Consider the following 53,971-nt stretch of genomic DNA (forward strand, 5'->3'; position numbering starts at 1 on the left):
ATGAAAGGGCAGGGTGGAGGTGAGCATGACCACATTGCCGTACAGCGTGTCGGGGCCGGCCTGTTGCAGCTGCACCTTGGCCAGCCCAATGTCCAATTCTTCGGCCGCCAGCATGGCCAGACCAGTGTGCACACCCTGGCCCATCTCGCTGCGCGGCATGGCCAGCACCACGTGCCCGTCGCGTGTGATCTTGATCCAGCCGTTGAGTCCCACTTCCCCCTCGGTGGGCAGCATCAAGGTGCCATCGCCCATGCGGGAGCGCGCGGGCATGACACCCCAGCCCACCACCAGGGCACCGGTAGCGCCCAGGGCGCTGAGCAGCCAGGTGCGGCGCTTCATGCGGCACCCCCGGCAGCGCGGTGAATGGCCGCGCGCACACGCTGGTAGGTGCCGCAGCGGCAGATATTGGTCATGGCCTCGTCAATGTCGGCATCGGTGGGTTTGGGCTTGCGGGCCAGCAGGGCTGCGGCGGCCATCAGCATGCCGCTCTGGCAGTAGCCGCACTGGGGCACCTGTTCTGCGATCCACGCCGCTTGCAGTGCGTGCAGCTTGTCGGGTGTGCCCAACGCCTCGATGGTTGTGATCTTCTTGCCCTCCAGCGCACCGACCGGCATGACGCAAGAGCGGACGGCCTCACCATCGATGTGGACGGTGCAGGCCCCGCAGGCCGCGATGCCGCAGCCAAACTTGGTGCCGGTCATGTTGAGCCTGTCGCGCAGCACCCAGAGCAGGGGCATGTCGGGTGGCGCATCGGCGCTGACCGTCTTGCCGTTGATGTGCAGGTCCATGGGGATTCCTTGGCAGAGATGCAGTGCGGGCATCATAGGCGCGCATGCTGGCCCCGGGGTGTCCCATTGGGGAAGGCATGGGGAAAGTCCCAAGGGGTTTTAGAGTGCTGCCCGCAGGAGAACGGACAAGAAAAAAGCCAGAACGCTGAAAGCGTCTGGCTTGAATCTGGTGCCCGGGGCCGGAATCGAACCGGCACGCCTTGCGGCGGCGGATTTTGAGTCCGCTGCGTCTACCAATTCCACCACCCGGGCAGGTCTGAGGAAAGATTGAAATTATGGCACATTTAAGGGCATGAATTACCCGACCATTGAAGACGCCATCGGCAAGACGCCCCTGGTGGCCCTGCAGCGCATCCAGTTTGACGACAACCAGGCCCGCAACAACGTGGTGCTGGGCAAGCTCGAAGGCAACAATCCCGCCGGTTCGGTGAAAGACCGGCCCGCGCTGTCCATGATCCGCCGCGCGCAGGAGCGTGGTGACATCAAGCCCGGCGATACGCTGATTGAAGCCACTTCCGGCAACACCGGCATCGCGCTGGCCATGGCTGCCGCCGTCAAGGGCTACCGCATGGTGCTCATAATGCCGGAGGACTTGTCCATCGAACGCGCCCAGACCATGAAGGCTTTTGGCGCCGAGCTCATCCTCACGCCCAAGAGTGGCGGCATGGAGTACGCCCGCGACTTGGCCGAGCAGATGCAGCGCGACGGCAAGGGCCGGGTGCTGGACCAGTTTGCCAATGGCGACAACCCGCGCATCCACTACGAGACCACCGGCCCCGAGCTGTGGGAGCAGACTGGTGGACGCATCACCCACTTTGTGAGCGCCATGGGCACCACCGGCACCATCACCGGCGTGTCGCGCTTCCTCAAGGAAAAGAATCCAGCCATCCGCATCATTGGTGCCCAGCCGTCCGAAGGGTCGCGCATTCCCGGTATCCGCAAGTGGCCCGAGGAATACCTGCCCAAGATTTACGACCCCAAGAATGTGGATGAACTGGTCTACGTGAGTCAGGCTGACGCCGAAGATATGTGCCGGCGCTTGGCGCGCGAGGAAGGTATTTTTGGCGGCATCTCGGCGGCCGGCGCCTGCTGGGTGGCGCAGGAGATTGCCAAGCGGGAGAAGGACGCGACCATCGTGTTCGTGGTTTGCGACCGCGGCGACCGCTACCTCTCCACCGGGGTGTTTCCGGCGTAATTTGTAAGAAATATGGCGCTAGCCCGCGTGGAATGTGCGCGAGCAGCTATTGGTTTAATAGCAAAGGAAGCTTGTGTCAGCGCAATTCAAGTTCTGCCCGCAGTGCGCCACGCCCCTGCAGCACATCACCCTGGCCGAAGACGGCGGCGACAAGACCCGCCTGCGCTGCCCGGCTTGCGAGTTCACGCACTGGAACAATCCCACGCCGGTGCTGGCGGCGGTGATCGAATACCACGGCCAGGTGCTGCTGGCGCGCAATGCGGCCTGGCCTGGCAAGATGTATGCGCTGATCACCGGTTTCATGGAGGCCGGCGAGACGCCCGAGGAAGGCATCACCCGCGAGATTGCCGAGGAAACCAGCCTGGCAACGCATTCGCTCAAGCTACTGGGCGTCTATGACTTCCAGCGCATGAACCAGGTCATCATTGCCTACCACGCGGTCTGCGATGGCGAGGTGAAACTCAGCCCCGAGCTGGTGGACTACCGGCTCTACGACCTGCAAGACGTGAAGTGCTGGCCCGCGGGTACCGGCTACGCGTTGGCCGAGTTCCTGCGTTCGCGTGGGCATGAGCCGGAGTTCATCGACCCGGTGTGGCGCCAGGACGCCGAGAAGCTGGCCGAATAAAATGGCAGCCAACGCCTGAAAGCACGATTGCATGACCACCGACAAAGAAATCGACACCAGCGGCCTGAACTGCCCGCTGCCCATCCTCAAGGCCAAGAAGGCGCTGGCTGAACTGCTGAGCGGCCAGACGCTCAAGGTGGTGGCGACCGACCCCGGTTCGCTGCGCGACTTCCAGGCCTTTGCCAAGCAGACGGGCAACGAATTGCTGGAGCAGGAGACAGTGGGCGCGCAATACATCCACGTGCTGCGCCGCCGTTAATCCTTGACAACCCTCAACAAAAACGCCGCAGGGTTTCCCGTGCGGCGTTTTGTTTTTGGCAGGCCCGCTTGGGGCCGCTATCAGCCCAATCGGGCCAGTTGTGCTTGTACTTTTTCCAGGGTCGCCGCAAAGTCGGCCACGCGCTTGCGCTCCTGTTCCAGCACGGCGGCAGGGGCCTTGGCGACAAACGCTTCGTTGTTGAGCTTGCTGCTGGCCTTGGCGATCTGCTCTTCCAGGCGCGTCACTTCCTTGCCCAGACGCAGTTTCTCGGCGGCCACGTCCACTTCCACAAACAGGCAAACGCGCGCCTCGCCAACCACGGCCACGGGGGCGGACTGGGCGGCGGCTTGCCAGCTGGCTTCGTCGGCAAAGACCTTGACTTCGCTGAGCTTGGCCAAGGCTTGCAGCACGGCGGCAGAGGATTGCAGGAAGGCACTTTCGGCCTCCGTCTGCGCCACCACGAACAGCGGCAGGCGGGTGGCGGGCGACACGTTCATCTCGCCGCGCAGGTTGCGGCAAGCATCCACCAGGGCCTTGAGTTTGGCGACGTGGGCGATGGAGGCCTCGTCGATGCGCTCGGGCTGGCTCACCGGGTAGGCGGCGATAGACACTGACGCACCATCACGGCCGGCCACTGGCGCGACCTTTTGCCACAGCTCTTCGGTGATGAAGGGCGTGATGGGGTGCAGCAGGCGCAGGATGACTTCGAGCGTGCGGATCAGTGTGCGGCGGGTGGCGCGCTTCTGCGCGTCGTTGCCGGTGTTGATCTGCACCTTGGCGATTTCCAGGTACCAGTCGCAGAACTCGTTCCATACGAAGTCGTAAATCGTGTTGGCGACGTTGTCCAGACGATAGTCGGCAAAGCCTTGTGCCACTTCGGCTTCGGTTTTCTGCAACAGCGAGACGATCCAGCGGTCGGCCTGGCTGAACTGCAGGTATTCGCCGGTGGCGCATTCGGCCGCGCTGTGCTCCTTCAGCCCGCAGTCGTTGCCTTCGCAGTTCATGAGCACAAAGCGCGTGGCGTTCCACAGCTTGTTGCAGAAGTTGCGGTAGCCCTCGCAGCGCTTGCTGTCGAAGTTGATGCTGCGGCCCAGAGAAGCGAGTGCCGCAAAGGTGAAGCGCAGCGCATCGGCACCGTAGGCGGGAATGCCTTCAGGGAATTCCTTCTCGGTGTTCTTGCGCACCTGGGGCGCAGTCTCAGGCTTGCGCAGGCCGGTGGTGCGCTTGTCCAGCAGGGGTGCGAGCGAGATGCCGTCGATCAGGTCGACCGGGTCCAGCACATTGCCCTCGGACTTGCTCATCTTCTTGCCCTGTGCATCTTTCACCAGGCCGTGGATGTAGACATGTTTGAACGGCACACGTCCTGTGAAGTGCGTGGTCATCATGATCATGCGCGCGACCCAGAAGAAGATGATGTCGTAGCCCGTCACCAACACGCTGCTGGGCAGGTACAGGTTGTAGTCGTCGGTGGCGCCGGTGCCTGCGCCTTCGTTGCCCCAACCCATGGTGCTGAAGGGCACCATGGCAGAGGAGTACCAAGTGTCCAGCACATCGGGGTCGCGCTTGAGCGTCTTACCGGGGGCTTGGGCCTGGGCTTCGGCTTCGTTGCGGGCCACATAGACCTTGCCGTCTTCGTCGTACCAGGCCGGAATCTGGTGGCCCCACCAGAGCTGGCGGCTGATACACCAGTCCTGGATGTTGTTCATCCACTGGTTGTAGGTGTTGACCCAGTTCTCGGGGACGAATTTCACCTCGCCGCTCTGTACCACGTCGATGGACTTTTGTGCGATGGACTTGCCGGTGGCGTCCCCCTTGCCCACGGTGTTCATGGCCATGAACCACTGGTCGGTCAGCATGGGCTCAATCACCTGGCCAGTGCGCGCGCAGCGGGGCACTTGCAGCTTGTGCTTCTTAACTTCGACCAGAAAGCCGCCAGCCTCCAGATCGGCTACTATTTTTTTGCGCGCCACAAAACGGTCCAGGCCCTGGTAGGGCGTGGGGGCGTTTTCGTTGATCTTGGCGTCCAGCGTCAGCACGCAGATCATGGGCAGCTTGTGGCGCTGGCCCACGGCGTAGTCGTTCTGGTCGTGTGCGGGCGTGACCTTCACCACGCCGGTACCAAAGGCCTTGTCCACGTAGTCATCGGCAATCACCGGGATCTCGCGGTCGCACAGGGGCAGCTTCACCATCTTGCCGATGAGGGCGGTGTAGCGCTCGTCCTCGGGGTGCACCATCACGGCCACGTCGCCCAGCATGGTCTCGGGGCGGGTGGTGGCCACGGTGATGTCACCGGAACCGTCAGCCAGCGGGTAGCGGATGTGCCACAGCGAGCCGTCTTCCTCCTCGCTCTCCACCTCCAGATCGCTCACCGCGCTCATGAGGATGGGGTCCCAGTTCACCAGGCGCTTGCCGCGGTAGATCAGACCTTGCTCGTAGAGCTGCACAAAGGTTTCGGTCACCGTCTTGGACAGCTTGGGGTCCATGGTGAAGTATTCGCGGCTCCAGTCCACGCTGTCGCCCATGCGGCGCATCTGGCCGGTGATGGTGTTGCCGGATTTTTCCTTCCACTCCCACACCTTGGCGGTGAAGGCTTCGCGGCCCAGGTCGTGGCGGCTGATCTTTTGCTCCTGCAGTTGGCGCTCCACCACGATCTGCGTGGCAATGCCGGCGTGGTCGGTGCCCGGAATCCAGGCGGTGTTGAACCCGGCCATGCGGTGGTAGCGGGTCAGGCTGTCCATGATGGTCTGGTTGAAGGCATGGCCCATGTGCAGCGTGCCCGTCACATTGGGCGGCGGCAGCTGGATGGCAAACGCGGGCTGGCCGTCCTGCGGGGTCTGGGTGCCGCGGTAGCCCGCTACGCCATAACCGCGCTTTTCCCACTCGGGGCCCCAGTGCGCTTCCAGCGCTGCGGGCTCAAAAGACTTCGGCAGGGACTGCAGGCCGGGCTGTTCGGGGGCTGCAGGGGCGGGCGTGGGGGTGTTGGCTTGGTCAGACATGGGGTTCTCTTGGGAGGACCCGCGATTTTACCGGTCCAAAGCCCTCCTGCCCCTGTGGGGCGGGACCCTGCCGGATAATCGTTTTCAGACACTTTTTCATCCCATGGCCACTGTTTCTTTGCCCACGCGCGCCATCCCCGGCCTGCACACGCCCGGTGTGGGTTGGGCGCAGCCCTTTGAGATGCTGCGCGCCTGTCACGAACGGGTACAGCGCATGCTGGATTTGCTGGGCCGTTTGCGGTCGCATGTGGCACAACACGGGGCTGACAACAATGCTGCGCAGGCTGCGGTGGATGTGATGCGCTATTTCGACCAGGCCGCCCCCTTACACCATCTGGACGAAGAGGAGCAGGTTTTTCCCCTGGCGCTGGCAGAGGGGGATACAGCGGTTCAGAGCGCCGTGGCCCGGTTGCAGCAAGAGCATGGCGTGATGGAGTCCGCATGGCAGTCGTTGCGTGCCGGATTGCTGCGCCTGTCCGACTCACCCCCGCCGTCCCGGGGCTGGACGGACGCGTGGTGCGCCAGCGCTGCCGTAGAAGACTTTGCCGGCCTCTACCAGGCCCATATTGCGCTGGAAGAAGGCCTGATCTACCCCTGTGTCGAATCCCGACTCACGCCCGCACTCAGCGAGGCCATGGGCACAACCATGGCGCGCCGTCGCGGGGCGGTCTGAGTATTGTTTAGCTGGAGCACCGCATGTCCACGTCTACCCCGCGCCCTGTTGCCGTGCTGGCCACCGAGGTGGCGCCACGGACCAAACCGTCCAACTACCCCGAGCCCTTTGCTTCGCGCATGGCCGGGCGCGAGAAACGCCAGTTGGGTGACGTTTTTGGTCTGAGTAACTTTGGGGTGAACCTGGTGCGGCTGACGCCGCATTCGGTGTCGGCGCTGCGTCATGCCCACACCCTGCAGGACGAGTTCATCTATGTGCTGCAGGGCCATCCCACGCTGCATACGGACGAGGGGCTCACCGTGCTGGCACCCGGCATGTGTGCGGGTTTCAAGGCTGGCACCGGTAACGGGCATTGCCTGCGCAACGAGACCGATGCCGAAGTGCTGTACCTGGAAGTGGGTGATCGCACGCCAGGTGACGAAGGCAGCTACCCGGACGATGACCTGAAAGCCCTGTTGTTGGCGACGGGGCAATGGCGCTTCGTGCACAAGGACTGCACCCCGTACTAAGACAGGCTCAGACTGTGGGCGGCGCCAGGTAGGTGCCCGATTTGCCACCGTGCTTTTCCAGCAGGCGTACATCGGTCATCACCATGCCCTTGTCCACGGCCTTGCACATGTCGTAGATGGTGAGCAGGGTGATCTGCACGGCGGTGAGGGCTTCCATTTCCACGCCGGTGCCACCGGTGGTCTCGGCAATCGCCAGGCATTGCACCGCGGGCAGGGTGCTGGCGGTGGCGGGCACCACTTCAAATTCGATGGCTACGCGCGACAGCATGATGGGGTGGCAGAGGGGGATGAGGTCGCTGGTGCGCTTGGCGGCCATGATGCCGGCCACGCGCGCCACGCCCAACACGTCGCCCTTGGCGGCCTGGGCGCTTTGGATCAGGGCCAGCGTGGCGGGCTGCATCTGGATGCGGCCGCCAGCCACGGCCTTGCGGGCGGTCAGCGGCTTGCCGCCGATGTTCACCATGTGGGCGTCGCCCTTGGTGTCGAAATGGGTGAGGGCAGAGGGGTTGCTGTCGGTCATGGTCAATCCTGTGGGCAATACATCACAACAGACGCAGCGTGCCGGCGATGTGCGGCTCGCCGCTGGGCTGGACATTCAATACAAAGCGGGTCGCACCCGCGTCCTGTGCCGTATATAGGGCCACTTGGCCAGGAATCAACAGGGGGCGTTTGAAGCGCAGGTCCAACGCCAGTGGCGCATCAGCCGGCAGATTTTGTTGCAGCAGCGCCAGGCAGCGCGCGGCACTGAACATACCATGCGCAATGGCGCGCGGATAGCCAAACAGGCGCGCCGTGAAGGCGCTCACATGGATGGGGTTCCAGTCGCCCGAGGGAGCGGCAAACCGGCGCCCGGCATTGCCGGCCACGGCCCATTGCGCGACTGGTTCGCCCCAATCAGGTTCACTGCCATCGGCCACGGGTTTCTTGCCGCTCTTGCTGCGCGCCATTGGCGACAGAAAGGTACTGGTTTCGCGCCAGGCGACGCTGCCATTACTGTTCAGCGTGGTCTGGATGGTGAAGGACTGGCCGCGCTCGGTATTGTCGATGCCATCCAGCATGCAGTGCATATCCACAGTCTCACCGTTGGCAATGGGGCGCAGGCTCTCGATGGTGTTGCTCCAGTGCACCAGGCCCAGCAGGCGCAACGGAAAGCGCGCGTGGCTCATGATGGCCATGTGCAGGGGCATGGCCATGGCATGCAGGTACAACAGGGGCAGGGTGCCGGTGTCGGGCAGGCCGCAGACGGCGCGGTATTGGGCCAAGCGGGTGGCATTCGCCTGTGCGCCCTGCCAGTGGGCGTCAAAGCGGATGCCCTGGAGGGTGGGCGCCACCTGTGTGTGGCGGCCGGCACACAGGCTGCGCACCAGAGCGCCGCCGTTGCGCGGCTGCGTCCGGTACTGAAGGGAGATGGGGGCTTGGGACATGGTGCCCGCCATTGTGCATGGCGCCCCGCGCCGACGACCAAATTTGCTGCCGGGCCGCCCCAAGGCGAATTGCGCCCCCTGGGTGGCAGCGCCCCGCGCAGCGGTGGAGCGTGGGGCTCTTTACTTCGCGTCTACGAGGGCCTGGATGTCCAGCAAGGTCAGCTCGTTGTCATCGGGCTGGCCCAGCGTGCGGCCGCTGGAGAAGGGGAAGTTGTTGTCGTTGACGACCACGATGTGGTGGGAGTCCACCACGGTCAGGCCTTCGGGGCCCAGGTGGGGCAGCACAAAGCTGTCTTCATTGGGGCCGCGCTTGGCCACGTGCTTGGGATTGGCAATCTTGGTCAGGTCGATGAAGGCCACCTTCTTCACAAAGCCATCGGCATCGGTCTGGGCGAAGTCGATCTTGTAGACGCGCTTGAACTTGGCCGGGCGTGTGAAGCAGTCGGTGCGCGGCTCGTCCTTGCAGACATTGCCCGAACCTTCGGTGGTGTCGTCGCGCTCGATCACCAGGCCGGTGGTGGTGTCCAGCATCTGGAAGTCGGCGGCGATATTGCCCACTTCTTCAAAGCTGTATTTCCACTGGCGCTCGCTGTACTTCTGGCTGGCCGCGTCCAGCTCCAGGATGCGGGTGAAGGGCTTGCCGTTGCGGCTTTCCTGGGCCTTGGTGGCGGCGTCCCACAGGGGCCACTCGAACATGGGGTACAGGGTCTTGCCGTCGATGGACTTGGCCATGGGCTCAAAACCGCCGCTGCGGCGCACTTCAAAACCGGCGTCGCCGGGGTAGTTGGGCAGGCGGCCGTTCATGTAGTGGTCGGGGCCGCGGTAGGTCTTGCTGCCCACCACGGTTTCGATCACACCGAGCACCTTGCCCTGGTGGTTGACGCGCAGCACATAGGGGCCAAACTCATCACCGATCCACCACTCCTGGCCCACGGCCTGGATGGACTCGGGGTCGAAGTCCACGCCGGTGAGGAAGCGCTCGCGGGTGGCCTCGTTCTGGATGGCGAAGGGCACCTTGCGGTCGGGATCGTGCAGGAAGGTGGTCTTCAGGCGTGTGACCTTGCCGCTGGCCCAGTCGGCCTTGACGTGGTGCACCATGAGCAAGGCGTCCTGGGAGTTGATCTTGCTCCCAAAGCCGTTGTCAGTCAGCGTGAGAAATTCGCTCTTGCCCAGCGAGATGATGCCGGAGAAGCCCTGCACGGCCTGGCCCTTGATGGGCAGGGTGCCGCCGGACTTGCGCGGGTACTTGGGGTCGCCCACAAAGCTGATGCCGTCAATGCTGTTCAACACCTCGGTGCGCTGGCGGTTGGCGCCGGCGAACTTGCCTGCGGTCTCGAAAAACTTGCCGGCGGACTTGGGCGCGGTCACCGTGGTGTTGGCGGGCAGGGCGGCGTGGCCGGCCAGCACGGCAGTGACTTCGGTCTGGGCCGAGGCCGTCGCTGCGCTCAGCGCCAGAGAGAGGGCCAGGGCCAGACGGGAGATGGAGGCAGTGTGCATGGTGAGAGCAATGCGAGGGTTGGACAAGGCGCGAAGCCTAGGGCTTCCATATGAAAATTCCGTGACGCACGCCGGCCCATGCCGATCACGCTAAACTGGCTCGCTCCCCTTGTTGTGCCTCCTGTTCTTCCCCCTGCTTCGCGCCATGCTGTTCCTGCTCTCCCCCGCCAAATCCCTGGACTACGACTCCCCGCTGACCGGCCAGCCGCATACCGCGCCGCTGTTCGTCAAGCAGTCCAAGGAACTGATCACCCTGCTGCGCGAGTACACACCGGCCCAGATCTCGGGCCTGATGGATTTGAGCGACAAGCTGGCCGCCCTGAATGTGGCGCGCTACGCGGCCTGGTCCACGCGCGCCACGCAGAAGAACGCACGCCAGGCGGTGCTGGCCTTTGATGGCGATGTTTACGACGGCCTGCAGGCCAAGACGCTGGGCGAAGAGGATTTGGCCTGGGCGCAGGAGCACCTGTGCATCCTCAGCGGCCTCTATGGCGTGCTGCGCCCGCTGGACCTCATGCAGCCCTACCGGCTGGAGATGGGCACCACCCTGAAGGGCCCGCACGGCAGCAACCTCTACCACTTCTGGGGCCGACAGATTGCTGACTACCTCAACACCCGCCTGCGCAAGGACGCGTCGCCCGTGATCATCAACCTGGCGTCCGACGAGTACTTCAAGTCAGTGGACCGCAAGGCGCTCAAGGGCCGGGTGGTGGAATGTGTGTTCCAGGAGTACAAGGACGGTCAGTACAAGGTCATCAGCTTTTTCGCCAAGAAGGCGCGCGGCCTGATGGCGCGCTACGCCATCGAACGCCGCCTGCTGACGCCCGAGCAGCTCAAGGCGTTTGACACCGACGGCTACGCCTACGCCGCCGCAGAATCCACCCCCGAACGCCTGGTATTTAGAAGAAAACAGGCCTGAGCCCCCGAATCAATTGCGCGAATAGCTATGAAAATCAGAGCAAATGGTATCGACATTGAGGTAGAGGACAGCGCGCAGGCCGACGCGTCTTTCGCCAACAAGCCTGCCGTGCTGCTCATCATGGGCCTGGGCATGCAGCTGATTGCCTGGCCGCCCGAGATGGTGCACACGCTGGAGGCAGCGGGCTACCGTGTCATCCGGTTTGACAACCGCGATGTGGGCCTGTCCACCCACTTTGACGCACTGGGGCGTCCCAACCTGCTGTGGGCCAGCATCAAGTACAAGCTGGGTCTGCTGCCCGCTGCGCCCTATAGTCTGGGTGACATGGCGGCCGATGCCATCGGCGTGCTGGATGCACTCAATATTGACCAGGCCCACGTGGTGGGCGTGAGCATGGGCGGCATGATCGCGCAGCGCGTGGCACTGGCTGCGCCCGCCCGCGTGCTGAGCCTGACCAGCATCATGAGCACCAGCGGCGCACGCGGTCTGCCCCAGGCCGCACCGGAGGTGGTGCGCGCCCTCATCAGCCGCCCGGCCGGCAAGAGCACGGATGCGGTGGTGGCACATTCGGTGCGCCTGTTCCAGACCATAGGCAGCCCTGGCTACCCCACGCCCGAGCCCGAGCTGCGCGAGCGTGTTCGCGCCAGCGTGTTGCGCGCCTTTCACCCTGTGGGGACCGCGCGCCAGATGCTGGCGGTGGTGGCCGACATCACGCGCGCGGCCTTGCTGGCGCGCATCACCGCGCCCACGCTGGTCATCCACGGAGAGGCTGATCCTCTGGTGCCGCTGCCCTGTGGCGAAGACACGGCGCGCCGCATTCCCAATGCCAAGCTGGTCACCATCGCCGGCATGGGCCATGATCTGCCCCCCGAGCCGCTACGCCAGATCCTGGACGCCTTGCTCCCCCATTTGAAAGCCACCCCATGAACACCCCCGAACAATCGCAGCTGGGCAAGGCCTCGGCGTATGTGGACCAGTACGACGCCTCCCTGCTGTTTCCCATCCCCCGCGCTGGCAAACGTGCCGAAATCGGCGTCACCGGTGCGGCCCCGTTTTTCGGCGCCGACATGTGGACAGCTTTCGAGCTGAGCTGGCTCAACCTGCGTGGCAAGCCGCAGGTGGCACTGGTGCACTTCACCATCCCCGCAGAATCCCCCAACATTGTCGAGAGCAAGTCCTTCAAGCTCTACCTCAACAGCTTCAACAACACCCGCTTTGCCGATGCCAACGCGGTGCTGGAGCGCCTGCGTACAGACATCACCGAAGCCGCCTGGCGTGGTGCGGTGGTGCAGAGCAGCGTGGGAGTGCACCTCATCGCGCCGGAGCTGTTCGACCGCGAGCCGGTGTACGAGCTGGACGGCCTGAACCTGGACCGGCTGGACGTGGAGTGCACGCGCTACCAGCCCGCTCCGGACCTGCTGACCACCGCGCCAGCCGAGGAGGGCGCAGTGAGCGAGGTGCTGGTGAGCAACCTGCTCAAGAGCAACTGCCTGGTGACCGGCCAGCCCGACTGGGGCAGCGTGCAGATCAGCTACACCGGTGCGCAGATCAACCAGGAAGGTCTGTTGCAGTACCTGGTGAGCTTTCGCAACCACAACGAATTCCACGAACAGTGCGTGGAGCGCATCTTCATGGACATCTGGACGCGCTGCCAGCCCACCAAGCTGACGGTGTACGCGCGTTACACGCGCCGTGGTGGTCTGGATATCAACCCCTTCCGCACCAGCCACCCGCAGGCGTTGCCGGGCAATACGCGCACCGCCCGCCAGTAAGCAGCTTGCTCCTGTTTCAGGAGCTGCTCGCGCATTGTCTACGAGGGCTGCAGCTCTCTTTGGCTTGAAAGAAGCGCTTCCAACTCCTGGGCCGGCAGCGGACGTGCAAACAGGTAGCCCTGGCAGAGGTGGCAGCCGTGCGCGGCCAGGAAGTCGCGTTGCTCCGCCGTCTCCACGCCTTCGGCAATCACCTCCAGCCCCAGCGTCTCGGCCATGCCGATGATGGTCTGCACCATCACCGCATCGGCTGCCTGCTCGCCCAGATTGCGGATGAAGGACTGGTCGATCTTGAGCTGGTCCAGCGGCAGCTTGGTCAGGTAGGTCAACGAGGAGTGGCCGGTGCCGAAGTCGTCCATGGAGAAGCGCAGGCCCAATCGCTTGAGCTCCTGCATCTTGGCGATCGTGTCCTGCACGTTGTCCAGCACCAGGCTTTCGGTCAGCTCCAGCTTGAGCTGGTGGGGGTTGGCACCTGTCTCCGCCAGTGCGGCGCGCACTTGTTCCACAAAGTTCTCCTGGCGGAACTGGCTGGCGCTTACGTTCACCGACACGTCGAGCAGCCCGTGGCTGGGGTGGGTAGACCAGCGCACCAGTTGCTCGCAGGCAGTGCGCAGCACCCATTCGCCCAGGGGGACGATGAGGTCGGTCTCCTCGGCCAGGCCCACAAAGGTGAGGGGCGAGACCATGCCTCGCACCGGGTGGTGCCAGCGCACCAGCGCTTCGGCCCCCACGGGTTCGCCCTGGTCGGTCACCTGCAGCTGGTAGTGCAGTTGCAGCTCGCCCTGCGTCAGGGCCAGGCGCAGGTCGCGCTCCAGCTCGGCGCGCGACTCGATGGCGGCCAGCATCTGCGGGTCAAAGAAGCACAGCGCGTTGCGCCCGGCGTTCTTCACCTGGTACATGGCGATGTCAGCCTGCTTAAGCAGTTCCGAACTTTGCTGCGGCGTTGCGCCAAACAAGGTCGCGCCCACGCTGCAGGTGCTGCGGTAGACGGTGTTGTTGAGCTCGTAGGGCTCGTTGAGCGCGGCCAGGATGTTGTCGCCCACCATCTTGGCCTGGGCTGCGGCTTCCATGGGGTTGAGGCTGAGTTCCTGCAGCATCACCACGAACTCGTCACCTCCCAGGCGGGCCACCGTGTCGGTCTCGCGCACGCAGGCCTTCACGCGCTGTGCCACCTGTTGCAGGAGCAGGTCGCCCACATCGTGGCCCAGGGTGTCGTTGAGGGTCTTGAAATGGTCCAGGTCCATGAACAGCAGCGCGCCACGGCGGCCGCTGCGCGTGCTGGCGATCAGGGCCTGCTGCAGGCGGTCGCCCAGCAGGCGGCGGTTGGGCAGGCCGGTGAGCGGGTCAAAAAAGGCCAGCTGCTCGATTTCGGCGCTGGCCTCGCGGATGCGCGTGACGTCCTGGTAGACGATGACCACGCCACCGTCGGCGACGGTGCGCTCGGTGATCTCGATCACGCGACCATTGGGCAGGTGGCGTTCGTGGCTGTGTAGGCGTTTGTGCAGCAGTTCCAACCGGGTTTGCACCCAGGCCTCGCGGGCAGCGTCGTCGGCGTCTGGCAGGGTGCGGAGTGCGGTGGCTTCCAGCAAGGAGGCAAACGGTATTCCCACGGCAATGCGCTCTGCTTGCCAGGGATAGAGTTCCAGATACCGCCGGTTCCAGCTCAGCACGCAGTGCTGCGCATCGAGCAATAGGAAGCCGCTGTCCATGGACTCCAGCGCCTGGTCCATGGTGGACTTGGCTTCTGAAATGGCGCGCTGGGCCTGGGCCATCTGGTGCAGATAGCGCAGGGCCACCACACCGGCCAGCAGGATCATGAAAACAAACACTGCGCTCACACCGCCAATCAGCAGGCTCTCGTGCCGCCATTTGTCCAGCACCGTGTCCATGGGGATGCTGGCCGTGATCAGGATGTCGTGGTAGAGCATGTTGCGCTGGACCACCAGTGCCGGCACTCCTGTCAGGCGCGCAGCCATCTGCACCGCGCCCTCGGTAGTCTGTCCGCCCAGCGGCGGCTTGAGCAACTGGCCGGCCAGAGAGTCCATCGTGGGGGCGCTGGCCAGCAACTGGCCGTTGCCACGTTCCAGCGTGGCCTCCAGCCGCTCAATGTCCACCCCCTGCACCAGGATGGTGGACAGCAGCGACACCTGTACCTCGGCAATCGCCAGGACCTTGGAGCCATCGGCCAGGCGGATATGGCGCGCCAGGTAGAGCACTTGCTCGGAGCTGTTGAAGTTCACCACTGGCAGGCTGATGGCCAGGCTGGAGACCGATTGCTCCAGCGCCTCGTGCACAAAGCCCGGTGGCGTGGCGAGCACCAGGTTGGCGCCCAGCGGGTCGGACGACGCCAGCATCTGCCCCTTGTCGTCGAGCAGGGCCACGTGGCGCACCAGCAGGTTCTGCCGTAGCGCGCCCTGGATCAGGCGGCTGGCCATGGGCGCATCGATCCATTCGCGTTGCAGCGAGGACAGACTGAGCAGGTTGTCCAGGCTGGCCAACATCACGTCCACGCCAAGCAGGTTGCGGTTGACGGCGGCTTCTGCGCCGGCCACGAAGCGCAGGGCCTGGCCCTCGCTGTTGGAGAGGGCGCTGTGGTAGTTGTCGCGTACCAGCAGCAGCGCCAGGGCCACCACGGCAACAGCAAAGAACAGCGCTGAGCCGACAACGGCACGCGTGGCGCGGGAAGAGACGAGTCGGGGTCTGCGGGCTGGGGTCACTTGGCAGGGGGCGCCACGATGCCGTGGGCAGGTCCTATGGTTTGGTCCCAGATGTCCTTGCAGCGCTGGCTGCAGCGCTGCAACCAGCGCGGCAGCACCGTGTTCGCAAAGATGTCCTTGCGCTGGCGCTCGTCGTCGGCGCTGCGGGCCACCTCCACCATGCTGCCCTTGCGGCCGTTCACGCAACTGCTCTGGCCGCGGTTGCAGGCCATGCCTTCGGCGGTCTCGCGTTCGCTCTCGGCCCAGATGGCGGTTTCCAGCTTGGGCAACTCGTGCGACAGCAGGGCGCGCAGGTCCCCCGGCAATGCTTGCCAGGCCGACTGGTTGGCGCCGAACACGGCCAGTCCCCAGGTCAGGGGCAGGGAATGCACATGGGTGGTCACTTCGTGCAGGCCCAAATGGTTGCCTGACATGGTGCCGGTGATGGCGCACTCGGTATTGCCCGAGGCCATGTTGGGCAGCACCTGGGCAAAGCCCGCCAGCACCGGCACGGCGCCCAGTGCGCCCACAAAGTCGGCCTGGGTGGCCGAGGCCACCCGCACCCGCCGGCCTTTCAGGTCGGCCAGGGAAGAGAGGGAGCGCTTGCAGAACAGCACCTGCGCGGGGTAGATATAGACCGCCAGCACCTCGATGCCGTGGCGCTCGCGCAGCGATTTTTCCATGTAGGGGCGAAAGGCCGTCACGGTCTTGCGCAGGGTGGCCATGTCGGGGTTCAGGCCGGCCAGGTCGGGGGCGGCGTACTCGGGGTACTGGGCGGAGATATTGCTCAACAGGGCGGTACCAAAGGGCACCACACCGAGCTGGATGAGGCGCAACATCTCGGTACCTGGCACGCCGGCGCGGTCAAAGGGGGCGATTTCTGCGGTGTAGCGGCCCTGGCTGAGGCGGGGGAGTTCCTTGGTCCAGAAAGGTTCTTCGTTGCGTGTGTACTGGTTCAGCCCGGCCAGGCCGCCCACGATGCGCAGCTTCTGCGCACCCGCAGGCGCCGCGGGGGCCTGGGCCCACGCGGTCAGGGTGCAAATCCCCAACGTCCATGCAAGCGCCAGCACGCGCAGGCACGCAGCGATCTCTGTATTCATGACGACCTTTCAAGCCGTGGTCGGGGCCGGCTGCAGAAGGTGCCTTATGGGTGGCACGGCAACAGCCTGGTTGTCTCCCCGGGCCAAGTCTAGCGGGTCTGGAGGCTGTCGCCAAAAAGCTGCCCCCTCCCGTGGAGGGGGGCTTGCCGCGCCTCAGGGCAGCTGAAAGACCTGCACGGATCGCGCCAGCGTGGCTGCGCTGGTATTGAGCCCGGCGGCCGAGGCGGCGGACTCTTCCACCAGGGCGGCGTTCTGCTGGGTCACGGAGTCAAGCTGGGTGACGGCCTCGTTGACCTGGCCAATGCCGATGGACTGCTCCTTGGTGGCATTGCTGATGAGCTGGATCATGTCGCCCACTTCCTTGACGGACTGGACCACCTCGTCGATGGTGCGGCCGGCATCGGTCATCTGGTGGTAGCCGGCCGAGATCTGCTCGGCGGACTGGGCAATCAGGTCGCGGATTTCCTTGGCCGCCGCTGCACTGCGCTGGGCCAGGGCTCGCACTTCGGCCGCCACGACCGCAAAGCCGCGGCCCTGTTCGCCGGCCCGGGCTGCTTCCACCGCCGCGTTCAGCGCCAGGATGTTGGTCTGGAAGGCAATGCCCTCGATCACGCCAATGATGTCGCGCATCTTGCCCGAGGAGGCGTCGATCGCCTGCATGGCCTCGCTCACCCGGTGCACCGCCTGTCCACCGCGCTTGGCGATCTCGTTGCTGTTGGCGCTTTCGCTGGATACGCGGGTGGCGGTGTCGGCGGTCTGCTTCACCGTGCTGGCCAGCTCCTCCATGGAGGCGGCAGTTTCCTCCAGGTTGCTGGCCTGCGATTCGGTACGGGCGGACAGGTCCATGCTGCCCTCGGCGATCTCCGAGGCGGAGCGGTTGAAGATGCCGATTTCCCGGCGCACGTCGCCCACTACCGCGCGCAGGTTGATCTGGATTTGTCGCAGCGCACGGATCATGGTGCCCAGGGGCGGCGGGTAGTTGCCTTGCACCGTGCTAGTGAGGTTGCAGCCGGCCAGGTCGTCGGCAAAGGCTTCGGCCGCCCCGATGGCCGCAGAGAACCGCAGGTGGAACCAGGCCAGCACGCCGCCCGCACCCAGCAGCAGCGAGGCCAACTGCACAGCCACGGCCTCCCAGCCCTGCATGCCCAGGAACTGCGGCACCATGGCCAGCAGGATCATGCCCAGCAGCGCCAGCCCCAGTCGGGTGGTGAGTGTCATGCGTGCGAGCGTGCCGCCGATACCGCGCAGGCCGCCCAGCCGCAACTCGCCGCCGCGCAGGCTCAGGGTCTGGCGCCCGCTCTGGGCTTCGGCGCGCATCTGGGCGTACAGCGTTTCAGCTGCGGCCACATCTTGCCGGCTGGGCTTGATGCGCACCGACATATAGCCCTTGGGCTTGCCGTTCTCCAGGATGGGGGTGACGTTGGCCTGCACCCAGTAGTGGTCGCCGTTCTTGCGGCGGTTCTTCACCAGTGCGGTCCAGGGATGGCCGTGGCCTATGGTCTGCCACATGTCCTTGTAGGCTGCAGCGGGCATGTCGGGGTGGCGCACCAGGTTGTGGGGCTGGCCAATGAGCTCTTCGTAGGTGAAACCGCTGGTTTCCACGAAGGCGTGGTTGCAGTGGGTGATGATGCCTTTGGTATCGGTCATCGAGACCAGCATCTGGTCTGCGGGGTAGTCGTACTCTCTCTGTGTGACAGGCAGATTGGTGCGCATATCTATCCTCCCTTGCGTTGTTGTGTGGCACGCTGTCTTGGATCAAATTGCGATTGCATTGGGCCGCAACTGTCTTGATGTCGTCAAGGGCGTTCCCGTGTTTTGTGCAGGCTCTTGACCTAAGTCAAGGTTTTTGGGGCCTTGCCCCGCGTGCAGGGGTGCCGAAGGCTTGTCGCCAAGGTGTCAGCGCAGTCCCGTTATGATTTTTGCCATGAAACGGCGAGATTTTCTTGTGGTGCACGCCAGCCTGCTGGCAGGAGCTTCTATGGCAGATACCCCCAAGGTCCAGTCCCTGGACGACGTGCTGCGCTGGCTGGACCGGCTGGAGCGCGCGACCCAAGTGAGCAGTACTAGCAGCTGGCCCATGGGTGCCGTGCTGGAGCACATGGCCCAGAGCGTGGACATGAGCATGGACGGCTTCCCCGAGCCCAAGAGCGCGCTGTTCCAGGCCACGCTGGGGTCGGCGGCGTTTGCGGTGTTTCGCGCGCGCGGCAAGATGTCGCACGGACTCACCGAACCCATTCCCGGTGCGCCAGCGTTGCCGCAGCTGGTTGACTGGAAGCCCGGCGTGCAGCGCCTGCGCGTAGCGGTGCAGCGTTTCCAGGCCCATACAGGGCCGCTGAAACCCCACTTCGCTTACGGCGCGCTCGGCCGGGCGGACTTCGCGCTGGCCCACACCCTGCACATCGCCAACCACCAGGACGAGATCACGGTGGCCTAAAAAAGCTGCCTGGTTCGCGTGTCTTCTGCTCCTGAATCAGGAGCTGCTCGCGCAGACTCTACGGGGGTTAGCGGGTTGTTTTTCTTGTTTCTTGGGGCGTCTTCCTCGCGCAGCAACGCCCCCATGCGCACACCTAGCAGACGCAGGCGCTTGGCCAGCGGCGCGCGCTTGAGGCACAGGCCCGCCACACGGCGGATCTCCTTGGCATCGGCGATGTACTGTGGGATGGTGATGTCACGCGTCACCGCCGTGAAATCCTCGTACTTGATCTTGATGCCAATCGTCTTGCCCACATAGCCCTTGCGCTGCAGGTCATCGGCCAGCTGTTCGCACAGGCGCGTGAAGATGGCGCCGAGCTCCGCCTTGTCACGCACGGCGTGCAGGTCGCGTTCAAACGAGGTCTCGCGGCTGATGCTCACCGGTTCGCTCTCCAACACCACGGGGCGGTCGTCCAGGCCGCGGGCCGCCGCGTACATCCAGGCGCCGGTCTTCTGGCCAAAGTGGTCGATCAGCCATTGCAGGTCCTGCGCGGCGAGCTGGCCAATGGTCTGGATGCCCAGGCCCTGCAGCTTGGCGTCCGCCTTGGGGCCGATGCCGTTGATCTTGCGGCACGCCAGCGGCCAGATCTGGCTTTGCACATCGTCCTCATGGACGATGGCGATGCCGTTGGGCTTGTTGAACTCGCTGGCCATCTTGGCCAGCAGCTTGTTGGGCGCCACGCCCACCGAGCAGGTCAGGCCGGTGTCGTCGAAGATCGCTTTCTGGATCAGCCGCGCCAGCACGCGCCCGCCCTCGCGCTGGCCACCGGGCACCTCGGTGAAGTCGATGTAGACCTCATCCACGCCGCGGTTCTCCATCAGCGGCGCGATGTCGGTGATGATGGCCTTGAAGCGCTGCGAGTAATGGCGGTACTGCGCAAAGTCCACCGGCAGCAAAATGGCTTGCGGACACAGCTTGGCCGCTTTCATCATGCCCATGGCCGAGCCCACACCAAACTGCCGCGCCGCGTACGTTGCGGTGGTAATCACGCCGCGCCCCGTATAGTCCCGCAGTAGCGGAAATGCAGCTACCGGAATTTCGTGCAGGGGTAGCCCCGCGTATTCGTCGCGCAGCGCGTCGTCCATGGCGCGGCGCCCACCGCCAATCACCACCGGCAGGCCCTTGAGCTGCGGGTAGCGCAGCAACTCCACGGATGCATAGAACGCGTCCATGTCGAGGTGGGCGATGCGACGTATCGGGTGGGGCGGCGGGGCAGGCATGGCGCCCAAGGATAGCAAGGGCAACCCACCCTTGCCACGCTGGTGCGCTTGTGGCTACGATGGGGAAAAACGTTGGATACCAGCCTTGGAGGCGTGCGTGCACAAATTGACACTGTGGCGATGGACGGCCCTGTTGCTGGCTTGTGGGCCGGCGTGGGGCTGGGCGCAGGTTGTGCGCATGCCTTTGCAGGACACGCCGCCGTTTTCCTGGCGTGACGCCGGTGGTCGCCCGCAGGGGATTTATCCGGCCATGGCGGCCGCGATGGCACGCCTGAGCGGGCTGGACATCCGGGTGGACGTGGTGCCCTTTGCGCGCGCCGCATCGCTGGTGGCCAACGGGCAGGGCGATGCCACGCTGCTGTTTTCCACCGCCTTCACGGAAGGCAAGGCGCGCGAGGCAGCAGTGGCCTTCTACACGGACCAGGTGGTGCTGATGCGCCCGGGGCTGACGGTGGCCGGGCGCACCGAGTTGCCGCCCCTGGCGTTGGCGCGCATGAACGGCGGTTGCCGCGATCTGGCAGAGGACACCAGCGTGCCCTGGCGCTTTGAAGAGTTGTCCAGCCAGGAGGCGGGCATCAAGATGCTGCTGGCAGGCCGCGTGGATGGTTTCTGCTCGGTCAATGAAAGTTTGAGCTATGCCATTCTTGGCGTGGGCGGCAGTGCGTCCTTGCACGGCGCCCAGCGGGTGGTGCTGGCATCGAGGCCTGTGTGGCTGCTGCTGTCGCCCCATCTGGATGCGCAGACCGGCAACCGCCTGGTACAGGCCCTGCGCCAGTTGCAGAAAAGCCCGGACATTCACCGTATCTTTCGCACCCAGCTGGGTGCCCAATACCAGCTGAACTTGCCCAAATGAATACCTTGCCGCCCTCCCTGTCCGTTCCGCTGGGGCGCCGCCGCGCGCTGCGGGCGGGGCTGGCCGTGTTCGGTGCGGCCCTGCCATTGGCCAGCCTGCCTGCAGCCGACCGCTACGCGCGGTACCGCGGCCAGACCGTAGCCTTCAGCATTCCGGACCACCCGCACTACGACACCATGGTCAAGCTGCTGCCGCGCTTCACGCAGGAGACCGGCATCAAGGTGGAACTGGCGCGCGAAAACATCCTGCGCATGAAACACCGCCAGATGGCGGAACTGGCCCAGGCCAGCAGCGCGCTGGACCTCGTCAGCTACGTGGCAACGTGGAAGAGCGAGTATGTACAACGCCGGCTGATCCACCCGCTGGATCGGTACCTGAAACATCCCGTTCTCTCCGACCCGGCCTATGACCTGGCCGATCTGGTGCCCGGCTACCTGCAGAACATTGGTCTGGTGGGTGGTCCCAAGGGCTATCTTCCTGGGCCGGGCGCTCGCCTCTACGGCTTGCCCTATGGCGCCGAAACCTCCTTGCTGGCGTATCGCGCGGATGTGTTCGAGAAACTCGGTCTGGTGCCACCGGCGCGCTATTCCCAGTTGCGCCGCCTGTTGCCGCGGCTGCGTGAACGCACCGGCATGGCCGCGCTGACCTCGCGGGGACAGCTGGGGCACAACTGTGTGCATGCCTGGTTGCTGCACCTGAGTCCGCTGGGGGGACGGGTGTTCGACGAGCGCTGGGTGCCGACCTTCCATCTGCCGCCCGGGGTCGAGGCCCTGAAGGTGCTCAAGGAAATCGCCGACACCGGCCCCGAGGGCATGGCCCATTTCAGCTACAACGACATGCTGCAGGTCTTTCTGGAAGGGGGCAGTGCCATGTACCTGGACTCCACGGCCGTGCTGGGGGCGGTGCGTACTTCGCCGCAGTCGCGCGTGGCGGGCAAGGTGGCGTATGCCCTGCACCCCCGTGGCAGCCGGCAGGCCTCGCAGACCGGCGGCCTTGGGCTGGCGATCGCTCGTACCTCGCCGCGTGCGGATGCCGCCTTCCTGCTCATGCAATGGCTGACCTCCAAGGCGCAGGACAAGGCGGTCTGCCTGCTGGGCGGTGCGCCCATGCGCCAGTCCACCCTGCGCGACCCGGAGCTGCTGCAGCGCTACCCCGAATACACCTTGCTGCGCGAGCAGCTGCGCTATGCCGACCCGGACTGGCGCCCCATCATCACGGCGTGGGACGAGATCAACACCGGTCCGCTGGGCTCGGCCGTGCACCAGGGGCTGACAGGTGCCGCGGCACCGGACCAGGCGCTGGGTGCCATCCTCGGGCGGGTGACCGAAATCATGGTTGCTGCCGGCTACCGCTAGGAGAACCCTATTGGTTGAGGCGGCGCTGGCGCGGAGCGGTCAGTAGGTGCCGGGAATCAGGATGTTCCGGTCCACGTTCTGGATGTTGGTGTGGCCGCAGAAGGCCATGGTCACATCCAGCTCCTTGTGGATGATTTGCAGCGCCTTGGTCACGCCCGCTTCGCCCATGGCGCCCAGGCCATAGACCATGGCGCGGCCGATCATGGTGCCCTTGGCGCCCAGCGCCCAGGCCTTGAGCACATCCTGCCCGCTGCGCACGCCGCCGTCCATCCACACCTCAATCTGGCTGCCCACGGCCTGCACTATGGCGGGCAGGGCGCTGATGCTGCTGGGTGCGCCATCGAGCTGGCGGCCACCGTGGTTGCTCACCACGATGGCGTCGGCCCCGCTGGCCACGGCCAACTGCGCGTCTTCCACGTCCTGAATGCCCTTGAGGATGAGCTTGCCGCCCCATTTCTCCTTCACCCACTTCACGTCGTCCCACGACAGGCGGGGGTCGAACTGCTCGTTGGTCCAGGCGGCCAGGGATTTCATGTCGCTGACCGATTCCACATGGCCCACCAGGTTGCGGAAGGTATGGCGTTTGGTACCCAGCATGCCCAGGCACCAGCGCGGCTTGGTCGCCAGGTTGAGGATGTTGGCCAGCGTGGGGCGGGGCGGGGCGCTCAGGCCATTCTTCAAATCCTTGTGGCGCTGGCCGATCACCTGCAGGTCCAGCGTCAGCACCAGGGCGCTGCAGCGTGCGGCGCGGGCGCGTTCGATCATCTTGGCCATGGCAGCGCGGTCGCGCATCATGTAGAGCTGGAACCAGAAGGGCGCGGAGGTGTTTTCTGCAATGTCCTCAATCGAGCAGATGCTCATGGTGGAGAGGGTGAACGGAATGCCGAATTTCTCGGCTGCGCGCGCGGCGTGGATTTCGCCATCGGCATGTTGCATGCCGGTCAGCCCCACGGGCGCGATGGCCACGGGCATCTTGGCGTTCTGGCCAACCATCTGCGTGGTCGTGGTGCGGTTTTCCATGTTCACCGCCACGCGCTGGCGCAGCTTGATCTTCTGGAAATCATCTTCGTTGGCACGGTATGTGCCTTCGGTCCAGGAGCCCGAGTCGGCATAGTCATAAAACATGCGCGGCACGCGCTTTTCGGCCAGAACGCGCAGGTCTTCGATATTGGTGATCACGGGCATGGGCTCTCCTTGGGTCAGCTCCGCATGGTAGCGGCGGCGCCATCCGAAGGGCGTGAAATCCGCCCCGTGGGGTTTGAAATTATTTGAGTGTCTTGGGCTAGACTGGCCCGCCACAGGGGCAATCAACACGCACAGGGAGCATACGCATGGTGGTTTGGGGCGTCATCTGGGGGGCCATCATTGGCTACCTGACTGCAGGCTACGACGAAGGGCTGGGCCTGATGGCAGGCGCCATGCTGGGGGCCATTGCCGGGCTCACATTGCGCAGTGCCGTGCGCCGCGAGATTGCGGCGCAGCGTGCGGCGGCAGCCCCGCCGGCTCCGGCTGCTGGAGTCATTGCCACACCGGCCACGCCGCCAGCCCCGTCCTCGCCACCCGCTTCTACGAGCGCTGCGCCAGTGCCCACCGCTGCGCTGGCCACTCCTGCAGTGGCTGCCGCGTCTGCAAGGCCCGCCGCCCGCGAAGAACCCGACGAGTTTCTGGATGCTCCGGCACCTGCGCGCAGCACACCCACGCGCGCCGCGCTCGGCCGCGTGGAGGAACTGACCGATCCGCCGGAATGGGTGATGCCCAATGTGCTGGGCGGCGCGGTGGATGCGGCGCGCAACTGGCTGCTGGGTGGCAACACCATCGTGCGCGCGGGCGTGCTGGTGCTGTTTGTAGGCTTGGCCTTCCTGGCCAAGTTTGCGGTGGATAACGCACTGCTGCCGCCCGAATTGCGCCTGGCCGCCATTGGTGCGTTTGGCATCGTGCTGTTTGTCTTCGGCATCCGCCTGCGCGGCCGCCAGCCCGACAAGCTGGCCTATGCGCTGACCTTGCAGGGCGCGGGTGTGGCTGTGCTCTACCTCACGGTGTTTGCAGCTTTTCGGCTGTACCAGTTCCTGCCAGCGGGCGCGGCGTTTGGCGTGCTGGCACTGGTGTGTGCGTTTTCCACCGCCATTGCGCTCTTGCAGAATGCCATGCCTATGGCCTTCATCGGCTTTGCGGGCGCGTTCGCTGCGCCCATCCTCGTGTCCACGGGGCAGGGCAGCCATGTGGGCCTGTTTGGCTACTACCTGGTGCTGAACCTGGCTATCGCCGCCGTGGCCTGGCTGCGCGCCTGGCGCCCGCTGAACCTGCTGGGTTTTTTTGCCACCTTTGGTGTGGCCACCGCCTGGGGGGCGCTCAAGTACCAGCCCGAGCACTTCGCCACGACCGAGCCCTTTCTGATCGCCTTCTTCCTGGTCTATCTGGTGGCCAGCCTGCTGTACGCCATGCGCCACTCGCTGGCGCCCAAGCAGGCGGCGGACGCCACGCTGGTCTTTGGCACGCCGCTGGTAGCCTTTGGCTTGCAGGCTGCGCTGGTGAAGGACATGGAATACGCCACGGCCTTCTCGTCGCTGGCGCTGGGCGCCTTGTACCTGTGCCTGGGCTGGTGGGCGGTGAAGCGCCAGGGCGCCAATCAGGCCGTGGGCCAATGGCTGGCCGAATGCTTTGCCGTGTTGGGTCTGGGCTTTGTGACGCTGGCGGTGCCGCTGGCGCTGGATGCACGCTGGACCAGCGCCGTTTGGGCGGCAGAAGGCGCCGCGGTGTACTGGATGGGGCAGCGCCAGGGCCGCTGGCTCGCGCGTCTGGCCGGCTTGGTGCTGCAGGTGCTGGCTGCGGGCAGTTATCTGCAGGGGTTGGACCAGATGCACACGAGTACTTGGTTCGTAGCCAACCCGGCTTTCATCGGTGCCGTGTTGCTGGCCGCATCTGCTCTGGCGTTGGCGCACTGGACACGCTTCGCCACCGAGTCGGCACAGGGCGGCTCCGGCGCCAGCTGCTTGCTGGCCAAGGTGGAGCAGCAGCTGTCGCCCGTGCTCTTCTGGGTGGGCTTTGCCTGGTGGCAGTTTGCGCTGGTGCACGACATCGAGCGCGCGGTGCCCGGTGCGGATGGCAATTGGGGCCCTGTGTTGAACACCAACCTGCAGTCGCATCTGGAAATGCTGGGCTGGCTGCTGAGCGCCTGGGTGGCGCACCGCCTGGCCCTGCCTGCGCGGGCCAAGCCCTGGGCCATTGCGGCCACGCCGGCCTGGTTCTCGCTGCCCATCATGGTCTTGTTTGCGCTGGACGGTATTGTGTCCATGGACCATGTGTTCCAGATGGGGGGCTGGCTGGTCTGGCCCGTGGCCTTGCTGCTGCATGTCGCCACGCTGCGGAATCTGGATGCGCTGGCTCCGCAGGTCTGGTGGCGCGCGGTGCACACCGGCGGTGTGTGGCTGCTGGCGCTGTTGGTGGGCAATCTGCTGGTGTGGGCGGTGCTGCGGGCGCAGTTACAGGGCACGTCCTGGGCGGCGGTCATCTTCCTGGTGGCCAGCGTGCTGGTGCTGCTCGCACTGTGCCGTCGCAGCCTGTATGACGCGCAAAGCCGCGTGCGCGAGGCCTGGCCGCTCAATCGCTTTGCCATGGCCTATCTGTGGCGCGCCGCATTGCCACTGGCGGTGGCCGTAGGACTGGGTGCATTGGTCGTGGCCGTGCATTCCAGCGGCAACGCCCGGCCCTTGCCCTATGTGCCCTTGCTGAACCCGACCGATCTGGCCGTGGCGCTGGCCTTGCTGGCCGTGGCCCTGTGGCACACACGCGTGCGCCAGAGCGAGCTGCCGGTACCGGCCTGGGTGCACGACACGCGCTGGCTGCTGGTGCTCAGTGTCATGGGTTTTGTGGCGCTCAACACCGTGTGGTTGCGCGTGGCGCACCATTACGCGGCCGTGCCCTGGGACGCGGAGCGCCTGTTTGCCTCCTTCCTGGTGCAGGCGGGCTACTCCATCCTGTGGACGCTGCTGGCGCTGGGCCTGATGTTGGTAGCGCACCGCCGCCATGCGCGCCCGGTGTGGATGGGCGGTGCGGCCCTGCTGGGGCTGACGGTGGCCAAGCTCTTCCTCGTGGACCTGAGCAACCGCGGAGGCTCGGAGCGCATCGTCGCCTTCATTGCCGTGGGCGTGATGATGCTGGTGGTGGGGTACTTTGCGCCCATTCCCCCGGCGCAGACCAAGCTGCAGGACGACGACGAGAAGGAGGATGCATGAAAGCGCTCTGGACGGTTGCTGCCCTGCTGGCCCTGACCGGGCCGGCGCTGGCGGCGGAAGACAGCCTTACGCCGGCCGAATTTGCCTGGCGCGGTGCGCTGGTGCTGCCCCAGGGTGCCAGCCTGGCGCGGGTGGAGCTGCCTGTAGAGGCGCTGTTGCGCATGCAAAGCCCGGCGGCCCATGATGTGCGCGTGTTCAACGCCGATGGCGCGGTGGTGCCGTATGCGCTGCTGCGTGCGGATGATTTAGAGCGCAGCGCGCCTGCGGTGCAAACCCGCAGCTACCCGGCCTACCCGCTGTTTGCGGCCAGCGCCGGCGCGCCTGCCGTGCGTGGTGCGGTGGAGGTTCGGGTGAGCAGCGAAGGCAGCGCCTGGGTGCGCTGGGGCCCGGCCGGGGCCAACCCGCAGGTGCCGGCGAATGCACAGCCTTTGCAGGCCGCATTGTTTGACACGCGGGCCGAGCAGCACACCTTGTCGGCCCTGCAGCTGCAGGCCGAGTTGCCGCGCAACACCCTGGTGCACCTGCGGCTGGAGCGCAGCGCGAACCTGCAGGACTGGGAGTCCGTTCCGGTCAAGGGCCCGGTCTTCCGCTTTGAGGGGGCCGATGCGCCCAGCAGCACGGTGCTGGAGCTGCAGCAGGCGGCAAGCCTGAAGGGCTACTACCTGCGTCTGGCATGGGCCGGGCAGGACGGCGTGCGCGTGGAAAGCGTCACGGGGCGGGTGGCGGGCAAGAGTGTGTCGCCAGCGCACCTGCGTGCGACGCTGCCTGTGGGTAATGCCGATGGCCTGGGCATGGTGTGGGCACTGCCCTTTGCCACGCAGCTGGCCGCGCTGCATGTGCAGGCTTTGCAGAACAACACGTTGGTGCCGGTGCGTATCTCGGGCCGCAGCGACGCGGCCCAACCCTGGCGCGCTCTGGCTTCTACCGTGGTGTACCGCTTGGACTCCGTGGGCCAGGGCAGCAGCAACAGTGCGCTGGCACTGAATGGGCCTTCCTTGCGCGCATTGCGGGTAGAAGCCAGCAATGGCCAGCCGCTGCCTGCGGGCGGTTTGCAGGTGGCGGTGGAATTTGCGCCGATGCAGCTGGCGCTGCTGGCCTCCGGCCCCGGGCCGTACACGCTGGCCGTGGGCCGCGCGCATACGCCGCCGGCAGCGGTGGAGGCCAGTGTGCTGGGGTCTGTGGCGCCGGCGCGGCTGGCCGAGCTGCCGGCCGCCGCCGTGAAGCAGCTGCGCGCCGACCCGCCCGATGCGCCCCAGCTCTGGGCCGCTGCCCTGCTGCCGGACGGCGTGAGCCCGCGCACCGCCTTACTGTGGCTGGTGCTGGGGGCTGGCGTGTTGTTGCTGGGGGTGGTGGCCTACGGCCTGTTGCGCCAGATCACTGGTTCAAAATGATCTGCGCAATGATGCCGGTGGCAATTGCGATCAGCACATAGTCGGCGCCCACCTGCACCCATTGGTGGCCACGGGGTGGCGCGGGCAGGCGGTGGCCGTAGTAGTTGTTCACCACATAGATGGGGCGGCGGTACTCGTAGGGGATGTAGCCGCCACGGCGGAAGTCCGGCCCGCGGGCACCGTAGTAGCCGGGGTGGCCGTCCCAGTGCCGGTTGTCCCAGCGGCCGTCGCGGCGGTCATCGTGCCTGTCGTCGTGCCGGTCATCCCGGCGATCGTCACGTCGGTCATTGCCGCGCCCGTTGTCGTGGCGTCCCCGGTCCTGCTGGCTCCAGCGGTCGTCGTCCGGCCCGTGGCGCCCCCGGTCTTGCGCCTGTGCCAGGCTGCCAAGCCCCATGCTGGCGATGACGACGGCGCACACAATGGCTTTGGATTTCATACAACTGCCTATGGAAGTGGAGGAGCCTTCATGCTCCGCCTCCCAGGTAAGCGGCGTGTAAACCCTTTGCGCTTTTGTGCAAGCAAAGGTTGGGCGGTGTAGTGCTCAGGGCTCGTCGAAGAGGCCGGGGCCGCCAAAGCGGGCGCGCTCGGCCAGCAGCATGCGCAGCTTGGTATCTACCCCGCCAGGGGCCGAAAAACCGCCGCTGCCGCTGTGCGCGGCCAAGATGCGGTGGCAGGGCACCACGGGCGCAAACGGGTTGGCGCCCAGCGCTTGGCCGACGGCGCGTGCGGCGCCGGGCTCGCCAAGCTGGCGTGCCAGTTCACCGTAGGTTACGGTTTCGCCGGGGGGAATCTGCCGCGCCAGGTCGTAGACGCGCTGGTGGAAGGGTGGCACGCCCTCCATGTCCAGCACCAGATGGCCCAGGTCGCGCGGCTCGGTGGGCTGGCCGGTCAGCAGGGCGACAACGGCGTCGATTGCCGCTTGTACTTCGGCTGGCGGGGGCAGCTCGGGCGCGCGTGCAAAGCGGGCCTGCATGCGCAGGCGGCTGGTGGCCTCATCGGCCTCGGGCAGTTGCACCCCGGTGAGGCCGTGCGGGCCCCAGGCGATGCCGCAGTGGCCCAGTGCGGTGGCAAACAGGGCGAAGCCGGTGGTGTGTGCAGCCATGGGGAGGTGCCTCAGTGTCCGGCCGCGTGCAGGGCCTGGCCCAGCGTGTGCGCGCCGGGTGCGTAGGCGGCCAGGCCGGCGCCCACCAGGGCCACAAACACGGCCGTCAGCGCAAAGGGCAGCAGGGTGCGCTGCACCGCGGTGCCGAGCCAGTGCGCGCTGTCGCCGCGGCGCAGGTGGCGGTACAGCGAGTAGGAGAGCACGCCGTCGAGCAGCAGCTCGGCAAACAGGGCCGGTGCCATGTAGACCACGTAGAGCGAGGCCAGTGCCAGCCCGGCCGCCAGCAGGATGGCCAGCAGCGGAATGGCGAATTCGTCCGCATCGCCCACGGAGCCCAGGGCATCGCCGGCCGATTTGGCGCTGTCGCTGATCGACGGCAGTATCGAGGGTTCATCGTGTACGGCGACGGGGTGGTGCGAGCCGCCGCGAAAACCGGTGCCTGGGATGGCGGAGTCCATCACGTCGGCCACATCAGTGGCGTCTGAGAGGTCGGGTCCGTCGGCCGTGTCGGTGTGGTTCGACGCCGAGGTGCGCACCCACAGCCACAGCAAGCCCAGGAACACGAGGTAGGCCAGCAGCAGCGCCAGCGGGTAGCGCGTAGCCATGCGCAGCATGCCCAGATGCAACAGCAGCGCCGACGCGACCCAGCCCGCCGCGCCGGTGAGCGCGACGATGATGCCCATCTCGATGCGCGGGTAGGCGCTGTATTCCAGCTCGCGCTGGATGCGGATCAGGGCGATCGAGCGGCTGACGCGGAAGGAGCGGGGTGAGCGGGAAGGACTGGGCATGGGCTTACTTCCGGGTAGAGGGGGAGGGGGCTGCAGCCTTGATGCCGGCGCCGCGCACTTCGATGCGCACTTCGTCCAGCACCTGGCCTTTGGCGTCGGTGATCTGGATGCGGTGGCGGCCGGGCCAGGGCAGCCACAGGGCGCTGGGGCCTTGGGCGAGCGCTTTGCCGTCCACCCGCCAGCGCAATTGGCTGCCTTCGGCCTGCAGGGGCAGGCGTTGGCGGTTGGGCGGAATGTCGGGGTCCAGCGCGATGATGGTGCCGTCGGTGGGGGCGGTGATGCGGGCACTGGGCGCTGCACCAGAAGCTTGCATGCCATTATCACCTCCAGCCCCCGTCGATATTGCGCGAGCAGCTACTGAATCCATAGCAAATGCCGTCTGCTGCGTGCCATCGATGAACCATTCGCTGCGCGCGGCCTCCAGACCGGCGGCCTGGCTGGCGGTGAATTGCACCGGTTTTTGCACCAGCCCTGGCGGCGCTTGCGGCGCGCGGCTGGGTTGCTTGGCATGCAGGAAGTTCATCACTGCGGCCCAGATGGGCGCCGCGCCCGTGGTGCCGCTCACGTCCCACATGGGCGCGCCGCTGGCGTTGCCCACCCAGACGCCCACCGTGTAACGCTGCGACCAGCCCACGGCCCAGTTGTCGCGCATGTCTTTGCTGGTGCCGGTTTTCACGGCGCTCCAGAAGCGCGTGGCCAGCACGCTGTCGGTGCCGAAGGTGCGGGCGCGTGCCAGCGGGTCGCTGAGGATGTCGCCCACGATGAAGGCGGCGCGCGCGTCCAGCGCCTGCGTGGCTGGCGCGGCCTTGCCGGGGAGCAGGGTGGTGGGGCTGGTGCGCCCGCCATTGGCCAGGGCACGGTAGGCGTTGGTGAGGTTGAGCAGCGAGACTTCGGCGCTTCCCAGGGCCAGGCTGTAGCCGTAGTAGTCGCCGCTTTCCTTCAGCGGCAGGCCCAGGCGCTGCAGCTGTTTCTGGAAGGCATCGGGCGAGACCATGACCAGCGTGCGCACCGCGGGCACGTTGAGCGAGGCGCCCAGCGCGGTGCGGGCCGATACCCAACCCTTGAAATGGCGGTCGTAGTTCTGCGGAATGTAGAGGCCGCCGGTGGTCTGGATCTGTGTGGACGAATCTTCCAGCAGCGAGGCGGCGGTGATACGCCGCTCGGCAATGGCCTGCGCGTAGAGAAAGGGCTTGAGCGTGGAGCCGGGCTGGCGCAGGGCGGTGACAAAGTCCACCTCTTCGGCATTGCTCAGCGGCCCGCTGGAGCCCACCCAGGCCAGTACCTCGCCTGTGGCGTTGTCCAGCACCAGCAGGGCCGCGTCTTCCACATGGCGGCCGGCCAGCTCGCGCAGATGGGTTTGCAGCGTCTGCACCGCAAAGCGCTGCAGCGGCGCGCGCAGCGTGGTGCGTATGGTGGTGGCCGGCGCGCGCCCTGCGGGAGTCGCCATCGCCGTGAGCTGGCGCGCCACATGGGGCGCCACGCCTTCGCTGGCGGCAAAGTCGCGCCGGCCCAGTGCGCCGGTGACCAGCAGGTCCAGCACTGCGCATTGGGCCGCTGGGCCCTGCAGGCTTTGCAGCACGCTGCAGGCGCGCTGGGTGACCTGCGGGCCCTTGGCGTTGGGCGCGCGTACCAGCGCGGCGGCGATGGCGGCTTCGCGGTCGTCCAGGCCGTGGGGGGCTTTGCCAAACAGGCTGCGGCTGAGCGCGTCAATGCCCACCAGCTCGCCACGGAAGGGCACGAGGTTGAGGTAGGCCTCCAGGATCTGGTCCTTGCGCCAGTCGCGCTCCAGGCTGCGCGCCGAGAAGGTCTGGCCCAGCTTCTGCACCACGCTGCGCCCGCCACTGCCGCGCTTGAGGTCTTCGTCCAGCAGGCCGGCCAGCTGCATGGTGATGGTGGAGGCGCCGCGTGTGCGGGTGTTCCACAGGTTGCCCCAGGCGGCAGCGGACACGGCGCGCCAGTCCACCCCACTGTGTTCGTAAAAGCGCTTGTCTTCGCTGAGCACCAGCGCCGTGCGCAGGGCCGGGGACACATCGGCCAGCGCCACCCATTGGCCACGGCGCACCGTGGCGTTGGTGCGCAGGCGGTGCAGCAACACACCGTGGCGGTCCAGAATCAGCGTGTCGGACGACTGGTAGTCGGCCTTTACTTCATTGAAAGTGGCTGCAGCCCCCGTGGAATATGAGAAAGCAGCTACTAAAAATATAGTAATTGCCTTGGCGGGACGGTGCAAAACCCCGCGGCCGCCCCGGCCCTGGGGGGCTGTAGCCTTGGTGACCCTGCGGCCCCATGGGTCGGGCGCGTCCCCGTAAACTGGTTTGTCTTGCAACTTATCCATCCCTGTCTGTATGTCCCACGCTGCTCCGCTGTTCCAACCCTTCATCTTCAAGGGCCTCACGCTCGCCAACCGCATTGTCATGGCACCCATGACGCGTTCGTTTTCACCGGGTGGCGTGCCCACGGCGCAGGTGAGTGAGTATTACCGCAAGCGCGCCGCTTCTGCAGTCGGCCTCATCGTTTCCGAAGGCACTGTGGTGCAGCGCCCCTCGTCTGCCAACGACCCCGATGTGCCCCGCTTCTGGGGGGATGACGCGCTGGCCGGCTGGCAAGACGTGATCAACACCGTGCACAGCGCTGGTGGCGTGATGGCGCCCCAGCTCTGGCACGTGGGCGCGGCGCGCAACCCCCGTACCACCTGGACCGCTCCCCCCCCTGTGGATTCACCCTCCGGCCTGTCGCGCCCCGGCAAGACGTTTGGCGCGCCCATGAGCGATTCGGACATCGCCGACACCATCGCGGCCTTCGCCAAGGCCGCGGGCGCCGCCAAGCGCCTGGGCTTTGACTGCATCGAGCTGCACGGCGCCCACGGTTACCTGATCGACCAGTTCTTCTGGGACGGCACCAACCAACGCGACGACCGCTTTGGCGGCAGCGACCTGGTGGCGCGGGGCCGCTTTGCGGCGGACATTCTGAAAGCTGTGCGCGCCGAAGTCGGGCCCGACTATCCGGTGATCATCCGCCTGTCGCAATGGAAGCAGCAGGACTACAGCGTGCGCATGGCGCAAACGCCCGACGAAATGGCCGCCTGGCTGCAGCCGCTGGCCGATGCGGGTGCCGACATCTTCCACTGCTCGCAACGCCGCTTCTGGGAGCCGGAGTTTGACGGCTCCGACCTGAACTTTGCCGGCTGGGCCAAGAAACTCACCGGCCGCCCCACCATCACCGTGGGCTCGGTGGGCCTGAGCGGCGAGTTCATCGCGGCCTTCGGCGGCGAAAGCTCCAAGCCCGCGTCGTTGGACGAACTGCTGCGCCGCTTTGACCGCGGCGACTTTGACTTGGTGGCCGTGGGCCGCGCGCTGATCAGCGACCCGGATTGGGCGGTGAAGGTGCGCGATGGCCGCGAGGCGGAGTTGTCGAGCTTCTCGCCTGCGGCCTTGGCTAGTTTGGTTTAAAGCAGAAAGACGGCGGCCAGTCCCAGCGCGGCTGGCACCGTCTGGATGTAGAGGATGCGCTTCATCACCGTCACGGCACCCCAGATGCCCGCCACAGCTACGCAGACAAGGCCAAAGACGGCGAAGGCCTTGGCAATGGCTGGGTCGGGGTAGACCAGACCCAGCAGACAGGCCGCTGCCAAAAAGCCGTTGTAGCAACCTTGGTTGGACATGGCTACGGCGCGCGATTCCACCTCGGCCTGCGGAATGCCAAACACCTTGGCGCCACGTTTCTTGAACAGCACGGTTTCCAGCAGGAAGATGTAAACGTGGATCAGGCAGACCAGGGCGATGAGGACAAGGGCGAGGATGTGCATGGGAATGTCTCGGGTTGATGGAGTGCTGCGGAGAATACATAATCATGTTATGTTTGTAAAGATACACCCTGTCTCCCACGTTACCCATGGCTGAAACCCAGACAAAACGCGACGGCCGCAAAGAGAACGCCAGCGCCACGCAGGCCGCGCTGCAGCGTGCCGCACTGCGCTGGTTTAGCGAGCAGGGCTTCGAGAAAGCGCCTGTGGGCAGCATCTGCACTGATGCGGGCGTAACCGTGGGCGCGCTGTACCACCACTACGGGGACAAGAAAGGCCTGTTTGCAGCTGTGGCTGAGCAAGTAGACGCGGGGCTGGTGCAGCAGGCATTTGCTGCGCGCCAGGCCGTAGTCGATGTTGGTGGCAGTCCTTGGGACGCGTTTCTGGCATCTATCGACACCGTGCTGCAGGCCGGCACCAATGCGCCGCTGCGCCGCCTGATGCTGGTGGATGCTCCGGCCGTGCTGGGCGCGCAGTGGGGCGAGATCCGCCAGCGCCAAGGCTTGGGCGCCATGCGGGCCAGCATCACCGCCATCCAGGCGCACGGCATTTTTCAGGGGCACGATGCAGAGCGCCTGGCGCGCATCGTGTTGGGCGCGCTCTATGGCGGCATGGATTCATTGCCGGACGATGATGCAGGCGTGCAGGATGCGTTGGCGGATACACGGCAATGCCTGATCGCCATGCTCGAAGGTTTGCGAAGCAAGGATGCGCTATGACCGTTGAGACCACGTTCCAACTTGGGGCCGAGACCAGCACGGTGCTTTGCACTGAAGACGGCCGCGTTGTTCTGCAGCAAGACCTGCCGCTGGGTACCGCCTCACTGGCCCGCCAGTGGATGCGTCACACACCGCCCACGCCGCTGGACATTGAGCACGCGATTGAGCAGACCGAGGATGTTGTGATGCCGCTGGCAGCCAAGCTGGTGCGTGCGGAGCAGTTGCTATTGCGCGGAGAAGGGGCTGCCTTGATTCTGCAAGGCGTGGGTGCGGAGTCGGATGCAGCGCTGCATTGGAGCTTGGATGAGGTGGAAGACATCTTCAACCGCCTTGCCATGGTGAGCCAAGGGCGGCCAACGGGGCAGGAGGCTTTGCCTATCGCGTCAGAGTTTTATGCGGCGATGGTGATAGTGCGGGAATGCTTGCACCACTTGCGGTTTGTTGGGATGCTGGTGCGGGCTTAGCTAAGCCGAGTAAACCGGTCGGCTAACTATTTCTTTTGAAATCGACCTCCGGGAAATAGCGTTCCAGCAATTGACGCATAGCCGGATCCCCCGAGTTGCATTCTCTATCAATCGCCTCCCGAATTAGGTTGCGGCCTCGCCAATCTCTTATGCTGATGTCAGGGTTGTATTTGCACAAAATATCGAGCGCACCGAGATCTTCATGGTTCCCATTTTTTGTGTACATCACCGCAGTCATGCCGACTTTTGACTGTGCATTGATATCGGCTCCCGCTGCGAGCAGCCTCTCGATACAGGCATAAAACTTCCGACTGGTAGCCCACATTAGTGGGGTTCTGCCTTCTTCAAGATCGCTCGGGAGAGGTTCTTCCGGGCTTTTTCCCTTCGCAATTAGTGCGTCAACTAACTGCAAATTTCCACGCATAGCTGAATGTGCGAGTGCGCCGTCATTTGCAAAAGTTCCTCCAAGTTCAATCAACTTGATTGCTAATTCATATCTTCCAGCCGCAATAGCCGCAACTAGCGGGGACTCTCCGAACTCTCCACGCGAAGTTTTGAGTCGTCGCGGGGTTGCTAGGCGTAGCGCTTTCTCGTCGTTTCCCTCTTCGATAGCTTTAAAAATTGGAGAAAGAAAAGCGTGCCCTAGCAGTGATGTGAACCAGTTTCGCGTTGAGGCGACAGTCGGAACATGGAAAACAAATGTTCGCCATCCAGGAAACTTGAAGACCAGTATTTGGGACATAAAAATATTTAGTCGAGCAATAACTTTTCTAGGCGGCCCATCATCACTTCACCGCCTCCACCTTCACCCGCGCATTCGGCGCCTCCCCAAACATCTCCGGCGCGTACATCGCCTCCACACGCGACGGTGGCAGCGAGAACTCGCCGACGTTGTTCAGGCGGATGGTGTATTCCATCTTCACGACGCCCTTGGGTAGGTATTCGTAGTAGCTGCGGAAGGATTCGAAGCTGCGTTCCTCGAACGCGGCCCAGCCGTAGCCTTCCTTCTTCTCGCCCTGCGTGGCGATCTCGCTGTCGCGGCCCAGGCCGCTGCCCAAGATCGTGGCGCCGCCGGGCACGGGGTCGGTGATGGCGACCCAGGTCATGTCGGCACTGGCGTTCACCTCGATGCTGATGCGCAGCACGTCACCGCGTGTGTAGCTGCCGGCGGGCAGACTCTTGTTGGCCTGCTCCACGGGAGTGATGGTCTTCTTGATCTGATAGCCCGCAAAGAAGGGTGCCTTCAGCTGCACCGCGGCCACCGACTGCAGCGTGAGCCAGGGCTTACCGGCGCCCTGGTGAGTCACGTTCAAGGTGTCCTTGGCCGCCGTATTGCCCCAGGGCAGGAACATGGTGTTGTTCTTCAGGTTGCCGGGCGATGCGGGCGCGCCAAACATGCTGGTCTGGTGTGCAGCGCCGGATGCATCGGTGGTCTTGATGCGCTCCACTTTGCTCCAGTCCACGCTGGCCGCGCCCGTGCTCATGGATGCCTTGGTGGTGCCTGCAACCGGCACGGCTTCAAACTTGGCGCTGAATTTTTCCAGTGCCAGGCCACCCCACAGGTTGGCCGTGGTGGTGTGCCAAGCCCCGTTTTGCTGGCGGCTGATGAAGCCGTTGGCCAGGCGGCCCATGTCGTCTTTCCATGCCGGGTCGTCCAGCACGCTGAGGATCAGGCGCGCGGTGTTCACGTCGCCGTTTTGCATCAGCCACCACCAGTAGTCGTCCTTCTCGCTGCTGAAGATCATCTTGGTACCCTGGTAGCTGATGCGGCTGCGCAAGATCTGGTTGGCCTCCGCAATACGCTTGTCGCGCTCGGGCACATCGTTCACACGTTTCAGAATGTTGAGCCAGTCAATCACCGCATGCGTGGGCCATTGGTTGGGCGCGACGGTGACGCTGTTGACCATGCGGCCTTGGGCCTTGCCGTAGCGCGATAGTGCCTCGATGGCGGCCAGCTTGCGCATGTCCAGGTCCTTGCGCGGGCTCCAGAACTCGCGCTGGATGCGCCCTTCCACAAAGGCGATGAGGCCACGCTCCATGGGCGCGCGGATCTCGTCGCTCAGCGCAAACGCGGGGTTGAGGGTGGACGCCTCATGCGTGGCGGCCAGCAGGTAGGCGGTCAGCGTGTCGCTGCCGCGGTTGGCCTCGCCATCGCGCGGCGGGAAGTAGTTGGCCAGGCCGTCGCTGTCCAGATAGCTCGGGATCTGCGTGGCCACGGTTTGCCAGAGCTTGCCGTCGCGCAGGCCCACGCTCTTGCTGGTCTTTTGCTCCAGGCAGGCAAAGGGGTAGAGCGCAAACCAGTCTTTCACGCCCGGCAGGCCTTCGGCCAGCTTGGGCTGCAGCGACATCTTCAGTCCGCCGCGGCCGGGCAGGGCGTCGGCAGGGGCGTTCACGTCCATGGTCAACGGCCCGTCTATCTGCACCAGCGTGGCCTGCTGCACGGTCAGGGGCACTGCAGGCACGATGCGTTGGCGCGCCTTGAGCGCATCCTTGGCACCGCTGATCGTGTCCTTGGCCTCAATCTCCCAGAGGATGGCCTCATTGCGGGTCAGCGCCAGCTGGGCCGGCGCGGTCACGTTCCAGGCAACTTCTCGCGCATCCCCAGCGGGAATGTCCACCGTCTGCGGCTCCAGCGTCAGCAGCGTGGCGCGTGGTGTCACCAGCACCTTCATGGCCTGCTTGGTGGTATTGCGCAAGGTCAGCTGGGCGCGGTACTGGTCGTCCTCGCGCACCAGCGGTGGCAGGCCGCTGATGATCTGCAGGTCTTGTGTGGCGCGGATGCTGGTGCTGCCGGTGCCAAACATGCCGGTGAAGGCATCGGCCACCGCCACGATCTTGAAGGTGGTCAACGCATCGTTCAACGGCACGGTCACCACGGCCTGGCCATTGGCGTCCAGTTTCACGCTGGGGTTCCACAGCAGCAGGGTCTCCAGCAGCTCACGTGCACCGCTGTGGCCACCACCTCCACCGGGCGCCACAGCCTTGCGGCCATAGTGGCGCCGGCCAATGATTTCCATCTGCGCGGTGGACGTCTCCACGCCCCAGCTTCGGCGCTGCAGCATCGCGTCCAGCAGGTTCCAACTGGTGTTGGGCATCAGCTCCAGCAGGGCCTGGTCCACGGCGGCCAGGGCCACCTCGGCGTTGGCAGCAGGCTGGCCGTTGGGCAGCTTCACGGTGATGGTGACCTGCGCCTTGCCACGCACGGCGTAGCTTTCCTTGTCAGCCTTCACGCTCACGTCGAGCTGGTGGGCCTTGGTGCCCACGCGGATTTCGGCCACGCCCAGGCGGAAGGCGGGCTTGCTCAAATCCACCAACGCGGTGGGGGCCACGTATTCGCGCCCCTCGTACCAGAAGCTGGTCCACCACTCCCGTGGCGCCTTGTAGCCCCAGGTGAAGAAGCTGTACCACGGCACCTCGCGAAGGCGGCCGCGCAGCACCAGCGCGCTCACATACACATTGGGTCCCCAGCCTTCCTGAATCTTCAGGCTGATGGTGGGGTCCTGGCCGTTGAGCTGCACCACCTCACTTTGCACAATGCCTTCGCGCTCCACCGACACCAGCGCCGTGGCAAAGCGGAAGGGCATGCGCACCTGGAATTTGGCCGTCTCACCGGGCTGGTAGGCCTTCTTCTCGGGCAGCAGGTCGATGCGGTCGGTGTTCTCACCGCCAAACCACAGCTCGCCCTGCTTGGTGACATATACGCTGCTGGCGGCCTGGATGCTGTTGCCGCTGCTGTCTTTGGCCGTGACGACCAGCTCCACCTGGCCGGGCTCGCCCAGCGCGGTTTCACACAGGAGCAGGCCGCGCGAATCGCTCTTGCCGCTGCACACGCTACCCAGCTCCTTGGTGCTGGTCTTGTTGTCGTAGGTGTAGAAGCCACCCACCATGCGCTTGCGCGTGGTGGTGGTGATGCGGGCCGTAGCTTTCACCTCCAGCGCCACGCCTTCCTGCGGCTTGCCGCTCAGGTCCAGCGCCAGCGCCTGGAACTTGATCTTCTGGCTGCTCGATACCCAGCCTTCGGTCTTGATGCCGGCCACCACAGCCGCTGGCCACAGCGTCTGTGTGCTGTGAATGGTCTGCACCTCGCCATTGGGGTCGGAGTAGGTGGCTTCCAGCAGCAGGTCTTGCGGTTGGCGGCTCTTGGGAACCTTGTCGATGGCCACCTTGCCCGCGCCACTCTTGTCCAGCGTGATGGGCAGCTTGTCGGCGATCACGCGGGCGTCGCTACCCGCATTGGTGTCCTCTTCGCCTTCGCCGCTGCTGGCTTGCTGGTTGCCTTGCGGGGCGGAGAAGTTGAACTCGCTGAAGTCTGCAAAGTTCAGGTACTTGGCACGCACCAGCGCCGACACACGCACCGGCAGGTTCACCGCGCCGCCGCCCGATACATAGTTGATCTGCACGTCCACCGGCACTTTGTCCACATTCACCAGTGCCTTTTTCTCGGCCGGTGTGACCCGGCCTTCCAGCACCGGCAGGCGGAACTCTTCCACGCGGAACTGGCCGGTGTAAAAGTCCTGGTCGCGCGTTCCACCCGTGAGCTGCACTTGGTATGCGCCCAGCTTGGCTGCGGGCGGGATGGAGAAGGTGTTCTCCGCACTCAGGCCGCCGGTGGCGGTCTTGCGCCACTTCAGTGGCTGCTCATACTGCTGGCCGCTGCCCATGTGGGTGATCAACAGCGTATCGGGCTGCTTGGCGGGCAGGTCAAAGCCCTTGGATGTCTCGTTGCGCAGCAGGTGCTTCATCGACACGGTTTCTCCGGCGCGCAAGAGCGTGCGGTCGAAGATGGTGTGGGCGCGTTCGTCAGGCACCACCTCGCGGCTGGTGGGCAGGTTGAAGCGCCAGGGTTCGATGCCGCGGTTCCAGTCGCTCCAGGTGAAGGCCATGTCCTGCACCGTGGTTTTGCCATCGCCCGCCGGCTGCGTGGCGCGCGCGCTCACAAAGTAGGCTTGGCTGTAGCCCTCTTCGCCACTGCAGCGTGGCGGTTGAGGCGACAGGCCGGTGAGGTTGGCAATGCCTTGGGCCGTCGTCACGCCAGTAGCCACTTCCCGGCCTCGGCAGTCCGACACACGCACGGTGGCGCCAGCCACGGGCGTGCCCTTGTCCAGCGTGGTGACCCAGGCCAGCGCGTTCTCGCGGCCCAGCTTGAAGTGCACGCCCAGGTTGGTCACCAAGGCCGAGGTGCGCACATACATCGTGCGCCCCGGGCCATGGCCTTCGTCCAGCAGGCTGGCGCCCAGCTTTTGCGACGCGATCTCGACGATGTGGAAGCCCGGCGAGAGCGGAATGCCCACCACCTCAAACGGGCGCGGGTCATTGCTCTGCGGTTTGGGCAGGTCCAGCGTCTTCACGCTGGCCTGGCCCTGCAAGAGCGAGACCATGCGCGTCTGCACACCGTATTTGTCCTGGTCGCTCACGATCTTGGGCAACGGGCCTTGAATATCGGTAGCTGCCTGCTTGCGCGACACGGTGTAACTGTCATAGCGCTGCACCTTGCGCCACCAGGCAATGATCTCGGCGTCAGTTCCCGGCTGGAAAGTGCTGACCTTGCCGGCTGGCGCCTTGGGCGCACTGGGCTTGGCCTGTTCGGCATTCAGGCCCTTCACATTCAGCGCGGCTTCCACATTGCGCAGGGTGACGGGAAGCAGGGCAACCCCATTGGGTTCGGCAAAGCGCTCCACGATGCCGAAAGGCGCTGCAGCAAACTTGGCCAGCGGCGGCATGGAGCCCGTGCCCACCTTGAGCGGGAAGCTGTCCGCATTGCGCAGTACACGACCCGATGCATCCTTGAAATCCTTGGGCAGCTCGATGGTGAACTGGGTTTGCTCCGCAAACGGCGCGGTGAACGAGATGCCGTTCACCACCGTGTCGTCTTCGCCGCCTTGTTCTTCCAGGTTGGGCTTGATGGTGTCCTTGCTGCTTTTGAGGCGTATGCCCTGCAGCAGCTTCACCGGCACTGGCGCGTTAAAGCTCAGCGTCATGGGGCGAATCGGCAGACAGGCGCTTTGTGCGTTTTCACGTTCGCAGCTGAAGCTGGCCGCAAACGGCTCGCGCACCTGGAAGTTGAAGCGCTTCTCCACGCTGTTGGGCACACCCGTGGCTGCGCCGCCGCGCGCCGGTGTGGCCACGCCCTTGCCAAACACGATCTGCACCTTGGCCGACGAGGACAGCGTGCGGTTGCATGCCAGGGTGACTACGGCCAGCGGGTTGGCCTTGGCCTCCGCTTCCACGCCCTGGGCCTTGAGCAAGCCTTCGCGTTCCTTGCCGCTCAGCAGGCGCACCGCTACGCGTTCTCCCAGACCTTCCACTGCGCACCACACATTGGCCTGCACGCTCTCCAGCGTGGCCGCACCGTTCAGGCGCAGGGTGAAGAACTGCTCTTCGTCGATGCGGCTGCCTGAGTAGGGGCGGATGCTTTGCACGAAGGGGCCGCCGCTATTGAATTTGTAGCTGCTCGCGCCTGTCAGCTCTGCGCCCTTGGGCGATTTGAAGCCCGGCTTGGTCTGCACGGTGCAGCTGATGCCGGGTGGCAGGTCGTTCTCAAAGTCAAATGCCCATACCCGGTCATTCACCCAGCGGCCCGTGCCCTTGGTCACCTGGGCATCGCTGCAGCTCAGGGACAACGGGGCCTCCGCTTTGGGGTCACCGAAATTGACGGCGCTTTCGTCGAACTTGGCCACCACCTGGCGTATCTGGGCGATTTCCCCCTGGGGGGACAAGCTGGTGATTTGCAGGGCCAGCGCGGCCCAAGAGGACGCGGCCAGGCCGCAGGCGATGATGATTTTTTGGAATTTCACGCGGGCTCCCGAAAAGCAGCTGGAAGGGTAGCCGAAAAAAATTGAAACCAATTGAATCCAGCCGGCCTTGGGCTGCGTACCTGTAACAAGCCGCAACGCATCTGCCTGCGCGCCTGCCCTCAAACCCTGATCGATTGGACGCTCCCATGAACCACCTTCGTACCGCACTGCTGCTCGGCGTCACTGGCCTGTGCAGCGGTCTGGCCTGCGCCGATACCGGCAAACTCCTGCTCACCGGGGGCGTCAGCTCCATCGATGGCGCTGCCGGTGGCGGCCTGACCCCCTGGGCCGTGATCGGCACCAACGCCACCGAGGGCGAGATGGGCGTGTCTGCCCATGTGAGCCGCGCCACCACGCAGGATTACAGCCTCAACACCATGGGCGTGGCCTTTGCCTTCAACGACCGGCTGGAAATCTCGCTGGCGCGGCAGGACTTCGATGCTTCCCCCGCCACGGCACTCAATGGCTTGGGCTTTGCCGTGCAGAACGGCCAGCGCGTGAAGATGGATGTGCTGGGCGTGAAGGTCAAAGTGGCCGGCGACGCTGTGCTGGACAGCGACCGTTGGATGCCCCAGATCGCCGTGGGCGTGGAGCAGAAGTCGGTGGACGCGGGCTCCATCACCCCGGTGCTGGACTTTCTGGGCGCCAAGACCAGCGGCACCGACTTCTATGTCAGCGCCACCAAGCTGTTTTTGGGCCAGAGCCTGCTGGTCAACGGCACGCTGCGCTACAGCAATGCTAACCAGAACGGCCTGGTCGGCTTTGGCAGCAAGGCGCCGGGTACGAATGAAGGTAGCTGGGTGCCCGAGGTGTCAGTGGCCTACCTGCTGCGCAAAGACCTGGCCATTGGCGCCGAGTACCGCGCCAAGACGAATAACTTGCGCGCCATGGGCCAAGCCAACGGTTTGGGCGAAGGCCTGCAAGAGGACCCCTGGAAAGACCTCTTTGTGGCCTGGGCGCCTAACAAGCACACATCTCTGACCCTGGCCTATATAGACCTGGGCCGCGTGTTGCCCGGCGTCACCGCCAGCCGCAGCCAGTCCGGCTACTACCTTTCGGCCCAAGTGGCGTTCTGATTTGAAGCACAGCAAGGAACTGACATGAAACACCTCGTCATCACACTCGCCCTGGCCGCCCTCGGCCTGAGCACCGCCCCCGCCATGGCACAAAGCGCGGCCCCTGCGCAAAACGACGCCCTGTACCAAGCCCTGGGCGCCAAGCCCGGCCTGCAGGCGTTGATGGAAATCTTTGTGGCCGGCCTGAAAGCCGACAAGCGCATTGGCGAACAGTTCAAGGACACCAAGGCCGCCTACCTGCAAGAGCAGTTGGTGGACCAGTTTTGCGTGGTGAGTGGCGGGCCCTGCAAATATCAGGGAGCCGACATGAAATCCGCCCACGCCGGCATGGAAATCAACAAGGCCCAGTTCAATGCGCTGGTGGAGGTGCTGCAGGCGGCCATGGACGCGCGTGGCATACCCTTTGCCACGCAAAACCAGCTGCTGGCGCGCCTGGCGCCCATGCACCGTGATGTCGTTACTGCCAAGTGAGCACTATCCCATGCGTTTAACTATGAGCATGGCTGGTATCTGCGCGGCCTGGGCTTTTGCTGCCAGCGGGGCTGCGGTGGCAGGCACACTGGAAGTGCTGGTGCTGGATCGCGACGGCAAACCCACGCCCGATGCCGTGGTGATCGTTATCCCCAGCGGCAAGGGCCAGCCCAAAACGCCGTTGCCCAATAGCGCGGTGGTGAACCAGGAGAAGCAGCAGTTTGTGCCCGCTGTAACCGTGGTGGCGGTGGGCGCGCGCGTGCGCTTTGTTAACAGCGACCCCTGGAACCACCACGTGCGCCTGGGCAACGCCGGTGCCGCCGTGGGCGCTTCTGACGGGCAGTCCGCCTTGCTGGAAGGCAAACAGGAAGGCAAGCCCGCCAGTGCCGCCGTCTTCACCATGGACAAACCCGGTGCCATGGGCGCGGCGCTGCTGGGCTGCTTCATCCATAGCCGTATGGGCGGCGCTATCTACGTGGCCGACTCGCCGTGGACGGTGAAGACCAATGCGGAGGGCGTGGCTGTGGTGGAGGATGTGCCCGAGGGCAGCGCCAGCATCAAGGTGTGGCACGCGGCGCAGCTGGTGGAGAAGACACCGCTGCAGGTCAACGTGGTGGCAGCACCGGCCAAGGTGACCTTCCAGCTGGATGTAGCGCCGCGGCGGCGGAGTTGAGGCCGTTTGCGAGAGTCAATACGCCTGACTCTGCGCATGGCAGGCTCTGATCTATTGCCAGAAAATAGCTATCAATTCAGTAGCTGCTTGCGCAATATCCATAAGGGCTAGATCCCTCTTTTGTATAAATTTAGCCGTGGCCATGCCCCCGGCTTCTTTACAGCATTTTCTGAATCAACGCACCCTTGAACAGAACTGGGCCGGTAGGGCCGGTCTCGCTGGGCACGCCGCCCTTGGGCTCCAGGCTGATGGCCAGGGTGGGTACTTCGCGCACATCGCTCTCGCCAGCGGTCAGGCGAAGCAGCTTGTCGCTGCCCAGTACGCCCAGCGACTTGGGGCCGCCACTGGGGGGCAGGGCCCAGAGTTGCAAGGAGCGGTCGTCGGCCTCCTGGTACGCACCCACGCGTTGCAGGGTGAGCTTTTTGGCTTTGGGGTCGAAGGTGACGAGCATGGACGCGGCGGCCTTTTCGTCGGCCAACACTGCCACGTATTCGATTTGCGGCGCGCTTTGCAGCTGGGTTTGCAGGCGGGCAATCTCGCCGCCCAGCTCCTTGCGCATGCCTATGCCGACCGACACGGCGGCGATGGTGGCAAACGCCCCCGCTGCGGCTGCAGTACGCCACACGGTCAGGCTGCGTAGCCAGCCGCCCAGGCTAGCGGGCTCCGCGGCAGTGGCTGCTTGCGCGCGCACAGCGTGCTGCGCCGCGCTTTGTTTCTCGCCCTGCACCAGGTTGTCGATACGGGTCCATACCGCAGCACTCGGTTGGGCTTGGGGCTGCAGTTCGTTGAGGCTGGACAGGCGGCTTTGCCAGATCAGGGCGGCTGCGCGCACAGGGGCTTGTTCGCGGGCCATGGCTTCGAAGCGGCGGCGTGCGCCAGCGCGCAGCGTGCCCAAGGCGTAGCTGCTGGCCAGGCGGTCCAGTAGTTCGGGATGTTGCAGGAGGTTCATGGCCGGCTCCTCAGGCAAAGCGCGCCATGCACAGGCGCAGTTGGTCCAGCCCGCGGCGGATCCAGGTTTTGACGGTACCCAATGGCAGGCTGAGTTGTTGGGCCAGCTCGCTGTGGCTCAGGTCGCGCACATAGGCCAGGCTCACTACTTCACGCTGTTTGTTGTCCAGCCGGCCCAGGCACTGGTGCAGGGCCCAGGCCTGTTCGCTGGCTTGTGCGGTGTCCATGGGGGTGGGGCCGTCGTCGGGCAGGGTGTCGGCCAAGGCGTCGTCCAGCTCGTCGGTGAGGTGGCTGCGCTCGGCGGCGCGGCGGCGCAACATGTCCAGGCCACGGCTGCGCACGATCAGGCCCAGCCAGGCCATGGGCGGGCTCAAGCTGGCGCGGTAGTCCGCCGCAGAGCGCCATACGGTCAGGAAGGCTTCCTGCAGCACGTCCTCCGCCAGTTCGCGCTGGGGCACCACGCGCAGGGCGAGGCCATAGAGCTTGCTGGCGCACTGGTCATACAGCGCTTTCAGTGCAGCCTCGTCCTGGTGGGCAATGCGGTCCAGCAGGACGATGAGCAGGGCGTCGTGGTTGGGGGTGGTCATCCCGCCATTGTGTGGCATGGGTGGGGCCAGCACGGCAGGCCGGGGTTTGCGCGCGAACGCACGCAGTTTGCTATGGAAAGTAGAGCGGCCTGCGCTGGTCTGATGAGGACTAGAAGGTAGAAACATGCTCAGTCACCTGGTAGGAAATCCGGAAGGGCTTGTCATGGGTACGCTGCTCTGGGCTCGGCGGATTCAGTCCCGGAATGCCCGAGTGATGCGCTGGGTCAATCTGAATCCAATGCGGGGGCAGGGTGCGTATTGAGAGCGTGGGTCGGCATTTTTCGTCCCGCCTGTTTCGTCTCTCACCTTGTAAAGGACCTGACCATGACATCCCTGATTCAAACCCTCACCTCTGGCGCTTCTGTTCCTTCTCGCCGTGCCTTCATGGGCCGCACCGGCACCCTGTCCGCCGTGGCGGTGGCCCTGTTGGCTGGCAAAGATGCCATGGCCCAAGGTATGGCTGGCGACACGTCCAAGGACGTGGGCATCCTGAACGTGGCGCTGGGTCTGGAGCATGAAGCCATCAACGCCTACCAGTTGGGCGCCGGCAGTGGCCTGCTGCAAAAGCCGGTGCTGGACGTGGCTGTGCGATTCCAGGCGGACCACAAGGCCCACCGCGATGCGCTGATCGCCACCATCCAGAAGCTGGGCGGCACGCCGGTGATGGAAAAGAAGCTGGACGAGTACGCCAAAGCCCTGAAGGCCGACACCCTGCGTAACCAGGGCGATGTGCTGGACCTGGCCGCGCGCCTGGAGCTGGGCGCCATCAACGCTTACCTGGGCGTGATTCCCGCGTTTGGCAACAAGGACCTGGCCAAGGTGGCCGGCCGCCTGGCTGCCGACGAGACCATGCACTACACGCTGCTGCAAAACGCGCTGGGCCGTCCGCTGCCTGCGGGCGCTCTGTCCTTCGGCGCGTGATGCAGATGCGTTTGCCCTGTGTGCTGCTCCTGGGTTTACTGGGCCTCACTGCAGGGGCCCAGGCCCAATCCGTGGCACGCGGACAGGCGCTGTTCGAAAGCCGCTGCGTGGCCTGCCACAGCCTGGACGCCAACCGCGTGGGCCCCGCCCTGCGCGGTGTGGTGGGCCGCACGGCGGGCAAGGCCAGTGGCTATTTCTACTCCGAAGCCATGGCCGCGGCCACCCATGTATGGGACGCGCCCAAGCTCAAGGCCTGGCTCACCAACCCGGAAACCGTGGTGCCCGGGCAGGACATGAACTACCGCCTGGATATCCCCCAAGACCGCGACGACGTGGTGGCCTATCTGGCCTCCGTGTCTCCACCCACGTCCCTTCCTTCTTCCAACCCCAGAAAGTAAGACCATGAAAACACGTACCGCTTTGTCCCTTGTGCTCGTCGCCGTTCTGGCCGCTTGTGCCAACCAGCCCATGCGCGCACCCTTCAGCCAAGACATGTTGCCCGCCGCCGTGAAGGTGCCCGCAGGCCACACCGTGGCGATGGAAACCGTTGCCGCAGGCGACATCACCTACCAGTGCCGCGCCAAGAAAGACATGGCTGGCCAGTTTGAATGGGTGTTTGTGGGGCCGGATGCGGGCCTGAAGGACCGCAGCGGCAAGGTGGTTGGCCGCTACTTTGGCCCCCCCGCCACCTGGGAAAGCACAGACGGCTCCAAGGTCACCGCTACGCAGGTAGCTGTCGCCCCCAATGGCGATGCCAACATCCCGTTGCAGCTCGTGAAGGCCAACCCCGCCATGGGCATGGGCGCCATGCAGGGTGTGAGCTACATCCAGCGTGTGGCTACGGTGGGCGGCATCGCCCCCAAGACCGCTTGTGCCCAGGCCAATGAGGGCGCCAAGCAGATGGTGCAGTACCAGGCGGACTACATCCTCTACAAGGCCATGTAAGGCTGGGCGCAAAGGGTGTGCAAGGGAGGGGCTTTCGGAAGCTGCCATATACTGTTGTTAAAAACAGTATTTGTATTTTGAACCGGGAGCCCCGCCATGCTTGACGACACCACCGCCCCCACCGGCCTGTTTGCCGACGATAGCCAGGTCACCCGCTGCGTGTGGTGCCGTGCCACGCCGCACTACCAGCACTACCACGACCACGAATGGGGCTACCCCGTGGACAGCGACACCCGCCTGTTCGAAAAGATCTGCTTGGAGGGCTTTCAGTCCGGCCTGAGCTGGCTCACCATCTTGAACAAGCGTGAAGGCTTTCGCGCCGCCTTTGCCGGTTTCGATATGGACAAGGTGGCCGCCTTTGACGACAGCGATGTGACGCGCCTGGTGCTGGACGCCGGCATCGTGCGTCACCGCGGCAAGATCGTCTCCACCATCAACAACGCGCAAAAGGCCATCGAGTTGCGCAAGGAATTTGGTTCGCTGGCCGCTTACTTCTGGCGCTTCGAGCCCGAAGCCACCACCCGCCCCAGCCAGATCACGCGCCAGACCCTGAGCGGCGTCACCACCTCGGCCGAGTCCATCGCCCTGTCCAAGGATTTGCGCAAGCGCGGCTGGAGCTTTGTCGGTCCCACCACCATGTACGCCTTCATGCAGGCCATGGGCCTGGTGAACGACCATCTGGAAGGCTGCGATGCACGGGAGCGGGCGCTACAGGCGCGCCAGGCCTTTAAGGTGCCCGTCCGCGCCTGATGCAGCCTGCGGGCGGGCGCCAGCTCAAGCCTGCGCCAAGCTCGCCAACAAGTTCTCCACACTGCCGTACAGGGCATTGCCCTGTAGCAACCGGTCGCCGGCCGCGCCGTGCACCACCAACGCCGGCACGCCCTGCGCGCGGTGCTGGCGCATCAGGCGCAGTGCGGCCTGCACACGGTCGGAGTGGGCTTGCTTCAGCGCAATATCGGGGGCCAGCAGGCGCTCTGCCGCCGTGTTCAGGCCTATGGCGCGCAGCTGCTGCGCCACCACCTCCACATCGGCCGTGTCCAGGCCCAGTACATAGCGCGCTTCTTGCAGCACCTTGAGTGCTTCCAGCTCGCGGGCGGGCTCGGTTAACGCCACGGCGCAGAGCGCCAGCGTGGTGGTGGTCGAGTCAAACGCGCTGCCGGGCTTGCCCAGCACATTGGTGCGGTACGCCTCGGTAAAGCGCTGACCGGTGAGCTTGGCAATGCGCACATCGTTGGACCAGGCGTACTCGGCAAAGGCCGCATCCATGGTGCGCCCGCCGCCGGAGAACAGGCCCGTGGGGGCCAGCGTCAGCGAGACCGATGCGTCTTGCGCCAGCTGCTGGAGGGCAGGGGAGGCGCCGTAGCACCAGCCGCACAAGGGGTCGAACAAATAAGTGACGGAGGTGGACATGGGGGGCTTTCAGTCGTCTGTGTGGGGTGCGGCAGCCAAGGCTTGTTCGAAAAGGGCGATCTCTTCCTGCAGACTGCCACGGCTGCGGAAGTGGCGGTTGGCGCGGTTGTACCAGTTCTCGGCGTCTTCCAGATCGCCTTCCTGCAGGTGCAGGATGCCGTGCAACCAGGCGCCCAGCATGGAGCCATCTTTTTGCACCAGGTCGTGCGCAGCGCTCCAGCGCCCGGCGTGCAGGTCTTGCAACACTTGCTGAAGGATGGTCATGGTGGGCTTCGCCTCGTTGATCGTCTTACTTTTGCGGGTTGGAGAACATGGGGTTGCCGCTGACGGTCTTGACGACTTCTTCTTGCAGGATGTCCCAGTGTTCCACAATTTTTCCGTTGGCCAGGCGGAATATGTCTACGCCAATCATGGCCTTGGGGCCCATGCCGGTGTAGCGGCCGTGCATCATGACCAAGTCGCCTTCTGCCACCACCATGCCGGGCTCGTACTTGAAGTCGGGCGGCAGGCTGCCCACCCAGCCTTTGAGCACTGCAGAGCCGTTGGGCACGGCCGGGTTGTGCTGGATGTAGTCGGGGGACCAGTACTTGTCGATGACGGACGCGTCATGTGTGATGAACAGGCCTTTCATGCCCGCCACGACGATCTCTTTGTTGGTCTGGGCAAAGGCGCTGGTAGAGACGAGCGCAACCAAGGATGCGGCGATGAGAAAAGTTTTAAACGGTTTCATGCGTGACTCCAGTTCGGGTTGCGGTTGATCGACGACTTACCACTTCATTTCGCCCGTGTTGACCTTGGCGCCAATGTCCAGCGACAGAGCACCGTCGGTCAAGGCCGGGTAGGCCTGCTTCATCGCGGGGATCAGCGTGGCGCTGGTCTTGTTGGCGGCCAGGTTTTTCTCGAAGGTCTGCAGGTAGTCCTTGGTGAAGGTGATCGCGCTGGCATCGACTGGGGTGCCGGCCTTCATGTGGCCGGGGATCACCAGCACAGGCTTCAGTGCGGCCATCTCGTCCAACTGCGCGACCCAGGCGGCGCGTTCGGCGGTGGTTTGCGTGTCGGCGGTCCACACATGCATGTTGCCGAACACGCCGATGTTGCCCACCACTGCCTTGATCGAGGGAATCCAGGCGTAGGGGCGGTGTGCCAGCAGGCCTTGCGTACCGCGGATCTCGATCGTCTGGCCTTCCAGTGTCAGCGTGTTGCCTTCCAGCGCGCGGGGCACCACGGGCTTGCGCGGTGCGTTGGCGCCCATCTTGGGGCCCCAGAACGCGACCTTGCCGGCCAGCTTGGGCGCCAGCTTGGCCAACACGGCGGGCGTACTCACCACATCGGCTTGTGGAAAGATCTCTTTCAGCGCTTCCACGCCAAAGTAGTAGTCCGGGTCGGCCTGGCTCACGTAGATGGTGGTGAGCTGCTTGCCGCTGTCGAGCACGTTGGCGGCAATGCGCAGGGCGTCGGCGCGGGTGAAGCCGGCGTCGATCACCATGGCGTCCTTCTGGCCATAGACCAGCGTGGAGTTGACGTTGAAGCTGTTGCCGTCGGCGTTGTAGACCTTGACGGTGAGCGGCTGCTGGGCCTGGGCCACTCCCGACATGGACACAAAGGCGATGGCGAGGGAAGCGGCGATAACAGTGGTGCGGATCATGGGGAACTCCTGAATGGGGTGGACGCTTTGAGGACGTCTCATCAGCGTTGGAGTGAACTTTAGTTTCAATAATCGTGCAGATAAACCCGATAATTCGCTCATTACTGTTTCATAAAGTGAACAAATCATGGACCGACTGACCGCCATGCAGGTGTTTGTGGACGTGGCCCAGAGCGGCAGCTTCAGTGCCACGGCCGACAAGCTGGACATGTCGCGCGCCATGGTGACGCGCTATGTGGGCGAGCTGGAGCAGTGGCTGGGCGCGCGCCTTTTGCAGCGCACCACGCGCAGCGTGACGCTGACCGACGCCGGCGAAAGCTGCCTGCGCCGCAGCCAGCAGATGCTGGCGCTGGTGGAAAACGTGGAGGAAGAAACCAGCCAGCACGGGAGCGCCCTGCGCGGGCAACTGCGCATCACCTGCAGCATGTCGTTTGCGGTGGCCCAGTTGGCCGCGGCCGTGGCGGACTTTCTGGCGTTGCACCCGCAGCTCAAGATCGACCTCAACGCCAGCGAGGGCGCGCTCAACCTGGTGGAGGCGCGCATCGACCTGGCCATCCGCATCAGCGCGGAGCCCGACCCGGCGCTCATTGGCCGCATGCTGGCGCCTTGCACCTCGGTGCTGGTGGCGTCGCCAGCGTATTTGGCGCAGCTCGGCACGCCGCAGCAGCCGGCAGACTTGGCGGCCCACCGCTGCCTGAGCTATGCCAACTTTGGCAAGAGCGTGTGGAAGCTGCAGCGGGGTGATGCGCATGAGGAGGTGCGCGTGGGCAGCCACTTCAGCGCCAACGAGGCCACGGCGCTCATGTGCGCCGCGCTGGCCGGCGGCGGCGTGGCCCTGCAGCCCACCTACCTAGTCAGCCCGCACCTGGCCGATGGCCGGCTGCAGGTGGTGCTGCCGGACTGGCGCCTGCCCGATATGGCGATCTACGCGCTGTACCCCTCGCGCAAGCATTTGTCACCGGCGGTGCGGGCGTTTCTGGATTTTCTGGTGGCGCGCTTTGCCACCGTACCCTGGTAGGTTGCTATGGATTCAGTAGCTGCTCGCGCATATTGCAAAAGGGATAGAGGCCGATTTATCGTGTAGCGCCTACCCAAGGTGCTCTACCACCAGCACCGCCTTGGCCAGGCCCTTGCCGGGGTTGCGGATGCTGTGCTGCACGTCCGCCGCGTAGCGCGCGCTGTCACCGGCCTTCAGCAGCTTGCTGCTGTCGGTGGCCTGCACGGAAAGCGTTCCGCTCAGCACGGACACATGCTCGCGGGCTCCCGCCTCATGCGGCTCGGACGCCAACACGCCGCCGGGCTCCACGGTCAGCTCGTACCACTCCACCTTGCCGGCCAGTGCGATGGGCCCCAGGATGCGCAGCGTGCATTTGCCGTCCGGGCTGGTGGTGACCGGAATGCTGTGCGCTGGCACCAGCTCCACCGTGGGCGCGGCCTTGTGGTCGGCGCCGCCGGCCAGCAGGTCGGTCAGACTCAGGCCCAGCGCACTGGCCAGGCGCCAGAGCACGCCCACCGTGGGGTTGGCCTGGTTGCGCTCCACCTCCGACAGCATGGACTTGGACACCCCCGCACGCTTGGACAGCTCATCCAGCGAGAGCTTTTGCGCCTTGCGGATCTCCTGCAGCTTGGAGCCGACGGCGGGCGGGCCGTCGTGAATGGGATTGGAGGTGGGGACTTGCGCCATCTTTAGTTTGGTCGGTAAAATGGATTTTTGTTCGATATACCGGAAATATCCGCTCATCCAATCTTACACCGCCCACGCCACCATGACCACCGCGCCTACCTCCCTGCCCACTGGCCACTATCTGCAATTCGCCAGCGACAACACCTCCGGCATCTGCCCCGAGGCCATGAAGGCGTTCATGGCGGCCAATACGGGCTTTGCGGCGTCCTATGGCAATGACGATTCCACGCGCCTGGCCTGCGACCGCATCCGCGAGGTGTTCGAGGCGGATGCCGAGGTGTTCTTCGTCTTCAACGGCACGGCGGCCAACTCGATTGCGTTGGCCTCGCTGTGCCAGTCTTATCAGGCCGTCATTTGCAGCGACACGGCGCACGTGGAAACGGATGAATGCGGCGCACCCGAATTCTTCTCCAACGGCTCCAAGCTGCTCTCCGCCCCGCACCGCCACGGCAAGCTCACCTCGGCGGGTGTGCTCGAAGTCATTACCCGCCGCACCGATGTGCACTACCCGCGGCCCAAGGTCGTCACGCTCACCCAGTCCACCGAGATGGGATCGGTCTACCAAAAGGGCGAGATCAGCGGCATCAGCCGCATCGCCCAGGAGCACGGCCTGAAAGTGCACATGGACGGCGCCCGCTTCGCCAACGCCGTAGCCGCCCTCAAGGTGGCGCCCGCTGACATCACTTGGCGCGCTGGGGTGGACGTGTTGTGCTTTGGCGGCACCAAAATGGGCTTGCCGATTGGCGAGGCTATCGTCTTTTTTGACCGCAAGCTGGGCGAAGAGTTTTCCTACCGCTGCAAGCAGGCCGGGCAGCTGGCTTCCAAGATGCGCTACCTCTCAGCCCCCTGGCTCGCCATGCTGACCGACAACACTTGGCTGCGCCACGCCGCCCACGCCAACGCCATGGCGCACCGCCTCTCGGAACGCATTGCCGGTATCGCCGGTGCCGAGTTGCTGTTACCCACCGAAGTGAACGGCGTGTTCGTCAACCTGCCCGAGCCTGCGATTGCCCGCCTCAAGGCCCTAGGCTGGACCTTCTACACCTTCATCGGCGGTGGTGCGCGCTTTATGTGTTCCTGGGCTACGACCGAAGAGGCGGTGGACCATCTGGCGCTTGATCTGCAGACAGTGCTGGCGGGATGAGTGATTGCTACGGATTCAATAGCTCCTCGCGCTTATTCCACGAGGGCTAGAGGTCTATATCGCTTGTAAGCGCTACTGCAGCGCCTTGGTGGCCCAAGCCTGCAGTGCCAGACGTACCGGGTGGCGGGCGCTGGCATCGGTGCGGCCACCGAGCCAGTAGCCCAGCAGGTCGGCCGCAATTTCGTAGGGGTGGTAGAGTCCGTTGCGGTCTGGGAAGGCATTTACATAGGCAGCCACGCCCAGCAGCGGCTGGGTCACAGGCTGGCCCTCGCGCTCCTGCATGCGCCACTCTCCTTGGTCCCGCTGGTACATCACGGCCAGCATTTGAAAGTCGCGCGGCATGCTGGGCGTCTTCAGGTTGCTGAGCTGCAGGTAGGGCAGCACGGCTTGGCCGGGCGTGTCAGGCAACGGAAATATCCATTCGCTCAACGGTGCGTCGGGGTTAACCACGCCACGCGCCAGCAAGGATGGTGTTTGTGGTGCGGCAACGCGCGTAAAGCCCAGTACGTCGCTGGCCAAGGTGTCGAATAGAACGGATTGGGTTCGCTGCAGCACATGGGTTTGCTCGTGCACCAGAAGGTAGCCCAGAAAGCCTTGCAACCCGGCCAGCTCTTTGGCGCGGTAGGGCGCCAGCAGACTCTGCATGAGCCCGGCGCTGAACACGATGGTGTCACCCCGCGTGTGGGGCAAGCCGCCTTCTACCTTGTCGCTGACCTTGGCAAATTTCCATGGCGTGCGGGTGTAGAGCGGGGCCTTATCGGTCAGCACGGGCCACAACCCGCCCACGGCCCAGCGCAGCATGGCTTGTTCATCGGCAGAGAACT

51 protein-coding genes and 1 tRNA gene (2 of these 52 running past the window's edge) are annotated in these 53,971 nt (G+C 65.0%); 25 read left to right on the top strand and 27 right to left on the bottom strand.

Annotated features, from left to right (window positions below):
• From AC1RNN_RS01630 to AC1RNN_RS01640, 3 genes are all read right to left on the bottom strand, one after another.
• Positions 1-339: the 5' end (the start) of a xanthine dehydrogenase family protein molybdopterin-binding subunit gene (locus tag AC1RNN_RS01630; RefSeq protein WP_493086551.1), read on the bottom strand. It extends 1,935 nt beyond the left edge of the window; only the first 339 of its 2,274 coding nucleotides appear in the window; it begins with the start codon at positions 337-339; the stop codon falls past the left edge of the window.
• On the bottom strand, positions 336-788 hold the full coding sequence (locus AC1RNN_RS01635) for a (2Fe-2S)-binding protein (RefSeq protein ID WP_493086549.1): 453 nt from the start codon (positions 786-788) through the stop codon (positions 336-338). Before AC1RNN_RS01635 ends, AC1RNN_RS01630 begins: the two co-directional genes overlap by 4 nt.
• A 167-nt stretch (positions 789-955) precedes the next feature.
• Positions 956-1,040, bottom strand: a tRNA-Leu gene (locus AC1RNN_RS01640).
• A gap of 40 nt (positions 1,041-1,080) precedes the next feature.
• Here AC1RNN_RS01640 and cysM point away from each other — a divergent pair.
• From cysM to AC1RNN_RS01655, 3 genes are all read left to right on the top strand, one after another.
• Positions 1,081-1,983, top strand: coding sequence for a cysteine synthase CysM (gene cysM, locus AC1RNN_RS01645; RefSeq protein ID WP_493086547.1), 903 nt, complete (start codon positions 1,081-1,083; stop codon positions 1,981-1,983).
• Positions 1,984-2,056: 73 nt separating this feature from the next.
• A complete protein-coding gene (locus AC1RNN_RS01650; protein WP_493086545.1) occupies positions 2,057-2,608 on the top strand; it encodes an NUDIX domain-containing protein in 552 nt (183 codons plus the stop codon).
• Between the two features lie 31 nt (positions 2,609-2,639).
• A complete protein-coding gene (locus tag AC1RNN_RS01655) occupies positions 2,640-2,867 on the top strand; it encodes a sulfurtransferase TusA family protein (RefSeq protein WP_493086543.1) in 228 nt (75 codons plus the stop codon).
• Between the two features lie 80 nt (positions 2,868-2,947).
• Here the strand turns inward: AC1RNN_RS01655 and AC1RNN_RS01660 are convergent, their stop codons facing one another.
• The gene (locus tag AC1RNN_RS01660; protein WP_493086541.1) at positions 2,948-5,863 is read right to left on the bottom strand and encodes a valine--tRNA ligase; all 2,916 of its coding nucleotides are present in this window, start codon (positions 5,861-5,863) and stop codon (positions 2,948-2,950) included.
• Between the two features lie 103 nt (positions 5,864-5,966).
• On the opposite strand from AC1RNN_RS01660, the gene AC1RNN_RS01665 reads away from it, so the two are divergent.
• Together AC1RNN_RS01665 and AC1RNN_RS01670 are read left to right on the top strand one after the other, a co-directional pair.
• Complete coding sequence (locus AC1RNN_RS01665) at positions 5,967-6,536, top strand: hemerythrin domain-containing protein (RefSeq protein WP_493086539.1); 570 nt, start codon at positions 5,967-5,969, stop codon at positions 6,534-6,536.
• 23 nt (positions 6,537-6,559) lie between these two features.
• Positions 6,560-7,045 carry a cupin domain-containing protein gene (locus tag AC1RNN_RS01670; protein ID WP_493086537.1) on the top strand — a complete coding sequence of 162 codons (486 nt, stop codon included), beginning with the start codon at positions 6,560-6,562 and terminating at the stop codon, positions 7,043-7,045.
• 7 nt (positions 7,046-7,052) lie between these two features.
• Here AC1RNN_RS01670 and moaC read toward each other — a convergent pair whose 3' ends face one another.
• The 3 genes from moaC to AC1RNN_RS01685 all read right to left on the bottom strand — a co-directional run bounded on the left by moaC (position 7,053) and on the right by AC1RNN_RS01685 (position 9,966).
• The gene (gene moaC, locus AC1RNN_RS01675) at positions 7,053-7,565 is read right to left on the bottom strand and encodes a cyclic pyranopterin monophosphate synthase MoaC (protein WP_493086535.1); all 513 of its coding nucleotides are present in this window, start codon (positions 7,563-7,565) and stop codon (positions 7,053-7,055) included.
• A gap of 22 nt (positions 7,566-7,587) precedes the next feature.
• Complete coding sequence (locus AC1RNN_RS01680) at positions 7,588-8,469, bottom strand: MaoC family dehydratase (RefSeq protein WP_493086533.1); 882 nt, start codon at positions 8,467-8,469, stop codon at positions 7,588-7,590.
• Positions 8,470-8,589: 120 nt separating this feature from the next.
• A complete protein-coding gene (locus AC1RNN_RS01685) occupies positions 8,590-9,966 on the bottom strand; it encodes an esterase-like activity of phytase family protein (protein WP_493086531.1) in 1,377 nt (458 codons plus the stop codon).
• 145 nt (positions 9,967-10,111) lie between these two features.
• Here AC1RNN_RS01685 and yaaA point away from each other — a divergent pair, with 145 nt between their 5' ends.
• From yaaA to queF, 3 genes are read left to right on the top strand one after another with little or no spacing between them, the layout of a single operon-like run.
• Positions 10,112-10,885: a peroxide stress protein YaaA gene (yaaA, locus tag AC1RNN_RS01690; protein ID WP_493086529.1), complete on the top strand. Its 774-nt coding sequence runs from the start codon at positions 10,112-10,114 to the stop codon at positions 10,883-10,885.
• 27 nt (positions 10,886-10,912) lie between these two features.
• Positions 10,913-11,812 carry an alpha/beta fold hydrolase gene (locus AC1RNN_RS01695; protein ID WP_493086527.1) on the top strand — a complete coding sequence of 300 codons (900 nt, stop codon included), beginning with the start codon at positions 10,913-10,915 and terminating at the stop codon, positions 11,810-11,812.
• Positions 11,809-12,657 (top strand): NADPH-dependent 7-cyano-7-deazaguanine reductase QueF, encoded by an 849-nt coding sequence (gene queF / locus AC1RNN_RS01700; RefSeq protein WP_493086525.1) that lies wholly within the window; start codon positions 11,809-11,811, stop codon positions 12,655-12,657. The genes AC1RNN_RS01695 and queF overlap by 4 nt, the downstream gene beginning before the upstream one ends.
• Before the next feature lie 38 nt (positions 12,658-12,695).
• Here queF and AC1RNN_RS01705 read toward each other — a convergent pair whose 3' ends face one another.
• From AC1RNN_RS01705 to AC1RNN_RS01715, 3 genes are all read right to left on the bottom strand, one after another.
• Positions 12,696-15,371 (bottom strand): bifunctional diguanylate cyclase/phosphodiesterase, encoded by a 2,676-nt coding sequence (locus tag AC1RNN_RS01705; RefSeq protein ID WP_493086523.1) that lies wholly within the window; start codon positions 15,369-15,371, stop codon positions 12,696-12,698.
• The gene (locus AC1RNN_RS01710) at positions 15,368-16,450 is read right to left on the bottom strand and encodes a TRAP transporter substrate-binding protein (RefSeq protein ID WP_493086521.1); all 1,083 of its coding nucleotides are present in this window, start codon (positions 16,448-16,450) and stop codon (positions 15,368-15,370) included. Before AC1RNN_RS01710 ends, AC1RNN_RS01705 begins: the two co-directional genes overlap by 4 nt.
• A 153-nt stretch (positions 16,451-16,603) precedes the next feature.
• Positions 16,604-18,163 carry a methyl-accepting chemotaxis protein gene (locus AC1RNN_RS01715; RefSeq protein WP_493086520.1) on the bottom strand — a complete coding sequence of 520 codons (1,560 nt, stop codon included), beginning with the start codon at positions 18,161-18,163 and terminating at the stop codon, positions 16,604-16,606.
• A gap of 265 nt (positions 18,164-18,428) precedes the next feature.
• Here AC1RNN_RS01715 and AC1RNN_RS01720 point away from each other — a divergent pair, with 265 nt between their 5' ends.
• A complete protein-coding gene (locus AC1RNN_RS01720) occupies positions 18,429-18,884 on the top strand; it encodes a DUF1569 domain-containing protein (protein ID WP_493086518.1) in 456 nt (151 codons plus the stop codon).
• Here the strand turns inward: AC1RNN_RS01720 and dinB are convergent.
• Positions 18,881-20,143 carry a DNA polymerase IV gene (dinB, locus tag AC1RNN_RS01725; protein WP_493086516.1) on the bottom strand — a complete coding sequence of 421 codons (1,263 nt, stop codon included), beginning with the start codon at positions 20,141-20,143 and terminating at the stop codon, positions 18,881-18,883. The genes AC1RNN_RS01720 and dinB overlap by 4 nt on opposite strands.
• 97 nt (positions 20,144-20,240) lie before the next feature.
• On the opposite strand from dinB, the gene AC1RNN_RS01730 reads away from it, so the two are divergent.
• Both AC1RNN_RS01730 and AC1RNN_RS01735 read left to right on the top strand, forming a co-directional pair.
• Positions 20,241-20,996, top strand: a complete 756-nt coding sequence (locus tag AC1RNN_RS01730) for a substrate-binding periplasmic protein (RefSeq protein WP_493086514.1) — start codon at positions 20,241-20,243, stop codon at positions 20,994-20,996.
• A complete protein-coding gene (locus tag AC1RNN_RS01735; protein ID WP_493086513.1) occupies positions 20,993-22,351 on the top strand; it encodes an ABC transporter substrate-binding protein in 1,359 nt (452 codons plus the stop codon). The genes AC1RNN_RS01730 and AC1RNN_RS01735 overlap by 4 nt, the downstream gene beginning before the upstream one ends.
• A 39-nt stretch (positions 22,352-22,390) precedes the next feature.
• Here AC1RNN_RS01735 and AC1RNN_RS01740 read toward each other — a convergent pair whose 3' ends face one another.
• Positions 22,391-23,536, bottom strand: coding sequence for an alpha-hydroxy acid oxidase (locus AC1RNN_RS01740; protein WP_493086512.1), 1,146 nt, complete (start codon positions 23,534-23,536; stop codon positions 22,391-22,393).
• Between the two features lie 146 nt (positions 23,537-23,682).
• Here AC1RNN_RS01740 and AC1RNN_RS01745 point away from each other — a divergent pair, with 146 nt between their 5' ends.
• Positions 23,683-26,583, top strand: a complete 2,901-nt coding sequence (locus AC1RNN_RS01745; RefSeq protein ID WP_493086511.1) for a DUF2339 domain-containing protein — start codon at positions 23,683-23,685, stop codon at positions 26,581-26,583.
• Positions 26,580-27,974: a DUF3999 family protein gene (locus tag AC1RNN_RS01750; RefSeq protein ID WP_493086509.1), complete on the top strand. Its 1,395-nt coding sequence runs from the start codon at positions 26,580-26,582 to the stop codon at positions 27,972-27,974. The genes AC1RNN_RS01745 and AC1RNN_RS01750 overlap by 4 nt, the downstream gene beginning before the upstream one ends.
• Here the strand turns inward: AC1RNN_RS01750 and AC1RNN_RS01755 are convergent.
• The 4 genes from AC1RNN_RS01755 to pbpC form a co-directional block, all read right to left on the bottom strand.
• Positions 27,958-28,410, bottom strand: coding sequence for an RcnB family protein (locus AC1RNN_RS01755; protein ID WP_493086507.1), 453 nt, complete (start codon positions 28,408-28,410; stop codon positions 27,958-27,960). The genes AC1RNN_RS01750 and AC1RNN_RS01755 overlap by 17 nt on opposite strands.
• Before the next feature lie 105 nt (positions 28,411-28,515).
• Complete coding sequence (locus tag AC1RNN_RS01760; RefSeq protein ID WP_493086505.1) at positions 28,516-29,076, bottom strand: methylated-DNA--[protein]-cysteine S-methyltransferase; 561 nt, start codon at positions 29,074-29,076, stop codon at positions 28,516-28,518.
• Between the two features lie 11 nt (positions 29,077-29,087).
• A complete protein-coding gene (locus tag AC1RNN_RS01765) occupies positions 29,088-29,864 on the bottom strand; it encodes a hypothetical protein (RefSeq protein WP_493086503.1) in 777 nt (258 codons plus the stop codon).
• A gap of 4 nt (positions 29,865-29,868) precedes the next feature.
• Positions 29,869-32,199, bottom strand: a complete 2,331-nt coding sequence (gene pbpC / locus AC1RNN_RS01770; RefSeq protein ID WP_493086502.1) for a penicillin-binding protein 1C — start codon at positions 32,197-32,199, stop codon at positions 29,869-29,871.
• Positions 32,200-32,209: 10 nt separating this feature from the next.
• On the opposite strand from pbpC, the gene AC1RNN_RS01775 reads away from it, so the two are divergent.
• Positions 32,210-33,313: an NADH:flavin oxidoreductase gene (locus AC1RNN_RS01775; RefSeq protein ID WP_493086500.1), complete on the top strand. Its 1,104-nt coding sequence runs from the start codon at positions 32,210-32,212 to the stop codon at positions 33,311-33,313.
• Here AC1RNN_RS01775 and AC1RNN_RS01780 read toward each other — a convergent pair.
• A complete protein-coding gene (locus AC1RNN_RS01780) occupies positions 33,310-33,669 on the bottom strand; it encodes a DUF1304 domain-containing protein (RefSeq protein ID WP_493086498.1) in 360 nt (119 codons plus the stop codon). The genes AC1RNN_RS01775 and AC1RNN_RS01780 overlap by 4 nt on opposite strands.
• A gap of 86 nt (positions 33,670-33,755) precedes the next feature.
• On the opposite strand from AC1RNN_RS01780, the gene AC1RNN_RS01785 reads away from it, so the two are divergent.
• Both AC1RNN_RS01785 and AC1RNN_RS01790 read left to right on the top strand, forming a co-directional pair.
• A complete protein-coding gene (locus AC1RNN_RS01785; protein WP_493086496.1) occupies positions 33,756-34,385 on the top strand; it encodes a TetR/AcrR family transcriptional regulator in 630 nt (209 codons plus the stop codon).
• Positions 34,382-34,849, top strand: a complete 468-nt coding sequence (locus tag AC1RNN_RS01790; protein ID WP_493086494.1) for a hypothetical protein — start codon at positions 34,382-34,384, stop codon at positions 34,847-34,849. The genes AC1RNN_RS01785 and AC1RNN_RS01790 overlap by 4 nt, the downstream gene beginning before the upstream one ends.
• A 22-nt stretch (positions 34,850-34,871) precedes the next feature.
• Here AC1RNN_RS01790 and AC1RNN_RS01795 read toward each other — a convergent pair whose 3' ends face one another.
• Positions 34,872-35,591 (bottom strand): ankyrin repeat domain-containing protein, encoded by a 720-nt coding sequence (locus AC1RNN_RS01795; RefSeq protein WP_493086492.1) that lies wholly within the window; start codon positions 35,589-35,591, stop codon positions 34,872-34,874.
• A 43-nt stretch (positions 35,592-35,634) separates the two neighbouring features.
• Positions 35,635-41,643 (bottom strand): alpha-2-macroglobulin family protein, encoded by a 6,009-nt coding sequence (locus tag AC1RNN_RS01800; protein ID WP_493086490.1) that lies wholly within the window; start codon positions 41,641-41,643, stop codon positions 35,635-35,637.
• Positions 41,644-41,789: 146 nt separating this feature from the next.
• On the opposite strand from AC1RNN_RS01800, the gene AC1RNN_RS01805 reads away from it, so the two are divergent.
• From AC1RNN_RS01805 to AC1RNN_RS01815, 3 genes are read left to right on the top strand one after another with little or no spacing between them, the layout of a single operon-like run.
• A complete protein-coding gene (locus AC1RNN_RS01805; RefSeq protein WP_493086488.1) occupies positions 41,790-42,719 on the top strand; it encodes a DUF3034 family protein in 930 nt (309 codons plus the stop codon).
• Between the two features lie 24 nt (positions 42,720-42,743).
• A complete protein-coding gene (locus AC1RNN_RS01810; protein ID WP_493086487.1) occupies positions 42,744-43,190 on the top strand; it encodes a group I truncated hemoglobin in 447 nt (148 codons plus the stop codon).
• A gap of 10 nt (positions 43,191-43,200) precedes the next feature.
• Complete coding sequence (locus tag AC1RNN_RS01815; protein WP_493086485.1) at positions 43,201-43,863, top strand: cupredoxin domain-containing protein; 663 nt, start codon at positions 43,201-43,203, stop codon at positions 43,861-43,863.
• A gap of 157 nt (positions 43,864-44,020) precedes the next feature.
• On the opposite strand, the gene AC1RNN_RS01820 is transcribed toward AC1RNN_RS01815, so the two are convergent.
• Together AC1RNN_RS01820 and AC1RNN_RS01825 are read right to left on the bottom strand one after the other, a co-directional pair.
• Positions 44,021-44,812, bottom strand: a complete 792-nt coding sequence (locus AC1RNN_RS01820) for an anti-sigma factor (protein ID WP_493086483.1) — start codon at positions 44,810-44,812, stop codon at positions 44,021-44,023.
• Between the two features lie 10 nt (positions 44,813-44,822).
• Positions 44,823-45,398 (bottom strand): RNA polymerase sigma factor, encoded by a 576-nt coding sequence (locus AC1RNN_RS01825; RefSeq protein WP_493086481.1) that lies wholly within the window; start codon positions 45,396-45,398, stop codon positions 44,823-44,825.
• A 324-nt stretch (positions 45,399-45,722) separates the two neighbouring features.
• Here AC1RNN_RS01825 and AC1RNN_RS01830 point away from each other — a divergent pair, with 324 nt between their 5' ends.
• From AC1RNN_RS01830 to AC1RNN_RS01845, 4 genes are all read left to right on the top strand, one after another.
• Positions 45,723-46,319, top strand: coding sequence for a ferritin-like domain-containing protein (locus tag AC1RNN_RS01830; RefSeq protein WP_493086479.1), 597 nt, complete (start codon positions 45,723-45,725; stop codon positions 46,317-46,319).
• On the top strand, positions 46,319-46,717 hold the full coding sequence (locus AC1RNN_RS01835; protein WP_493137295.1) for a c-type cytochrome: 399 nt from the start codon (positions 46,319-46,321) through the stop codon (positions 46,715-46,717). Before AC1RNN_RS01830 ends, AC1RNN_RS01835 begins: the two co-directional genes overlap by 1 nt.
• A 4-nt stretch (positions 46,718-46,721) precedes the next feature.
• Entirely contained in the window at positions 46,722-47,264 is a 543-nt protein-coding gene (locus tag AC1RNN_RS01840; protein ID WP_493086477.1) for a DUF3455 domain-containing protein, read from the top strand.
• Positions 47,265-47,360: 96 nt separating this feature from the next.
• Entirely contained in the window at positions 47,361-48,014 is a 654-nt protein-coding gene (locus tag AC1RNN_RS01845) for a DNA-3-methyladenine glycosylase I (RefSeq protein WP_493086475.1), read from the top strand.
• Positions 48,015-48,038: 24 nt separating this feature from the next.
• Here AC1RNN_RS01845 and AC1RNN_RS01850 read toward each other — a convergent pair whose 3' ends face one another.
• From AC1RNN_RS01850 to AC1RNN_RS01865, 4 genes are read right to left on the bottom strand one after another with little or no spacing between them, the layout of a single operon-like run.
• Complete coding sequence (locus tag AC1RNN_RS01850; protein WP_493086474.1) at positions 48,039-48,674, bottom strand: DsbA family protein; 636 nt, start codon at positions 48,672-48,674, stop codon at positions 48,039-48,041.
• 9 nt (positions 48,675-48,683) lie between these two features.
• A complete protein-coding gene (locus AC1RNN_RS01855; RefSeq protein ID WP_493086472.1) occupies positions 48,684-48,938 on the bottom strand; it encodes a hypothetical protein in 255 nt (84 codons plus the stop codon).
• 25 nt (positions 48,939-48,963) lie between these two features.
• The gene (locus AC1RNN_RS01860; protein ID WP_493086471.1) at positions 48,964-49,404 is read right to left on the bottom strand and encodes a nuclear transport factor 2 family protein; all 441 of its coding nucleotides are present in this window, start codon (positions 49,402-49,404) and stop codon (positions 48,964-48,966) included.
• 36 nt (positions 49,405-49,440) lie between these two features.
• Positions 49,441-50,319, bottom strand: a complete 879-nt coding sequence (locus AC1RNN_RS01865; RefSeq protein ID WP_493086469.1) for an MBL fold metallo-hydrolase — start codon at positions 50,317-50,319, stop codon at positions 49,441-49,443.
• A gap of 127 nt (positions 50,320-50,446) precedes the next feature.
• On the opposite strand from AC1RNN_RS01865, the gene AC1RNN_RS01870 reads away from it, so the two are divergent.
• Positions 50,447-51,337 (top strand): LysR family transcriptional regulator, encoded by an 891-nt coding sequence (locus AC1RNN_RS01870; protein ID WP_493086468.1) that lies wholly within the window; start codon positions 50,447-50,449, stop codon positions 51,335-51,337.
• A 69-nt stretch (positions 51,338-51,406) separates the two neighbouring features.
• On the opposite strand, the gene AC1RNN_RS01875 is transcribed toward AC1RNN_RS01870, so the two are convergent.
• On the bottom strand, positions 51,407-52,003 hold the full coding sequence (locus tag AC1RNN_RS01875; protein WP_493086466.1) for a helix-turn-helix domain-containing protein: 597 nt from the start codon (positions 52,001-52,003) through the stop codon (positions 51,407-51,409).
• A gap of 82 nt (positions 52,004-52,085) precedes the next feature.
• Between AC1RNN_RS01875 and AC1RNN_RS01880 the strand changes: the two genes are divergently transcribed.
• Entirely contained in the window at positions 52,086-53,147 is a 1,062-nt protein-coding gene (locus AC1RNN_RS01880) for a threonine aldolase family protein (protein ID WP_493086465.1), read from the top strand.
• A gap of 72 nt (positions 53,148-53,219) precedes the next feature.
• Here the strand turns inward: AC1RNN_RS01880 and AC1RNN_RS01885 are convergent, their stop codons facing one another.
• Positions 53,220-53,971, bottom strand: partial view of a hypothetical protein gene (locus AC1RNN_RS01885; RefSeq protein WP_493086464.1) — the 3' portion only. The gene runs 262 nt beyond the window's last position; the window shows 752 of its 1,014 coding nt (coding positions 263-1,014); its start codon lies beyond the right edge, outside the window; it ends in the stop codon at positions 53,220-53,222.

The organism is Rhodoferax sp. GW822-FHT02D07 (genome assembly GCF_058802405.1).

What these genes read in the sequence shown, in the direction of transcription:
- AC1RNN_RS01635 (WP_493086549.1), bottom strand. Translation starts at nt 788, where the DNA reads ATGGACCTGCACATCAACGGCAAGACGGTCAGCGCCGATGCGCCACCC.
- cysM (WP_493086547.1), top strand. Translation starts at nt 1,081, where the DNA reads ATGAATTACCCGACCATTGAAGACGCCATCGGCAAGACGCCCCTGGTG.
- AC1RNN_RS01655 (WP_493086543.1), top strand. Translation starts at nt 2,640, where the DNA reads ATGACCACCGACAAAGAAATCGACACCAGCGGCCTGAACTGCCCGCTG.
- AC1RNN_RS01660 (WP_493086541.1), bottom strand. Translation starts at nt 5,863, where the DNA reads ATGTCTGACCAAGCCAACACCCCCACGCCCGCCCCTGCAGCCCCCGAA.
- AC1RNN_RS01665 (WP_493086539.1), top strand. Translation starts at nt 5,967, where the DNA reads ATGGCCACTGTTTCTTTGCCCACGCGCGCCATCCCCGGCCTGCACACG.
- AC1RNN_RS01670 (WP_493086537.1), top strand. Translation starts at nt 6,560, where the DNA reads ATGTCCACGTCTACCCCGCGCCCTGTTGCCGTGCTGGCCACCGAGGTG.
- moaC (WP_493086535.1), bottom strand. Translation starts at nt 7,565, where the DNA reads ATGACCGACAGCAACCCCTCTGCCCTCACCCATTTCGACACCAAGGGC.
- AC1RNN_RS01680 (WP_493086533.1), bottom strand. Translation starts at nt 8,469, where the DNA reads ATGTCCCAAGCCCCCATCTCCCTTCAGTACCGGACGCAGCCGCGCAAC.
- AC1RNN_RS01685 (WP_493086531.1), bottom strand. Translation starts at nt 9,966, where the DNA reads ATGCACACTGCCTCCATCTCCCGTCTGGCCCTGGCCCTCTCTCTGGCG.
- yaaA (WP_493086529.1), top strand. Translation starts at nt 10,112, where the DNA reads ATGCTGTTCCTGCTCTCCCCCGCCAAATCCCTGGACTACGACTCCCCG.
- AC1RNN_RS01695 (WP_493086527.1), top strand. Translation starts at nt 10,913, where the DNA reads ATGAAAATCAGAGCAAATGGTATCGACATTGAGGTAGAGGACAGCGCG.
- queF (WP_493086525.1), top strand. Translation starts at nt 11,809, where the DNA reads ATGAACACCCCCGAACAATCGCAGCTGGGCAAGGCCTCGGCGTATGTG.
- AC1RNN_RS01710 (WP_493086521.1), bottom strand. Translation starts at nt 16,450, where the DNA reads ATGAATACAGAGATCGCTGCGTGCCTGCGCGTGCTGGCGCTTGCATGG.
- AC1RNN_RS01715 (WP_493086520.1), bottom strand. Translation starts at nt 18,163, where the DNA reads ATGCGCACCAATCTGCCTGTCACACAGAGAGAGTACGACTACCCCGCA.
- AC1RNN_RS01720 (WP_493086518.1), top strand. Translation starts at nt 18,429, where the DNA reads ATGGCAGATACCCCCAAGGTCCAGTCCCTGGACGACGTGCTGCGCTGG.
- dinB (WP_493086516.1), bottom strand. Translation starts at nt 20,143, where the DNA reads ATGCCTGCCCCGCCGCCCCACCCGATACGTCGCATCGCCCACCTCGAC.
- AC1RNN_RS01735 (WP_493086513.1), top strand. Translation starts at nt 20,993, where the DNA reads ATGAATACCTTGCCGCCCTCCCTGTCCGTTCCGCTGGGGCGCCGCCGC.
- AC1RNN_RS01740 (WP_493086512.1), bottom strand. Translation starts at nt 23,536, where the DNA reads ATGCCCGTGATCACCAATATCGAAGACCTGCGCGTTCTGGCCGAAAAG.
- AC1RNN_RS01745 (WP_493086511.1), top strand. Translation starts at nt 23,683, where the DNA reads ATGGTGGTTTGGGGCGTCATCTGGGGGGCCATCATTGGCTACCTGACT.
- AC1RNN_RS01750 (WP_493086509.1), top strand. Translation starts at nt 26,580, where the DNA reads ATGAAAGCGCTCTGGACGGTTGCTGCCCTGCTGGCCCTGACCGGGCCG.
- AC1RNN_RS01755 (WP_493086507.1), bottom strand. Translation starts at nt 28,410, where the DNA reads ATGAAATCCAAAGCCATTGTGTGCGCCGTCGTCATCGCCAGCATGGGG.
- AC1RNN_RS01760 (WP_493086505.1), bottom strand. Translation starts at nt 29,076, where the DNA reads ATGGCTGCACACACCACCGGCTTCGCCCTGTTTGCCACCGCACTGGGC.
- AC1RNN_RS01765 (WP_493086503.1), bottom strand. Translation starts at nt 29,864, where the DNA reads ATGCCCAGTCCTTCCCGCTCACCCCGCTCCTTCCGCGTCAGCCGCTCG.
- pbpC (WP_493086502.1), bottom strand. Translation starts at nt 32,199, where the DNA reads ATGGATAAGTTGCAAGACAAACCAGTTTACGGGGACGCGCCCGACCCA.
- AC1RNN_RS01775 (WP_493086500.1), top strand. Translation starts at nt 32,210, where the DNA reads ATGTCCCACGCTGCTCCGCTGTTCCAACCCTTCATCTTCAAGGGCCTC.
- AC1RNN_RS01780 (WP_493086498.1), bottom strand. Translation starts at nt 33,669, where the DNA reads ATGCACATCCTCGCCCTTGTCCTCATCGCCCTGGTCTGCCTGATCCAC.
- AC1RNN_RS01785 (WP_493086496.1), top strand. Translation starts at nt 33,756, where the DNA reads ATGGCTGAAACCCAGACAAAACGCGACGGCCGCAAAGAGAACGCCAGC.
- AC1RNN_RS01790 (WP_493086494.1), top strand. Translation starts at nt 34,382, where the DNA reads ATGACCGTTGAGACCACGTTCCAACTTGGGGCCGAGACCAGCACGGTG.
- AC1RNN_RS01795 (WP_493086492.1), bottom strand. Translation starts at nt 35,591, where the DNA reads ATGTCCCAAATACTGGTCTTCAAGTTTCCTGGATGGCGAACATTTGTT.
- AC1RNN_RS01805 (WP_493086488.1), top strand. Translation starts at nt 41,790, where the DNA reads ATGAACCACCTTCGTACCGCACTGCTGCTCGGCGTCACTGGCCTGTGC.
- AC1RNN_RS01810 (WP_493086487.1), top strand. Translation starts at nt 42,744, where the DNA reads ATGAAACACCTCGTCATCACACTCGCCCTGGCCGCCCTCGGCCTGAGC.
- AC1RNN_RS01815 (WP_493086485.1), top strand. Translation starts at nt 43,201, where the DNA reads ATGCGTTTAACTATGAGCATGGCTGGTATCTGCGCGGCCTGGGCTTTT.
- AC1RNN_RS01820 (WP_493086483.1), bottom strand. Translation starts at nt 44,812, where the DNA reads ATGAACCTCCTGCAACATCCCGAACTACTGGACCGCCTGGCCAGCAGC.
- AC1RNN_RS01825 (WP_493086481.1), bottom strand. Translation starts at nt 45,398, where the DNA reads ATGACCACCCCCAACCACGACGCCCTGCTCATCGTCCTGCTGGACCGC.
- AC1RNN_RS01830 (WP_493086479.1), top strand. Translation starts at nt 45,723, where the DNA reads ATGACATCCCTGATTCAAACCCTCACCTCTGGCGCTTCTGTTCCTTCT.
- AC1RNN_RS01835 (WP_493137295.1), top strand. Translation starts at nt 46,319, where the DNA reads ATGCAGATGCGTTTGCCCTGTGTGCTGCTCCTGGGTTTACTGGGCCTC.
- AC1RNN_RS01840 (WP_493086477.1), top strand. Translation starts at nt 46,722, where the DNA reads ATGAAAACACGTACCGCTTTGTCCCTTGTGCTCGTCGCCGTTCTGGCC.
- AC1RNN_RS01845 (WP_493086475.1), top strand. Translation starts at nt 47,361, where the DNA reads ATGCTTGACGACACCACCGCCCCCACCGGCCTGTTTGCCGACGATAGC.
- AC1RNN_RS01850 (WP_493086474.1), bottom strand. Translation starts at nt 48,674, where the DNA reads ATGTCCACCTCCGTCACTTATTTGTTCGACCCCTTGTGCGGCTGGTGC.
- AC1RNN_RS01855 (WP_493086472.1), bottom strand. Translation starts at nt 48,938, where the DNA reads ATGACCATCCTTCAGCAAGTGTTGCAAGACCTGCACGCCGGGCGCTGG.
- AC1RNN_RS01860 (WP_493086471.1), bottom strand. Translation starts at nt 49,404, where the DNA reads ATGAAACCGTTTAAAACTTTTCTCATCGCCGCATCCTTGGTTGCGCTC.
- AC1RNN_RS01865 (WP_493086469.1), bottom strand. Translation starts at nt 50,319, where the DNA reads ATGATCCGCACCACTGTTATCGCCGCTTCCCTCGCCATCGCCTTTGTG.
- AC1RNN_RS01870 (WP_493086468.1), top strand. Translation starts at nt 50,447, where the DNA reads ATGGACCGACTGACCGCCATGCAGGTGTTTGTGGACGTGGCCCAGAGC.
- AC1RNN_RS01875 (WP_493086466.1), bottom strand. Translation starts at nt 52,003, where the DNA reads ATGGCGCAAGTCCCCACCTCCAATCCCATTCACGACGGCCCGCCCGCC.
- AC1RNN_RS01880 (WP_493086465.1), top strand. Translation starts at nt 52,086, where the DNA reads ATGACCACCGCGCCTACCTCCCTGCCCACTGGCCACTATCTGCAATTC.